Consider the following 57,671-nt stretch of genomic DNA (forward strand, 5'->3'; position numbering starts at 1 on the left):
GAAGCTGAAGTCCCGCTTCGGCATCCGGCCCCGCCTCTTCCGCCCGCCCTACGGCACCTACGACACCACCACCCTGCGCGCCGCGGACGACTGCGGAGTCGCCGCGGTGGTCCTGTGGCGGGCGGCGACGACCCCCGACGGCATCACCTACCGGACCGGCGACAAACAGCTCCGCCCCGGCGACATCATCCTGGTGGGCCCCGACGAGGCCCTCGGCCCGACCCTCAGGGAGCGCACCGCCCGGCTGCTGCGCCGGGTACAGGCGGGCGGGCTGACGGTGGGCCGCCTTGAGGACTACCTCTAGCGACTCGGACCGCTCGATCCTCCCGCTTCAATCGTCAAGTCATGTCAAGTCGCTCACGGTGCTTCATGCCGGGAAATACAGGCGCGACCATCAATGTTGACTTGAATATTCACGTCAATGGGTCCTTGTGTGGAGCTGGAGGCACGGCATGGGCGCACTACTGGTACCCGGCGTCGAGGTGCGGCGCGGTGACGCGCGGCTCGCGAGCCGGCTGTCCTGGCTCGACTCGAAGCACTCGTTCTCCCTCGGCACCCGCCGGCCCGACCCGGCCAACACGCACCACGGGGTGCTGCTGGTCCACAACGAGGACCTGGTGCAGCCGGGCACGGGCTTCGAGACCCACCCGCACCGGGACATGGAGATCGTCACCTGGGTGCTCCGGGGCTCGCTGGTCCACCAGGACTCCGGCGGTCACTCCGGCGTGATCTACCCGGGCCTGGCCCAGCGGATGAGCGCCGGCACCGGCATCCTGCACTCGGAGAAGAACGACTCCTACCGGGCCGCGGGCCGGCCGCCCGCCGACCCCGTGCACTTCGTCCAGATGTGGGTCGTCCCCGACGAGGCCGGCGTCACCCCGGGCTACGAACAGCTGGAGATCGACGCCGAGCTGCTCTCCGGCGGGCTGGTCACGGTGGCGTCCGGCATGGACCGGCACAAGGACGCGAGCGCCATCCGGATCCGGAACCGGCACGCCGCGCTGTACGCGGCCCGGCTGCGCCCCGGCGGGCGGGTGATCCTTCCCGAGGCCCCGTACCTGCACCTGTTCGTCGCCCGCGGCGCGGTGGACCTGGAGGGCGTCGGAGCGCTCGGCGAGGGGGACGCCGTGCGCTTCACGGCCACCGGCGGGCACCGGGTGGCAGCCTCGGAACCGGCCGAGATCCTGGTCTGGGAGATGCACGCCGCCGTCGCCCTGTGACGCCCGAAGGGGCCGATTCCGGCGCCGCGCCGCTCGCAATTGGCACTCCGCTTGACCGAGTGCTAATCGCGGTCATAGTCTCGGCTCTGGCACTCGGCAGATGAGAGTGCCAACAACGCGACGGGCAGGTCCGGCACCCGCGACGACGGATCGACCTGGTCGCCACCTCAGACAGTTAACCCCGTGAGATCTCCGAAGGGGGAGGTCGGATCGTGACGACCGCCAGCTCCAAGGTTGCCATCAAGCCGCTTGAGGACCGCATCGTGGTCCAGCCGCTCGACGCCGAGCAGACCACGGCCTCCGGCCTGGTCATCCCGGACACCGCGAAGGAGAAGCCCCAGGAGGGCGCCGTCCTCGCCGTGGGCCCGGGCCGTTTCGAGAACGGCGAGCGCCTGCCGCTCGACGTCAAGGTCGGCGACGTCGTGCTCTACAGCAAGTACGGCGGCACCGAGGTGAAGTACAACGGCGACGAGTACCTCGTCCTCTCGGCTCGCGACGTGCTCGCGATCATCGAGAAGTAAGCCTGCGACTTACACCTCAAGCACTCTGCTTGAAGCTGCGCCCCTGGCCCCCGCGATCCTCCAAGAAGCCGGGCGCCAGGGGCGCAGTCTTGTTCACCCGAGAATTCCGAGAGGGCATCCGCTGCCATGGCGAAGATCCTGAAGTTCGACGAGGACGCCCGTCGCGCCCTTGAGCGCGGCGTCAACAAGCTTGCCGACACGGTGAAGGTGACGATCGGCCCCAAGGGCCGCAACGTCGTCATCGACAAGAAGTTCGGCGCCCCCACCATCACCAACGACGGCGTCACGATCGCCCGCGAGGTCGAGATCGAGGACCCGTACGAGAACCTCGGCGCGCAGCTGGTGAAGGAGGTGGCGACCAAGACCAACGACATCGCGGGTGACGGTACGACCACCGCCACCGTGCTGGCCCAGGCGCTCGTCCGCGAGGGCCTCAAGAACGTCGCCGCCGGTGCCTCCCCGGCCGCCCTGAAGAAGGGCATCGACGCGGCCGTCGCCGCCGTCTCCGAGGACCTTCTCGCCACCGCCCGCCCGATCGACGACAAGGCCGACATCGCCGCCGTCGCCGCGCTGTCCGCCCAGGACACGCAGGTCGGCGAGCTCATCGCCGAGGCCATGGACAAGGTCGGCAAGGACGGTGTCATCACCGTCGAGGAGTCCAACACCTTCGGTCTGGAGCTGGACTTCACCGAGGGCATGGCCTTCGACAAGGGCTACCTGTCGCCGTACTTCGTGACGGACCAGGAGCGCATGGAAGCCGTCCTGGAGGACCCCTACATCCTCATCAACCAGGGCAAGGTCTCCTCCATCGCGGACCTGCTGCCGCTGCTCGAGAAGATCATCCAGTCCAACGCCTCGAAGCCGCTGCTGATCATCGCCGAGGACGTCGACGGCGAGGCCCTGTCGACCCTGGTCGTCAACAAGATCCGCGGCACCTTCAACGCGGTCGCGGTCAAGGCCCCCGGCTTCGGCGACCGCCGCAAGGCGATGCTGGAGGACCTGGCGATCCTCACCGGCGCCACGGTCGTCTCCGAGGAGGTCGGCCTCAAGCTCGACCAGGTCGGCCTGGACGTGCTCGGCTCCGCCCGCCGCGTCACCGTCACCAAGGACGACACCACGGTCGTCGACGGCGCCGGTGACTCCGGTGCGGTCACCGGCCGCGTCGCCCAGATCAAGGCCGAGATCGAGAACACCGACTCCGACTGGGACCGCGAGAAGCTCCAGGAGCGCCTCGCGAAGCTGGCCGGCGGCGTGTGCGTGATCAAGGTCGGCGCCGCCACCGAGGTGGAGCTGAAGGAGAAGAAGCACCGTCTGGAGGACGCCATCTCCGCGACCCGCGCCGCGGTCGAGGAGGGCATCGTCTCCGGTGGCGGCTCCGCGCTCGTCCACGCCGCGAAGGTGCTGGAGGACGGTCTCGGCAAGACGGGCGACGAGGCGACCGGTGTGGCCGTCGTCCGCCGCGCCGTCGTCGAGCCGCTGCGCTGGATCGCCGAGAACGCCGGCCTGGAGGGCTACGTCATCACCTCCAAGGTCGCCGAGCTGGAGAAGGGCCAGGGCTTCAACGCCGCCACCGGCGAGTACGGCGACCTGGTCAAGGCCGGCGTCATCGACCCGGTCAAGGTCACCCGCTCCGCCCTGGAGAACGCCGCCTCCATCGCCTCCCTGCTCCTGACGACCGAGACCCTGGTCGTCGAGAAGAAGGAAGAGGAAGAGGCCGCCGCCGCGGGCCACTCGCACGGCCACTCGCACTGAGGCAACAGTCTCTGAGGAAGCCCCCGTTCCCGGTCGTCCGCCGGGAACGGGGGCTTCGCCCCTCGCGGGTACTTCGATGGTCGGCCTAGTTCTCCAGCGCGTCCAGCGCACCCAGCTGCGCCAGCAGTCCCATCCGGTCGTACTGCAGCCAGCCCTCGGCCAGCTTCCCGTCCGCGTCGAAGCGGTGGACCGTCGTCCCGGCCATGGTGGCCTGCCGACCGGTGTTCGGGACCCCCATGAACGGCCCCTGCTACACCCCCGTCCACAGCCACCTGGTGCACACCCGGTCGCCCTGGGCGATCTGGTCCTCGACGCGGAACGTGAAGTCGAAGGCCCCCCGCCACATCTCCAGCTTGCGCCGCATCGCGTCCATGCCGATGGTGTCCTGGCCCTCGACCGGATCGTGGTCGTGGTAGTCCTCGGTGATGAGGCCGTCCAGCGGAGCCAGCGGGCCGGCCGCGGCGATCGTCTCGAAGAACCGCCGCGCGGTGCCGGCGTACAGCCCCTCGTCCCGCACCACGTCGAGATCGGTGAACGTCGGCGTCCCCTCGCAGAGCGCGAGCAGCTCGTGGAAGATCCTGTCGGTCTCCGGAAGGTGCGAGTTCCGCATCGCCTCCTCGTACGACGGGAACTCCACGATCTCCACGACGTGCTCGGCGTCGGTACGGTCCTTGCCGACCAGCGTGTGCGTCGCCGTCCGCTTCCCCTTGGTCTGCTCGACCCACCTGTCCATCAGCCGGTCCATCTCGTCGAACCGCCTGGTCCTGCACTCGATGAGCTGCACGAACGTCATGACACCGCCTCCGGCCCCCCTGCGGGCGCGACCGAACGACACCAACGTCTCACCGGCCCCGTCCCGGTGTGTTCCGGTCTGTCCGGTGCGTCCCGGCCGGCTCCCTACTGCGGCCCGTACTTGCGGCCCGTCTTCGCGCTGATGCCGCCCACCAGCCCGCGGGGCGCCATCTTCGCCAGGCCCGTGAGCACCTTGTAGCGGGGATCCGGGACCGACAGCGTCTTCCCGCGCGCGAGGTCGGCCAGCGCCGCCGCGACCAGTTTGTCGGCGTCCAGCCACATCCAGCCCGGGATGTTGTCCGTGCCCATCCCGGCCCGCTGGTGGAACTCCGTACGGACGAACCCCGGCGCCAGCGCCATCAGCCGCACCCCGCTGCCCGCGAGGTCGCGCGCCGCGCCCTGGGTGAACTGCACGACCCACGCCTTGGAGGCGCCGTACGTCCCGCGCGGCACGAACGCCGCCACCGACGCCACGTTCACGACACCGCCGCGGCCGCGCTCGCGCATCGCCTCGGCCGCCGCCGAGGTCAGCCGCAGCACCGCCTCGCAGTGCACCTTGAGCATGCGCAGCTCGTCGGCCATCGAGACGTCCAGATAACGGCCCTTGTTGCCGAAGCCGGCGTTGTTGACCAGCAGGTCGACGGGGTTGCGGCGGTCGCCGAGCCGGGCGGCGACCGACTCGATGCCGGCGTCCTCGGCGAGGTCGGCGGTGAGCACCTCCGCCTCGATGCCGTGCCGGTCGTGCAGCTCGGTCGCCTGCTCGTGCAGCCGCTTGGTGTCCCGGGCCACCAGGACGAGGTTGTGCCCGTCGGCCGCCAGCCGCCGCGCGAACGCGGCACCGATCCCCGCGGTCGATCCCGTAATCAGAGCCGTTGTCATGGGCCAAGGGTAGTTACCCGGACGGACGCCGTCCGCTGTGCGCACCGGCTCTCCCTAAGGGTGAAGCGCCGGTGAACGGCCTGCGCGTGACAGCCGTTCAGTCCCTTGTTGCCGCCGACTGTGCCGCCACGTACTTCCGGGCCTGCGCCAGCGCCTCCGGGTGCAGGGCCGCGCCCGCCGCGAGCAGCCGGGGCAGCAGCTCCCGCTCGGTGGTGGTCGCGCGGAACTCCATCGCCGCCGTCACCCCGTGCTCCGGCAGGTGGATGATCTCGATGGGGTCGCCGGCCCGGATCTCACCCGGTTCGATCACCCGGAGGTAGGCACCGCTGGCACCCTTCCGCGTGAATCTCTTCACCCATCCCCGCTCGCCCAGATGGCCCTGGAAAGTACGGCACGGGATGCGCCCGGAGGTGACCTCCAGTACGACCTCGGAACCGATCCGCCAGCGCTCGCCGATCAGCGCCTCCGACACGTTCAGCCCGTTTGTCGTGAGGTTCTCACCGAAACAGCCGTTCGGCAGCGGGCGGCCCAGCTCCTTCTCCCAGTCGTCGAGGTCCTCGCGCGCGAACGCGTACACCGCCTGGTCGTCGCCGCCGTGGTGGCGCAGCTCGCAGACCGCGTCGCCGGCAAGACCGCTGCCCGCGATCCCCTTCGGCCCGGGCGCCGCCACCCGCACCGGCCCGTCCACCGGCCGCTTGTCGATGCCGGTGACGCCGTCCGCCTGGTCCGTGTGCGGGGACGGCGTCGGACGGCCGAGGTTCACCGAGAGAAGCTCCATGCTCCGACGGTACGGGACCACTCTCAAAGCGTCGACGCGTTTTCGGGCGCTGTATCCAAGTCCGTCTTATGCTCAGGGGGTGATCGAAGCACGTCATCTCCGTGTCCTGCGCGCCGTCGCCACCACCGGGTCCTTCTCGGCGGCGGGGCGCGAACTGGGCTGCACCCAGCCCGCCGTCAGCCAGCAGATGAAGGCCCTGGAGACCTCCGTCGGCACCCCGCTGCTGGTCCGCAACGGCCGCGAGATGCGCCTGACCCAGGCCGGCGAGGCCCTGGTCCGGCACGCCTCCGGGATCCTCGCCGGGCTCACCGCCGCCGAGGAGGAGGTCGCCGCGATCGCCGGGCTGCGCGCGGGCCGGGTCCGCCTGGTCTCCTTCCCGAGCGGCAGCTCCACCCTGGTCCCGACCGCCCTCGCCGCGCTGCGCGCCGCCCACCCCGGCACCCGGGTCTCCCTGGAGGAGGCCGAGCCGCCGAAGTCCGTGGAGCTGCTGCGCACGGGGGACTGCGACATCGCGCTCGCCTTCCGCTACGAGGGCGCGGCGGACGCCGAGGAGTGGGACGACCTGGTGGTGCGGCCGCTGCTCACGGACCGGCTCGTCGGCCTGGTGCCGGAGCGGCACCGGCTGGCCCGGGCGGAGTCGGTCGCCCTCGGGGAACTCGCCGACGAGCCCTGGATCGCGGGCTGCCCGCGCTGCCGGGGACAGCTCGTCCAGGCCTGCGAGAGCGCGGGCTTCACGCCCCGCATCGATTTCGCCACCGACGACTACCCGGCCGTGGTCGGCCTGGTCGGCGCGGGTCTGGGTGTCGCGGTGCTGCCCGGTCTCGCGGTCGAGTCGGTACGGCCGAGAGGCGTGCGCACGGTGGTGCTCGAACCCGCGGTACGGCGGGAGATCGTCGCCCTCACCCTGCCCGACCTGGCACAGGTACCGGCAGTGGCGGCGACGCTGGAACAGCTCGGCCGGGCGGCCCGGCAGGCGTAGCGGCCCACGGGCCGGTCCGCCGGCCCCCCTTGCGGACCGATGGGGCACAGGCGCGGGCACGGCGCCGGCACCGGCGCAGCCCGGCGAGGGCACACGCGTGCGTGCCCGGTCGTCGGCAGATTCTCAGCGAATTGTCAACGGATTGCAGAAACGTTCTTTCATGTGTCGGAGGCGGAACTGCCGCTGGTCGTCGACGCCGACACCAGCCTGTTGCGCGCCCGCCCCATGAGCTCTTCGCGCTCGTCCTCGGTCAGGCCGCCCCACACGCCGTACGGCTCGCGGACCGCCAGCGCGTGCGCCGCGCACTCCGCGCGGACCGGGCACCTCATGCAGACCTCCTTGGCCGAGTTCTCACGGGCACTCCGAGCCGCCCCGCGCTCGCCCTCGGGATGGAAGAAGAGCGAGCTGTCGACCCCACGGCAGGCAGCCAGGAGCTGCCAGTCCCACAGGTCCGCGTTCGGTCCGGGAAGGCGGGAGAAATCTGCCATTACGTGACCCCTTGTAGCCGTTCTGGGCGGATACGGTGCCAACGACCGTACATCTCCGGTCTAGAGAGATGAAAATATGACTCATTGGCAATCTAGCCCCAGACACCGTGAAACGGGAAGAAAAAGGTCTAAATGGGGCATTGGTTGTGATGAAAAGTTGAGGGTCTGACGTCCATGTCTGCACCGTGTCCGCACCCTCACGTAGAGTGCCGAAGACGGCATGCAGCCCCGTAACTCTTTCGAGTGACCGTCGTTGAGAGTGCGGTGGCGGTTGAAGCAACAAGCGCTCGGGCAGGCGTCCGAGACGTTCGACCGCACAGGTGACGATTCCGTACCAGCCTGGAGGCTCAAGGTGACGCGCATCAGCTGCGGAGGGCGGTCATGACATCCGTCCTCGTCTGCGACGACTCCCCGCTTGCCCGAGAGGCGCTGCGCCGCGCGGTGGCGACCGTGCCCGGCGTCGAGCGCGTGACGACGGCGGCCAACGGCGAGGAAGTCCTCCGCCGCTGGGGCGCCGACCGATCCGACCTGATCCTGATGGACGTGCGCATGCCCGGACTGGGCGGCGTCGAGACCGTGCGCCGGCTGCTGTCCGCCGACCCCGGCGCGCGCATCATCATGCTCACGGTCGCCGAGGACCTGGACGGCGTGGCCCTGGCCGTCGCCGCCGGCGCTCGCGGCTACCTGCACAAGGACGCCTCGCGCGCCGAACTGCGGGCCACCGTGACCCAGGCCCTCGCCGACCCGACCTGGCGGCTGGCGCCCCGCCGCCTCCGCTCGGCCGAGATGGGCGCCGCGCCCACCCTCACCGCGCGCGAGATCCAGGTCCTGGAGGGCATGAGCCACGGCCGCTCCAACGCCGAGATCGGCCGCGAGCTGTTCCTCTCCGAGGACACCGTGAAGACCCACGCCCGGCGGCTGTTCAAGAAGCTCGGAGCCTCCGACCGCGCCCACGCGGTGGCCCTCGGCTTCCGCTGGGGACTGGTCCGATAGCACGACGGTGAGCTGCGCCGCAGCGGGACAGCGGACCGACCGGACGCCCCCGCCTACCCCACGGTGGGCGGGGTCTGCAAGACGGAGCGCCTCGGGCCCGCTGCTCGTTTCGGCGCGGATGCCGCATCCTTGAGGTGTGGAGTCTCTCGGGGACGAGTCGTTCGAGCGGAAGGGGAGGGCGCAGGAGATGAGTTCCGGCGCACCTGCTCATAACGCTTCGGTGCACAACGAAGGACGCGATGCCACGCCGCCGACGGCAGCAGGGCACCATGGACCGATGCGCGACGACGAGGCGGTCACTGCCGTAGGGACGATCGGCGCTCTCGTCCATCGCGCCGTGGACGGGGACGAGCAGGCCACGCACGACCTGCTCGCCCATGTTCACCCCCTCGCACTGCGCTACTGCCGTACCCGCCTGTCCCGCCTCCCGGGCGACGCCCGCCACTTCGTCGAGGACCTCGCCCAGGAAGTCTGCGTGGCGGTCCTGCTGGCCCTGCCCCGCTACCGCGACACCGGCCGCCCCTTCGAGGCCTTCGTCTTCGCGATCGCCTCCCACAAGGTCGCCGACCTGCAGCGCGCCGCGATGCGCCACCCGGGCTCCACGGCCGTCCCCTCGGACGAGATGCCGGAACGCCCCGACGACTCCCTCGGCCCCGAGGAGCGCGCACTGCTCAGCAGCGACGCCGAGTGGGCCAAGAAACTCCTGGCCAACCTCCCGGAGAACCAGCGCGAGCTGCTCCTGCTCCGCATCGCCGTGGGTCTCACGGCCGAGGAGACCGGCCAGATGTTGGGAATGTCACCGGGTGCGGTGCGAGTCGCCCAGCACCGGGCCCTGAGCCGGCTGCGGGCGCTCGCGGAGCAGTAGGCGGAGCCCTTGTCCGCCTTGCGGCGGCCTTCCCCCCGGCCCGATCCCGGGTCCCCGATGAACAGGCGTGTGCCCGTTCCCGTACGAACATACGAAGCCTGGAGCTGAGTCGTACCGTGGAATTTGGGAGCCGTGCTTCCCGTTAGCATGGACATCCGCACCGATCAAGGCCATTTGGGGAAGGTGTCATGACCACCAACGTCGACGGAGTGCCCGACAAATTCGCCACCCTCGGGCTGACCTACGACGACGTGCTGCTGCTGCCGGGAGCCTCCGAGGTCCTCCCGAACGCGGTCGACACCTCGTCCCGCATCTCTCGCAACGTCCGGGTCAACATCCCGCTGCTCTCCGCGGCGATGGACAAGGTGACCGAGTCCCGCATGGCGATCGCGATGGCCCGGCTGGGCGGCGTCGGCGTGCTCCACCGCAACCTCTCCGTGGAGGACCAGGTCAACCAGGTCGACCTGGTGAAGCGGTCCGAGTCCGGCATGGTCACCGACCCGATCACGGTGCACCCGGACGCGACCCTCGCCGAGGCCGACGCGCTGTGCGCGAAGTTCCGGATCAGCGGCGTCCCGGTCACCGACCCCGACCGCAAGCTGCTCGGCATCGTCACCAACCGCGACATGGCCTTCGAGAGCGACCGCACCCGCCGGGTCCACGAGGTCATGACGCCGATGCCGCTGGTCACCGGCAAGGTCGGCATCTCCGGCCCCGAGGCCATGCAGCTGCTGCGCAAGCACAAGATCGAGAAGCTGCCCCTGGTCGACGACCAGGGCGTCCTCAAGGGCCTGATCACGGTCAAGGACTTCGTCAAGGCCGAGAAGTACCCGAACGCGGCCAAGGACTCCGAGGGCCGCCTGCTCGTCGGTGCCGCCGTGGGCGCGAGCCCCGAGGCCCTGGAGCGGGCCCAGGCGCTCGCCGAGGCCGGCGTGGACTTCCTGGTCGTCGACACCTCGCACGGCCACAACAGCAACGCCCTGAGCTGGATGGCGAAGATCAAGTCGAGCGTCGGCGTCGACGTGATCGGCGGCAACGTCGCCACCCGCGACGGCGCGCAGGCCCTGATCGACGCCGGCGTCGACGGCATCAAGGTCGGCGTGGGCCCCGGCTCGATCTGCACCACCCGCGTGGTCGCCGGCATCGGCGTCCCGCAGGTCACCGCCATCTACGAGGCGTCCCTCGCCGCCCGCCCGGCCGGCATCCCGCTCATCGGCGACGGCGGCCTGCAGTACTCCGGCGACATCGGCAAGGCGCTGGCGGCCGGTGCCGACACGGTGATGCTGGGCTCCCTCCTCGCGGGCTGCGAGGAGTCCCCGGGCGAGCTGCTCTTCATCAACGGCAAGCAGTTCAAGTCGTACCGCGGCATGGGCTCGCTCGGCGCCATGCAGTCGCGCGGCCAGGGCAAGTCGTACTCGAAGGACCGCTACTTCCAGGCCGAGGTCTCCTCCGACGACAAGCTCGTCCCCGAGGGCGTCGAGGGCCAGGTGCCCTACCGCGGCCCGCTGGCCAACGTGCTGCACCAGCTCGTCGGCGGCCTGCGCCAGACCATGGGCTACGTGGGCGCGGCCACGGTCGACGAGATGGAGTCCAAGGGCCGCTTCGTGCGGATCACCGCCGCGGGTCTCAAGGAGAGCCACCCGCACGACATCCAGATGACGGTCGAGGCGCCGAACTACAGCCGCAGCAAGTAGTCGCAAGCAGTCACCACGGCCTTTCCAGGGCGGTCCCGGACACACCGGGGCCGCCCTTGCCGTGCCCGTCGGCGATACTGGTAGACGCTGAAACGCAGAGGGAAAGGCCACAGACGTGACTGAGATCGAGATCGGGCGCGGCAAGCGCGGCCGCCGGGCGTACGCCTTCGACGACATCGCCGTCGTCCCCAGCCGCCGTACGCGGGACCCGAAGGAGGTCTCGATCGCCTGGCAGATCGACGCCTACCGCTTCGAGCTGCCGTTCCTGGCCGCCCCCATGGACTCGGTCGTCTCCCCGGCCACCGCGATCCGCATCGGCGAGCTCGGCGGCCTCGGCGTCCTCAACCTCGAAGGCCTCTGGACCCGGTACGAGGACCCGCAGCCCCTCCTCGACGAGATCGTCGGGCTGGACGCCGACACCGCCACCCGCCGCCTCCAGGAGATCTACTCCGCCCCCATCAAGGAGGAGCTGATCGGCGCGCGCATCAAGGAGGTGCGCGACTCCGGCGTGGTCACGGCGGCCGCGCTCTCCCCGCAGCGCACCGCGCAGTTCTCCAAGGCGGTGGTGGACGCGGGCGTCGACATCTTCGTCATCCGCGGTACGACGGTCTCCGCGGAGCACGTCTCGTCCTCGCACGAGCCGCTGAACCTGAAGCAGTTCATCTACGAGCTGGACGTCCCGGTGATCGTCGGCGGCTGCGCCACGTACACGGCGGCCCTGCACCTGATGCGCACGGGCGCGGCCGGTGTCCTGGTCGGCTTCGGCGGCGGCGCCGCCCACACCACGCGCAACGTGCTCGGCATCCAGGTCCCGATGGCCACCGCCGTCGCCGACGTGGCCGCCGCCCGCCGCGACTACATGGACGAGTCCGGCGGCCGCTACGTCCACGTCATCGCCGACGGCGGTGTCGGCTGGTCCGGCGACCTCCCCAAGGCGATCGCCTGCGGCGCCGACTCGGTGATGATGGGCTCCCCGCTGGCCCGCGCGACCGACGGACCCGGCAAGGGCCACCACTGGGGCATGGAGGCCGTCAACGAGGAGCTCCCGCGCGGCAAGAAGGTCGACCTCGGCACGGTCGGCACCCTTGAGGAGATCCTCACCGGCCCGTCCCACACCCCCGACGGCTCGATGAACCTCTTCGGCGCCCTGCGCCGCGCCATGGCCACCACCGGCTACAGCGAGCTGAAGGAGTTCCAGCGCGTCGAGGTGACGGTGGCGGACTCGCAGCACAAGCGGTAGGCGGCAGCCGCCGTACGGCGGCCGGAGGGCCGGTCACCCCGGGCGGGCGACCGGCCCTTTCGCATGCCCAAGTGCGCTGGTGGGGGCGCGTGTTGAGGGGAAGGGGCGTGCGGTTGCGCTCGGGACGAACGTGGGCTGGATGGGCGTAGGGGGGGCGGTAGTGTCCCTGATCGGCGACCCGTTCTCCGGGGCGCCCCCTTCCAAGGAGATGGTTCCGGACCCCGGCCCTCGGGGCCCGGCCCGAGTGCCAGACGGACCGCCTACCGGGTCTATGGGCGGCATCGCGCGCCCCTTCATCCCCGCGCGCCCGTCGGCGAGCCGCCTGTCGCGGGCGCCGGGCCCGTTCAGAGCCGGTGTGCCGCCCCCGTCGGGGTCGCCCCGCGCGTGTCCAGCAGCAACTGGGCCTTCACCGACAGGCCCTGCAGGTCGTACGTGCGGTGCTGCTGGACCAGGATCGTCAGGTCGGCGTCGGCGGCGGCCTCGTAGAGGGAGTCGGCGCGCGGCACCGGGCGGTCCAGGACGCTCCAGGACGCGATGTGCGGGTCGTGGTAGCTGACCGAGGCGCCCAGCTCCATGAAGCGCATCGCGATCTCCTGGGCGGGGCTGTTCTGCTGGTCGGCGAGGTCGGCCTTGTAGGTGACCCCGAGCAGCAGCACGCGCGCGCCGCGCGCCGACTTCCCGTGCTCGTTGAGGAGGGCGGCGGCGCGCTGCACGACGTACCCCGGCATCCGGCTGTTGACCTGCTGGGCCAGTTCCACCATGCGCAGACCGCGGCTCGCGCGGCCGGACAGGTCCTGGGCGACGCCGTGGCCGCCGACCCCGGGGCCCGGGCGGAAGGCCTGGAAGCCGAACGGCTTGGTCTCCGCGCAGCGGATGACGTCCCAGAGGTCGACGCCCAGGTCGTGGCAGAGGACGGCCATCTCGTTGACGAGGGCGATGTTGACGTGCCGGAAGTTGGTCTCCAGCAGCTGCACGGTCTCGGCCTCGCGCGGACCACGCGCGCGTACCACCTTGTCGGTGAGCCGTCCGTAGAACGTGGCGGCCGACTCCGTGCACGCGGGCGTGAGGCCGCCGATGACCTTCGGCGTGTTGGCCGGCGTGAAGTCCCGGTTGCCGGGATTCACCCGACTGGGCGAGTAGGCGAGATGGAAGTCGCGGCCCGCGCGCAGGCCCGAGCCCTTCTCCAGCAGCGGCCGCAGGAAGTCCTCCGTCGTCCCCGGATGGACCGGGGACTCCAGGATCACCGTCGTGTGCGGACGCAGCCGCTCGGCCAGCGTGCCCGCGGCGGCCTCCACCTGGCCCAGGTCGAGCCCGCCGTCGGCGCCGCGCGGGGTCGGCGCGCAGATCACGGCGGTACGCACCCGCCCCAGTTGCGCCGGGTCCTCGACCACCCGGAAGCCCTTCGCGAGCATCCGGCGCAGCTCGGCGGGGCTCAGCGAACCCGCCTCGGGGCCGGTGGCGTAGCCGATCGTGGAGACGCCGGCGGTCACGGCGGCCTGGGCGAGGGGCAGGCCGTAGGGACCGAGTCCGATGACGGCGAGGTCTGCGGGCATGGAGTGGGCCGTCCTTCCCAGTAACCGAAGCGGGACAGGTGCGCAAGCCCTGTGGACAGGATGAGCGAGGCGCACGGTCAGACTAGGAGTAAATATGACCGTTATGCGGGATTGTGTTGATGTGTCTTCCGTGGGTTCGGTGACCGTTGTCCACAGGCTGGGGGTGAGTGGTGGCTGAAGCCGGGCAACCCGGTCAGACTTTGGGCAGGGGCCACGCCCGCCGGGGGCGCGGCCCACGTGCCCGATGACCGACAGGTGACGACCGGCGAGCGACGTGCTCGGCGGTCGGCGCGCCCGACGCTCGACGGCGACCGGTGACCGGTGACCGGTGATCCGCGGCCGGCTACGGCCGATGGCGAGCGATGGACCGACGGCGAGCGATGGCCGCGTGGCGGCAGAGCGGGAGGCAGCGGTGAGGACAGCGACACTGGGGCCGGAGCAGCGTGCGGAGTCCCTGGCGGCCATGGCCGAGCGCGAGCTGGACGTGCTGGTGGTGGGCGGTGGAGTGGTCGGCGCGGGTACCGCGCTGGACGCGGTCACCCGGGGCCTGAACACCGGCATCGTCGAGGCCCGCGACTGGGCCTCCGGCACCTCCAGCAGGTCCAGCAAGCTGATCCACGGCGGCCTGCGTTACCTGGAGATGCTCGACTTCGCCCTGGTCCGCGAGGCCCTCAAGGAGCGCGGTCTCCTCCTGGAGCGCCTCGCCCCGCACCTGGTCAAGCCGGTGCCCTTCCTCTACCCGCTCCAGCACGAGGGCTGGGAGCGCCTGTACGCCGGCTCGGGCGTCGCGCTCTACGACGCGATGTCGATGGCCGGCGGGCACGGCCGGGGCCTGCCCGTGCACCGGCACCTGACCCGCCGTCACGCACTGCGGATCGCACCCGCGCTGCGCAAGGACGCCCTGGTCGGCGCCATCCAGTACTACGACGCCCAGATGGACGACGCCCGCTATGTGGCGACCCTGGTGCGCACGGCGGTGTCCTACGGTGCGAAGGCGGCCAACCGCGCGCGGGTGACCGGATTCCTGCGCGAGGGCGAGCGGGTCGTCGGGGCCCGGGTGCAGGACGTGGAGAGCGGCGGTGAGTACGAGATCCGCGCCCAGCAGGTCGTCAACGCGACCGGGGTGTGGACCGACGACACGCAGGCGATGGTCGGCGAGCGCGGTCAGTTCCACGTCCGCGCGTCCAAGGGCATCCACCTGGTCGTCCCCAGGGACCGCATCCACTCCACCACCGGCCTGATCCTGCGCACCGAGAAGTCGGTCCTGTTCGTCATCCCCTGGGGCCGGCACTGGATCATCGGTACGACCGACACCGACTGGGATCTGGACAAGGCCCACCCGGCCGCCTCCAGCGCCGACATCGACTACCTCCTCAACCACGTCAACTCGGTGCTCGCGGTGCCGCTGTCGCGCGACGACGTGCAGGGCGTCTACGCCGGTCTGCGTCCGCTGCTGGCGGGCGAGTCCGACGCCACCAGCAAGCTGTCGCGCGAGCACACGGTCGCGCATCCGGTGCCGGGGCTCGTGGTCGTCGCGGGCGGCAAGTACACGACGTACCGGGTGATGGCCAAGGACGCCGTCGACGAGGCGGTGCACGGGCTCGACATGCGGGTCGCGGAGTGTGTCACCGAGGACATCCCGCTGCTCGGCGCGGAGGGCTACCGGGCGATGTGGAACGCCCGGGCCAGGATCGCCGCCCGCACCGGCCTGCACGTGGTCCGTGTCGAGCACCTGCTCAACCGGTACGGCTCGATGGCGGAGGAGGTCCTCGACCTCATCGCCGCCGACCCCGGCCTGGGGGAGCCGCTGTCGGCCGCCGACGACTACCTGCGCGCCGAGGTCGTCTACGCGGCCTCCCACGAGGGCGCCCGCCACCTCGACGACGTCCTGACCCGCCGCACCCGCATCTCCATCGAGACCTTCGACCGCGGCACCCGCAGCGCCCGCGAGGCCGCCGAACTCATGGCGCCCGTCCTCGGCTGGGACAAGGACCAGATCGAGCGCGAGGTCGAGCACTACGAGAAGCGGGTCGAGGCGGAACGCGAATCCCAACTCCAGCCGGACGACCAGACAGCGGACGCGGCAAGGCTGGGGGCGCCGGACATCGTGCCGCGGTAGTTCCTTGGGGGGCTCCGGGCTCCGGGCTCCGGGCTCCGGGCTCGGGGCTCGGGGTTCCGGTGCGGTGCGGTGCGCCGGGGCGACCTGTGGGCCGGGTGCCGGGTGCCGGGTGCCGCCTGAGTCACCCGTGCCACCCGCCCCGCCTGCCCCGCCCGCGCCACTCGACCGTCCGGCATCACCCGATCGAGCGACCCGGCATCGGGATCTCCCGCCGAACCCGGGCCGTTCTACCCATTGCGAGGGCAGAACTCGGCCGCGAGCAGTGCGGGTTCGAGGTCCGGGTCTGCGATCGACGTCGTGTTCACACGGAACGTGAGGACATGCCGGCCGCCGATCGAGGCAGCGCTCCGCACGTAGCTGCCCGCGATCCGGCCGTTGTGCCCCCACACCGTGGTCCCGCACGGCAGCTTCACAGGAAAGATCCCCAGGCCGTACGCGCCGTGTGCGGCACGGGTGTCGAGCATCTCGCGCAGCCGGCGCGGGGGCAGCAGCTCGCCGTCCAGCAGCGCCGCGTAGAAGCGGTCCAGGTCGTCGAGCGTGGTCACCAGCTCGCCCGCCGCGCCGGCCACGCGCGGGTCGAGTTCGGTGACGTCGGAGCCGTCGGTCGCATAGGCGCGGCCGTGCGGAGAGGGCAGCGTGGTGCGGGCGCCGGGGAAGGACGTGCCCGTCAGGCGGAGGGGGGTGATGATGCGGCGCCGGACCTCGGTGGCGTACGAGTGACCGGTGACCTGGCGGATGACCATGCCGAGCACGACGTAGTCGGTGCTGGAGTACGCGTAGTGACCCAGCCGGGTCGACGGGAGGGCGAGCGAGACGCGGACGGCCTGAAGCGGGGTCAGGGGCACGGCCCCCCGGGTGACCGTGGTGAAGTCGGCTAGCCCGCTGGTGTGGCTGAGCAGGGCCCGCAGGGTGATTCTCCGCCCGTCGACGCCGTGTCCGCGCAGCAGTCCCGGCAGGTACCGCTCCACGCGGTCGGACAGGGAGAGCCGGTGTTCCGCGGCCAGTTGCAGGACGACGGTGGCGATGAAGGTCTTCGTGATGCTGCCGGCGCGGAAGTGGTCGGCACGGGCGATGTCCTGGCCGGCGGCCGCATAGCGGACGTCGTCGCCGTCGTGGTCCAGGAGCGCGGCGGCGGGTGCTCCGCCTTTGGTGACGAACTGTGACAGGAGGGGGTCCGTGGACTCCGCCGAGGAGGCGGAACCGGCCATCAGCGGGGCGAACAGCAGGGCGAGAGAGACCGGTATGGCCAGCAGTGTCCGAAGCGACGGCATCAGGGTTCCTCCCTTCCCGGGGCTCATCATCCCGCCCGTGTGACGCCCTCGTCACGGGGGGTTCCGGTCGGTGGGCCCCGATGCGCGATCAGGGGGCCCCTGGGCGTTGGGCACTTGTCGGGTGAGGGACAATGGAGGCTCTGTCAGGGCGGGTTGCATGAGGGGACGCATGTCGGAGGCGGAGCGGGCGGGGACTTCTCGTCAGGAGACTCGTCAGGACAAGAGTGAGCGTCTTCTCGCCGGGCGGTACCGGCTGGGAGGAGTGCTCGGCCGCGGCGGCATGGGCACGGTGTGGCGGGCCGAGGACGAGACCCTCGGCCGCACGGTGGCCGTCAAGGAGCTGCGGTTCCCGTCGAACATCGACGAGGAGGAGAAGCGGCGCCTGATCACGCGCACCCTGCGCGAGGCCAAGGCGATCGCCCGGATCCGCAACAACAGCGCGGTGACGGTCTTCGACGTGGTCGAGGAGGACGACCGGCCCTGGATCGTGATGGAGCTGGTCGAGGGCAAGTCGCTGGCCGAGGTCATCCGGGAGGACGGCCTGCTGGAGCCGAAGCGGGCGGCCGAGGTCGGGCTGGCGATCCTGGACGTGCTGCGGTCGGCGCACCGCGAGGGCATCCTGCACCGGGACGTGAAGCCGTCCAACGTGCTGATCTCGGAGAGCGACGGCCGGGTCGTGCTCACCGACTTCGGCATCGCGCAGGTCGAGGGCGACCCGTCCATCACCTCCACCGGCATGCTCGTCGGCGCCCCCTCCTACATCTCCCCGGAGCGGGCCCGTGGTCACAAGCCCGGCCCGGCGGCCGACCTGTGGTCGCTCGGCGGCCTGCTGTACGCGGCGGTCGAGGGCGCACCGCCGTACGACAAGGGGTCGGCGATCGCGACCCTGACGGCGGTGATGACCGAGCAGCTGGAGGAGCCCAAGAACGCGGGACCGCTGAAGGACGTCATCTACGGGCTGCTCACCAAGGATCCGGCCAAGCGGCTGGACGACGCGGGCGCGCGGGCGATGCTCGACGCGGTCATCAACGCGCCGGAGGAGGTCCCCGCGGACGCCACCCGGGTCGTACCGCTGCCTCCGCAGCCCGAGGCGCCGCAGGAGGAGAAGGGCGCCGGGGCCAAGCGGGGCGAGGAGGCCGGGGAGAAGCTGCGCGGGGCGCTGCGGTCGGTGCGGAAGGCCGCGGGAGCGGCGAGTGCCGCGGCCGCGACCCGGACGAAGAGCGCCGGCGCCGCCACCGGGGCCGGCGCGGGCACGGCGGCGGGTGCCTCCTCGGCGCCGGCCTCGGCACCGGTCGTTTCCGGTTCGGCCTCGGGGCCGGTCGGGGGTGCGCGTCCGGCCGCCGGTGGCGGGTCCGGTGCCGTTCCCGCCTCGGGTGCGGCCAAGCCCGCAGCCGGCAAGGCGAGTTCGGGGTGGCCCGTGATGCCGCCGCCGGATCTGGACCTGGCGCCCCGGCCCGTGCCCAAGGCACCGCTCACCGACGTGGTGCCGAGGCGCACCCTGGTGATCATCGCCGTGGTGGTGGTGCTCGCGGTGCTCGGTACCGTGCTCGCCATCGTGCTGAACGGCGGCGACGGGGACAGCAAGGGGAGCGGCAAGAGCGGCGGTTCCAAGGCGGTGGCGTCCGCGGGGGCGAGCGCGAGCAGCGGGTCCGGGTCCGGTTCCGGTTCGACGTCCGGTTCCGGGGACTCCACCAAGCAGGACACGAGCGGCGGCACGCGGACGGACGGGGACGCCTCGGCGGCCGACACCTCCGGGAGCGACGACTCGGACGGGTCCGGCGACGACGCGTCCTCGGCGTCGAACTCCAGTGGCAGCGGCAGCGACAGTGGCAGCGCGCCGGTGGTGCAGACGTACAAGGGCGGCCAGGGGTACTCGATCGGGCTGCCCAAGGGCTGGAAGTTCCAGACCAGCAGTTCCGCCGGGGACCGGTTCACCGGGCCCGACGGGCAGAAGCTGCTGATCGCCTGGACGAGCACGCCCAAGGACGACCCGGTGGCGGACTGGGAGAACCAGGAGCGCTACATGGTGCGCTCCCAGTACCAGAAGATACGCATAGCCCAGGTGAGCTACCGCAGTTGGAACACGGCCGACTGGGAGTTCACCTACGTGGACGGCGGCACCGAGTACCGGACCATCGACCGGGGTTTCGTCGTCAGCTCCAAGCAGGGGTACGCGCTGATGTACACCGCGAAGGCCGACGACTGGAGCAGTGAGCTGCGCAAGGACACCTGGAAGACGCTGACGGCGTCGTTCCAGCCCAAGTGACAAATTCGCATCCCCACAATGCAACTTGCCTCCGGCACGTATCGTGAGTGGTTGCGGACCGTACGCATCCAGGTATGCATACAGAACGGGCCGCGAAACGAACGGATTTGACCAGCCGGGCGGCCGGGGGAGGCAACGTGGACGACTACGCGGGTCGGGTGCTCGCCGACCGTTACCGCCTGCCGCTGCCCCCCTCCGACGAGTACGAACACACCGAGACCCGGGCCTTCGACACCTACAGCGGGCAGGAGGTGTTCGTCCGTCAGGTGCCGTTGCCGGAGGTCGTCGAGGCCGAGGTGCTGGACGCCGAGGGGTTGCCGGCGGGTTTCACTGCGCGTGACCGTGGCGCGCGGCGGCCGGCGTCGGCGCGCACCGCGACACGCCGGCCCAGCGACCCGGTGGTACGGCGCGCCGTCGAGGCCGCGCAGGCCGCCGCCCGGATCCCCGACCATCCCCGGCTCGACCAGGTCTTCGACGTGTTCGCCGAGGGCGGTTCGCTCTGGATCGTCAGCGAGTCGGTCGCCGCGCGGTCGCTGGCCGCGGTGCTCGCGGAGCAGCCGCTGAGCCCGTACCGGGCGGCGGAGGTCGCCTCCGACGTGCTGATGGCGCTGCGGGTGCTGCACGCCCACGGCTGGGTGCACCGCAACATCACCGCCCGCACGGTCCTCGTCTGCGACGACGGCCGGGTGATGCTGACCGGCCTCGCGGTCGGGGCGGCGGAGGAGGCGCTGTGCGGGTACGACCCGGTGCCGGCGCAGGAAGGCGAGGGCGGCGAGGGCGGCGCGGAGACCGACGGGAGGCGGTGGGTCGGGGAGGCGGAAGGTTCCGCCACGCCCGGCGGTCCGCCGGGTCTGTCAGGTCCGCCCCGTCAGTCGGGCCCGTCCGGTCCGAACGTTTCGCCCGGCTCGGGTGTTTCGGGCGGTTCCGGCGGCTCAGGTGCCGTCGCCGTCGGAGGCATCGGGAGCGTTGGTGGTGCGTCCGGTGGTACGGGCGGCGCGCAGCAGGCGCCCGGCGCGCCGGAGACCGATCCCGAGGCCGCTCGGCGTGCCGCGATCCAGGCGCGGGCCGCCGGCGGGCTGCCGGGGGCCGGTCCGGACGAGGGCCCTGGCGGCACCGGTACGGGCGGCACCGGTACGGGTGCCGTGGAGCGGCGGGCGCTGGAGACCGGCTCGGACATCCGGGCCGCCCGGGCCGGCGCGATCGCCGCGTACCGGGCGGGAGCCAGGGCCGCCGCCCGGGTCCAGGAGGCCCAGCAGAACGGGCGTGCCGCGCTGCCCGGTGCCCGGCCGCCGGCCGAGGGCGGCACCGCGGCGCCGGTGCCGCAGCCGCCGTACGGCCCGGGACACGCCAACGGGGCGGCCCAGCAGCCGTATGCCAACGGGGCGGCCCAGCAGCCGTATGCCAACGGCGGGGCGCAGCCGCCGTATGCGAACGGGCAGGCGCAGGAGCCGGGCGGGGAGCAGCGGGCCGCCGACGGCATGCCGCCCGGCCGGATAGCGGACCCGTACGGGGTGCGCGGCGCGCCGTCGCCCTGGCACGGCGCCGCACCCCGCTCCCGCCCCGGCACGCCCCCGGCGGTGGCCCCCGGCCACGAACGCACCGCGCTCCCGTCCGCCGGACCCGGCGCGGTCCCTCCCGGGACCGGGACTGGCACCGGCACCGGCACCGGCGCGATCCCTCCCGGGGCCGGTGTCGAGTTCCGAGGCGCCCAGGGGCAGCCGCACGCCGTCGTGCCCGCGCAGGGTGCCGGAGCCGGTGCCGCCCGCTGGGGTGAGTCCGGCGCCACGGTCCCCGGACGGCGGGGGCCCGGCACCGCGCTGGCCGCCGAGCGGGCGCGGCAGGTGCGGATGACCGTCGTGGGGCCGGTGACCGAGCGCTGGGCGCCGGAGCAGGCCGTTCCGGTGCACGAGAACTGGCAGCTGGCGGCGCCCATCGGCCCGGCCACCGACCTGTGGGCGCTCGGCGCGCTGCTGTTCCGGTCGGTGCAGGGACACGCGCCGTATCCGGAGGAGTCGACGGCCGAGCTGGTGCAGCTGGTGTGCGCGGAGCCGCCCGCGTTCGCGGAGGAGTGCGGGTCGCTCAGGCCGGTCGTGGAGTCGTTGCTGCGTCAGGACCCCACCGAGCGGCTGGACTTCGAGGAGCTGCGCGGCTGGCTGCGCTCGCTGGTGCGGTCCGCGCCGGAGCCGGACGCCGGTACGCATGTCGTCGCCGCCCCGCCCGCCGACCCCAGGCGGCTGCCGATCGTCCGGCGCCGCGGGGAGCTGGTGCGCAGGCGCAGGGCCGGGCTCCCGGCGACGCACGGCCGGCACAAGCGGGCCCGGGAGGAGGCCGGGTCCCCGCGCAAGCTCGGCCGCACCCTGCTTCTGCTGGTCCTGCTCCTGCTGGCCGCGGCGGTCGCCTACGCCATGCTGTTCCTGCCGAAGAAGGACACCGGGGACCAGGGCGCGGGGACCGGCGACCGGACCGGCGCGGCCGGCCAGGCGAGTTCCGCACCGAGCCGGAGCCAGACGTCCGCTCCGGCACCGACGCCGACCCCCACGTCGCCCCCGTCCACCGAGACGCAGACCACCGCCGGTTCGACGGGCGGCTCGACCGTCGCCGACGGGTTCACCCTGCGCGACGACCCGAACGGCTTCCGGATCGCCGTCGCCAAGGGCTGGAGCCGGTCCCCGAAGAACAGCAGCGGCCAGGTGATCTACTCGCACGGGAAGTTCGAGCTGATCGTGGTGGCGGGACGGGACAGCGCGGCGGCCTACGGCAGCGACCCGATGACGTACCAGCGGGACAGGGAACCGGAGCTGCAGCCGTACCGGGACTCCAGCTGGGCCACCGCCGGGGGGCTGCGGACCATCACGGTGGGTCAGCAGGTGTCGGCCGAGGGGCAGTTCACCTGGACGGACAGCCAGGAGGGCGACCTGTTCGTGCGCAACATGGTCTTCCTGATCAACGGGAGGTACCACATCGTGCAGGTGCGCGGCCCCGAGTCCGACCGGGACGAGGTGACCACGCTGTACGAGCAGGCGTCGGCGACGTACAAGTACACGGGCTAGGACGCGGGCCGGGACACGGGCCAGGAAGCGGGCTGAGGCGCGCGCTGAGACGCGGACGCGGCCGTACACGTACCAGTGGGCGGGCCGGGTGGAAGTCAACGCGTCCCCGGGGCGGTCGGTTCCCGTGCCGGTGCGGGGATTTCGTTCACATCCGGTGACGAAAGCGAGAACCGTCACAGTGCTGTCTCCGTGGGACCCCACTTGTTCCCTGACCGAGGGGCGGTCCTTAGTCTGACCCTGACAAGAGCATTGCGGGGCAACGTGAATCAGATGCAGGGCCTGCTCATCGCGGGCCGCTACCGGCTGGCCGACATCATCGGCAGCGGCGGCATGGGCCGGGTGTGGCGCGCCCATGACGAAGTGCTGCACCGGGCGGTCGCCATCAAGGAGTTGACGGCCGCGCTCTACGTCTCCGAGGGCGACCAGGCCATCCTGCTGGCCCGTACCCGGGCGGAGGCCCGGGCCGCGGCGCGCATCAACCACTCCGCCGTCGTCACCGTCCACGACGTACTCGAACACGACGGCCGCCCGTGGATCGTCATGGAGCTGGTCGAGGGCCACTCGCTGGCCGACGCGGTCAAGGAGCAGGGGCGCATCGAGCCGCGGGAGGCCGCGCGGATCGGGCTGTGGGTGCTGCGCGCGCTGCGCGCCGCGCACAGCGCCGGGGTGCTGCACCGGGACGTCAAGCCCGGCAACGTGCTGATCGGCCGGGACGGCCGGGTGCTCCTCACCGACTTCGGCATCGCGCAGATCGAGGGCGACACGACGATCACCCGTACCGGGGAAGTGGTCGGATCAGTCGACTACCTCGCGCCGGAGCGCGTGCGCGGGCACGACCCGGGGCCGTCCTCCGACCTGTGGGCGCTGGGCGCGACGCTGTACACGGCGGTGGAGGGGCGTTCGCCGTTCCGCCGCACCTCGCCGCTGACCACCATGCAGGCGGTCGTCGAGGACGAGGCCGCGGAGCCGCGTGCCGCGGGCCCGCTGGAGCCGGTCATCACGGCCCTGCTCCGCAAGGAACCGGCCGAGCGGCCGAGCCCCGAGGAGACCGAGCAGATGCTCGCCGAGGCGGCGGAGGGCCGGCGGCCGAGCGCGGCCCAGGCGTACGTGCCGACGCAGTCGCAGCTCAGCGGCGGCGGCATCGGCAGCGACGGGGGGACGCGGCTGGACTCCGGTGGCGCGTACGAGAGTTTCCAGGAGGGCGCGGGCCACGCGGGCTCGCACGGCAGCAACGCGTACGGCAGTAACTCCTACGGCGGCAACGCGTACAGCAGCAACTCCTACGGGAGTTCTCACGGGGGCTCCTACGAGGGGCAGCGGCCCCCCGGTGGTTCCCTGAGCGCGCCGACGACCGTCGGTCCGCCGTCCGCGCCCGTCTCCGGCCGGTCCGGCCGGCGCCGGCTGCGGACGCTCGCGTTCGTCGTCGCCGTGGCCGCGCTGCTCGGCGGTGGCGCGGCCGTGGCCCTGCAGAAGTGGGACTCCGGGCAGCGGGACGGCAGCGGCAGCGTGGCCTCGCCGGCCACCTCGGGCCCGTCCTCCTCGCAGAGCGCGACCACGGCCCCGGACGGCGCCGTTCCCGCCGACTGGCAGGCCGTGCACGACCCGCTCGGCTTCGGCCTCTCCCTGCCCAAGGGGTGGCAGCGCAAGGTCTTCGGCATCGACGGCGACCTCAAGCAGGTCGACTACACGCCCGACGGCGGCAAGCACTTCGTGCGCATCGCGATCGACAGCTCGCCGGACTTCTCCAACGCGCTCGCGCACCAGCAGGACCTGGAGCAGCAGTTGCAGAAGCTGGTCGACTACAAGCGCGTGACCATGAAGCAGAACCTGTACCGGGACCGGGACGGGGCGCTGTGGGAGTACACCTGGACGGCGCTGGCGAAGGACGGGGCGAACGTGGCCGGGCCCCGGCGGGCGGTCGAGGAGACGTACTACTCACGGGCGGGCGTCGAGTACGCGATCTACATGTCGTCGCCGGCGGCGGACTGGTCGACGGCCGCCCAGCAGTTCAAGTGGGTGCTGCAGAGCTGGCAGGAGCCGGGGTCGTCCGGCTGACGCGGCCGTGCGCCCCGGCGCGCCCCGGAAAGCGGCGCCGCGGCCGGGCGTCTTGGCTTGTCACCGTCCGGAAGGTTCGGGTCCGGTGCGGCATCATGGGGCCATGGGGACCGACGGGGACGCCGTCCGTCTGATCGCGGGGCGTTATCGCCTGCAAGCGCGGCTCGGGCGGGGCGGAATGGGTGTCGTATGGCGTGCGACCGACCAGTTACTGGGGCGGCAGGTCGCCGTCAAGGAGCTCACCGTCGACGACTCCCTCTCGGACGACGACGCCCGGCTGCGCCGCGAACGCACCCTGCGTGAGGCCCAGGCCGTCGCCCAGTTGCACCACCCGCACATCATCGTCGTGCACGACGTGGTCGAGGACGGCGGACGGCCGTACATCGTCATGGAGTTGATCGAGGGCGGTTCGCTGGCCGACCGGATCTCGCGGAGCGGGCCGGTGGACGTCGGCGAGGCCGCGCGGATCGGGATCGCGCTGCTGAGCGCGGTGCGGGCGGCGCACGGGGCCGGGGTGCTGCACCGGGACATCAAGCCGGCGAACGTGCTCGTGGAGGCCGCCACCGGGCGTGTCGTGCTCACCGACTTCGGGATCGCCCAGGTCGCGGGTGCCACCACGCTCACCGAGACCGGATCCTTCGTCGGCTCGCCCGAGTACACCGCGCCCGAGCGGATGTCCGGCGGCCGGTCCGGCCCGGCGTCCGACCTGTGGTCGCTGGGGGCGCTGCTGTGCGCGGCGCTCAGCGGCGAGTCGCCGTTCCGGCGCGACTCGCTCGGCGGGATCCTGCACGCCGTGGTCTCCGACGAGATCCGGCCACCGGCCCAGGCCGAGCCGCTGCTGCCGGTCGTACGGGGGCTGCTGGAGCGGGATCCCGAGCGCCGGCTGGGCGCGGCGGAGGCCGAGCTGATGCTGCGCGGGTTCCTGGAGACGGGGGCCGTGACCGGCGCCGGCGGTGCGGTGCGGAGTGCGGGCGTCGCGTCGTACACGCCGACCCAGCGGGACGTTCCGTGGCCGCCGTCCCCGGAACCGGCGGTGCCGCCCCGGCCGTCCACCCGCGGGGTGCTGGTCGCCGCGCTGCTGGTCGCCGCGATGGCCGGGGCGGGCGTGTCGGCGGCCACGCTGCTGTTCCACGGGGACGGGGGCGGCACCACCCCGGGCCCCGGAGGCACGACGGCCGTCTCCGCGTCGCATCCGGCGACCCCTTCGGCCACCCCGTCCCCCTCGGCCACGGCCACCACCCCGACCCCCTCCTCGACCGGCTCGCCGCCCCCCACCGCCCACTCCCGCACCGCACCCTCCGGCTACCGCCTCGCGCAGGACCCGGCCGGCTTCTCCCTCGCCGTACCGGAGGGTTTCACCCGCGACCCGCAGGGCGAGCGCGTCTTCTACCTGTCGCGGGGGCAGACCTTCCGGCTCGGCATCAAGGTGTCCGAGACGCAGACCGGCGGACCGGGAGGGGCGATGCGGCGCGCGGCGGCCGAGGGGCCGAGCACGAACCCCGGCTACCACGACGGCCGGGTCACCGACACCACGCACTCCGGACACCCCGCCGCGTTCTGGGAGTTCACCTGGAAGGGCTTCAGCGCGACGGAGGGACCGCGGCACACCTACGACCTCTGCTGGGAGGAGGGCGGGCTGCTGTACGACGTGTGGGTGTCGGCGCCGGTCGGGAAGGTGCGGGAGGCGCGGGAGTACTTCGACGTCGCCGTCGACACGTTCACGGCGGGCTGACGCGCCGGCCGGCCCGGATTCCCGGTGTGCCCCGAGCCCTGCCCACCCCGCCGGTATTCGGCAACCGGGAAAGGAAAACCGGGAAACGGAATCCGGGAAAAGGAATCCTGGACGGGGAATCCGGGACGGGGGGTCCGGGAAAGAAAAACGTAGGGCGGGGAAAGCGGCGGCTATTCCCGCTCGCCTGCCGGGGCGGTGCGATCAATTGGCCCGGCGTCCCTCGGCGGGGGATTTCGGTGGAAGAGGTCCCGATTGACTCGCCGGCCCGAAACAGCTTCTGGTCATGAACGTATCACGACCATCTCCGAGTAGTCATGTGAATATTCGGTGAAGTACCGGTCAGTCACCCTGGTCAGGGGCCCGTGACGCGCCCTTTTTGTTCTCGTTCGACACTCCGGGCCCCCTTCTTCTTCGTTGCGGCGCATAAGGCAAAGATGGTCACACTCTGTGTGGTTGCTGTGTGCATCTTGTTTCTCGACCGGCCTTGACGATTTTTATTTGGCTCGTATTTAGTCTGCTCTTACGTCATTCATAGGGTGGTCTTACCTGGGCCCGCCCGGCGGGAAAACAAGGGGTGGAGTGTGCGTACGCGTACACATCTGGCAGGGAAACTGGCCGCCGTGGCCGGTCTTCTCCTGGCCGCGACGGGGGGCGTGACGCTGACCTCGCCGCAGGCGGCCGCTGCCACATGCACGGCGGGGACGGCGAGCGACTTCAACGGCGACGGTGTCCAGGACACGGTGATCGCCGACCCGGGCGCCACGGTGAACGGGGCCAAGCGGGCCGGTCTCGTACGGGTGGTGCTGGGCGGCGGCAAGGGCGTCTCGGAGATCTCGCAGGCGACCAGCGGCATGGACGCGACGCCCGAGGCCGGCGACGGCTTCGGCACGTCCTACGCCGCCTACGACGCCGACGGCGACGGCTGCAGCGACCTGGTGGTCGGCGCGCCCTACGAGGACGTCGTCAGGGACGGCACGAACCTCGTCGACGCCGGGGCGATCTACGTCATCCACGGCACGCCCACCGGCATCGGGACGGGCTCGGCGATCCAGGGCTACAGCCAGAACGGGTTCGACACCGCCACCACCACCGAGGCGTACGACTGGTTCGGCTACGCCCTCAAGGCGGGCACGACCGCGAGCGGAACGCCGTACCTGGTCATCGGCGTCCCCGGTGAGGGCGTCACCTTCGGCGGCACGACCTATGCCGACGCCGGCTGCATCGAGTACGTGCAGGGCAGCACCAAGGTCTCCGTGAACCAGAACTCCACCGGCGTGCCCGGCGATCCCGAGGTGAACGACCGCTTCGGCTACTCGCTCACCGGGACCAACCGCTACTTCGCGGTCGGCACCCCGGGCGAGGCCATCGGGGACGAGGAGTTCGCCGGCGGGGTCGCGGTGTTCAGCCACACGCTCGCGAGCGGCCTGCCCACCCCGCTCCTGGGGCTGTCGCAGGACAGCGACGGGATCGGCGGCGCGTCGGAGGCGGGCGACCGCTTCGGCTTCTCGGTCTCGATGACCGGCTACCGGCCCAGCGACCAGACGTACAACTCCGACGTGCTGCTGGCCGTCGGCGTTCCCGGTGAGGACATCGGCACCACGCCGGACGCGGGCGGGGTCACGGTGGTCCGCATCCAGCCGTCCGGCGCGTACACGCAGGTCGCGGCGTTCGACAACAGCGTCGCGGACGTCGAGGGCGACGCGGTCGCCGGTGACGCCATGGGCCAGCGCGTGGTGATCGCCAACACCGACACCAGTGTCGTGACCACCTCGGCCGTCGTCCGGCTGGCCGTCGGCGAGCCCGGCAAGGACACCTCGACGGTCAGGGACGCGGGCGCCGTGCACGTCTTCCGGCCGCTCGACACCGCCCTCGGCGCCAACGACAAGGAACTCTTCCGCGGTTCGGGACTGCCCGGCACCGCGACCGCCCGGGACTACACCGGCCTCGCGCTCGTGGGCGGCAGCGTCAACCTCTACGTGGGCGTGCCCTACAGCAAGGAGCCGGCCACCTCGAAGGGCGTCGCGTACGTCATGCCGTGGTCCGACATCGACGGCACCACCAGCACCGGGACCACCGTCCACGTGCCCGGATCGGGCGGTCTGCCCGACGCCGGCTCGACGTTCGGGGTGATCGGGTGAACGGCCGGCACAGGAGCGGAGAGCACCGCACCATGAAGTTCCGCAGCATGAAGTTCCGCACCATGAAGTTCCGCAGCATCAAGATCCGCACCATCAAGATCCGCAGGAGACCCGGACGCCGGCCCCTCGTCGCGGCCGCCGCCGTGGCGGCCCTGCTGACGACCGCGCTGAGCGCCGTCCCCGCACCGGCCGCCGAGCAGACGCAGGCCGGCCGGAGCCGGAGCGCGAGCACAGCCGACGGCAGCGACTCGTCGCTCTCCCCGAACGCCGCCCGGACCAGGGCGAAGAAGTCCGGCCGGCCCGTCGAGATCCAGAGCCTGCGCGACGAACGCAGCACCACCGTCGCCAACCCGGACGGCACGTTCACCGTCAGCGAGTACGTCCAGCCCGTCCGCACCCGCGTCGACGGCGAGTGGACGGACATCGACACCACGCTGGTCCGCCGGAAGAACGGGACCCTCGCCCCGAAGGCGGCGCTGACCGCCATGTCCTTCTCCGGCGGCGGCGACACGACCTTCGCCGAGATCGAGAAGGACGGGCGCTCCGTCTCCCTCGACTGGCCCGACAAGCTGCCCGAGCCGAAGGTCGACGGCTCGACCGCCACGTACCCGGACGTGCTGGACGGTGTCGACCTCAAGGTCACCGCGAGCGCCGAGGGCTTCTCCCACGTGCTGGTCGTCAAGAACGCGAAGGCCGCGGCCGACCCGGAGCTGGCGAAGCTGCGCCTTCCGCTCGACACCTCCTCGGTGCGGCTGACGGAGACCGGCGACGGCGGGCTGACCGCCACCGACACCGGCTCGGGCGGCGCGGTCTTCGAGGCGCCGCAGCCGGTGATGTGGGACTCCAGCCACGCGGCGCAGGGCGACACCCCCGCCGCCGACGAGAACACCCAGACGCCCCCCGAGGGCGCCCGGGTGGCCGGCGTCGGCGTGGACGTCTCCGCGGGCGCGATGACGCTCACCCCCGACACGGACCTGCTCACCGACGCCGGCACCGTCTACCCGGTCTACATCGACCCGGTCATCAAGACCGCCACCAACACGGGCTGGACCATGGTGTCCTCGCACTACTCGGGCACCTCCTTCTGGAAGTTCGACGACGACGAAGGGGTCGGCCTGTGCCCGTCCGACGTGTCGGTCCGGTGCAGCAGCTCGACGGACGTGAAGCGGCAGTTCTTCGCGATCCCGACGGGCACCTTCGCCGGCAAGGACATCGTCAGCGCCGAGTTCGCGGTGACGCAGGTGTTCACCTACAGCTCCAGCGCCCGTGAGGTGCAGCTCGCCCGGGTCAACAGCACCGGCGCGAGCGCGATCAGCTCGCAGACCGACTGGGACAACCAGCCGGCCTCCAAGGCCACGCTCGGCACCGACTCCTCCACGGCCAACGCCGGTACGTGCACCTCGAAGAACCAGAACGTCCGCTTCGACGTGAAGAGCACCATCCAGACCGCGTCCGACAAGAGCTGGGACACCACCACGTTCCGCCTCAAGGCGGCCAGTGAGTCGGACACCTCCTACTGGAAGCGCTTCTGCGGCAACGCGCACCTCGAAGTGACCTACAACCGGCCGCCGGCCGAGCCCGACCAGGACGACCTGCAGATGAAGCCGGGCGGCACCTGCGAGTACGGCAGCGCCACCGAGCACTACGTGACCGAGGCACCGCGGGTCTCCGCCGTGATCCGCGACTACGACCACGGCGACAACGGCTCCAACTCCGAGACGCTCCAGGCCCAGTTCAAGGTCTGGTGGACCGACGCCGGCGGCGGCACCGTCACGCACTACGCGACGACCGCCCAGAAGACCACGGTGGACTCCAGCTGGAGCGACCAGACCGGTGTGGCCACGTTCTTCTACACCATCGGCAGCGATCTCTCGGGTGACGGGGAAGCCGGGTTCAGCATCCCGGCGAACACCACCGTCGCCTGGGCGGTCCGCGGCTACGACCAGGTGTCGTACGGCGCCTGGTCCACCGACGGCGACCAGACCCGCTGCGAGTTCATCTACGACACCAGCAAGCCCAAGTCGGCCACGATCACCTCGGCCCAGTACCCCGACGACGAGGCCTGGCACACGGGCGTCGGCGACTACGGCGACTTCACCATGGACTCGCCGTCGACGGACGTGACGAAGTACACGTACTACTTCACGGGCCCGCAGGCCGACAGCGCGAAGAAGACCGTGAACGCCGAGTCCACCGGCGGTCCTGCGACCGTCCGCTGGATGCCGCCCGGCGAGGGCCCGTACGTCCTGCACGTGACCGCGGTCGACGGCGCCGGCAATCCGCAGAAGACGCCGACCGTGCACGTCTTCCTCGTCAGCGACGGCCGTGCGCCCGTCGCCGCCTGGACCCTCGGTGACGCCAAGGGCGCCACGAAGGCGGCCGGGAGCAGCAGCACCCCCGCCGCGACCCCCGGTTCCGGAGTGGCCTTCGGCGCCGCGGGCCCGCTCGGCTCCACCGACACCGCCGCCTCCTTCGACGGCACCGAGAACGCCTACCTCGACTCGGGCACCGCCTCCGTCGACACCGGCAGGTCCTTCTCGGTGAGCGCCTGGGTGATGCTGCCGACGCTGCCCACCCAGAACATGACCGTCGTCAGCCAGGACGGCACCGCCCAGCCCGGCTTCGAGCTCGGCTACGACAAGGACAGCGCCTCCTGGACCTTCCGCATCCCGGTCAGCGACATGGAGTCGCTGGGCACCTGGAAGGTCTCCGGCGCGACGGCCGTCGTGGGCAGCTGGACGCACCTGATCGGCGTGTACGACGCCGAGCTCGGCAAGATGATGCTCTACGTCAACGGCGTCCTCGTCGCCGACGACGTGCAGGCCCGGCACACCGTGTGGAACGCCACCGGCGCCGTGCAGATCGGCCGCCGGCTCGACCTGGACGGCTACATCAACAACCTCAAGGGCAGCGTCGCGGACGTCAAGCTGCACGACCGGGTCATCCCGCCCACCGAGGGCCAGGAGCTCGGCGGCATCCAGCCGCACCAGCTGGCCTACTGGCAGCTGGACGAGGCCGCGAACGGCGTCTCCCCGGAGATCGCCGGCGGCACCGGTCTGACCCTCGGCGGCGGCGCGTCCGTCTACACGCCGGACGAGTCCTGCGACCCCGAGGCCGACCCGGACTGCGTCCCGCCGGCCGCCCCGCTGTGGGGCGACGGGCACCTGGCGCTGGACGGCGTCAGCGGCTACGCCACCCGCGCGGCGGCCGGCCCGCTCACCGCCCAGGACAGCTTCACCCTGACGGCCCGGGCCCGGCTGGCCGCGGCGAACCCGGCGACCGACGAGACGGTGCTGTCGCTCTCCGGCGCCAACGGCACCGCGATCAGGGTCAGGTACTCGGCGGCCGACGCCCGCTGGCAGCTGGTCGTGACCGACGCGGACACCTCCGCACCGGTCACCGTCACCGAACTGGACAAGGGCGACGCCCCGAGCTCCGCGGGCGACGGCGACCACCTCGCCCTCGTCTACAACGCGGTCTTCGGAGACGTGCTCCTGTACGTCAACGGGGTCGCCGTGGTCGACGCCTCCTGGGACAACACCTGGGACTTCAGCACGACCAGCCTCCAGATCGGCCGGGCGCTGACCGGGGCGTCGGCGGGCGAGTACTTCTCCGGCGCCGTGGACGAGGTGCGGATGTACCAGGGTCCGCTGGACGCCTCGCTGGTGGCGCTGGTCGCCGGCCTGCCGGGCGGCTCCAGCATCGACGAGACCCCGGCATAACCGTCCCCCTGCGTGGGCGGGCGGCTCGACTGCGAGCCGCCCGCCCTTCTCGGCATGCGTGCCGTTCCCTCACATCCCTCACCCACATCCCTCAACCACATCCCTCAACCACATCCCTTAACCGACAGGAGAGTTGATGTCCTCGCCTCCCTGGTTCCGGTCGGTACGACCGGCCTGGCGAAGCGGTCGCAGAAGGGCCGCGGTGGTCCTCGGACTGGCGCTGTCCATAGGGCTGCTCCCGCAGTACGCGCCCGCGGCCACCGCCTCCGACAGCGGTGTCACCCGGCCCAGCACACAGACCGACCTCGACCAGCCGGTGCGCGGCAAGAACGCCACGGCGAAGGTCCTCAAGAAGACCGACCAGGCCAGGAAGGCCGCGGTCAGGAAGACCTCCAGAGCGCACTGGCCCGAGGCGGGCAGCGCGCAGGTCGACCTGTCCGGCAGGGCGGTCCGGGCCAAGGGCCTGCCGCTGACCGCCGAGGCGGCCGGCGGCACCAGGGGCGCCGACTCCGTCCGGCTCACCGTCCTCGGCCGCAAGGCCACCGAGGCGGCCGGCGTGGACGGCGTGCTGTTCACCGTCGCCCGCGCCGACGGCGCCACCACCGCGGGCCCGGCCCGGGTCAGCCTGGACTACGCGGACTTCGCCGACGCCTTCGGCGGCTCCTACAGCTCCCGGCTCCGGCTGGCCACCTATCCGGCGTGCGTGCTGACGACCCCGCAGAAGAGGGCCTGCTCGACGCCGACCTACCTGAAGACGGCGAACGACCCGGCGAAGCAGACCCTGACCGCGACCGTGCAGGCGGCCGCCGACACCTCGGGACCCTCCGCCCAGCTCCTCGAAGCGGACGCGGCCACGTCCTCGGCGACGGTCGTCGCGGCCACCGCGAGCAGCGGCGGCGACGGCGGCGACTACAAGGCGACCAGCCTCGCGCAGTCCTCGCAGTGGGGCGTCGACACCAGCTCGGGCGCGTTCACCTGGTCGTACCCGATGAACGTCCCGCCGGTCCCCGGCGGCATGCAGCCGACCGTCGGCCTCAGCTACAACTCCCAGTCCATCGACGGGCAGACGGCCGCCACCAACAACCAGGGTTCCTGGATCGGCCAGGGCTTCTCCTACGACCCCGGTTACATCGAGCGCAGCTACAAGGCGTGCGCCGACGACGGCCACGACGACACCAACGGCGACGAGTGCTGGGCGTTCGACAACGCCACGCTGTCGCTGACGGGCGGCAGCTCGGGCCGGCTGGTCAAGGACGACAAGACCGGCGCGTGGCGGATCAGCTCCGACGACAACTCCAAGGTCGAGCACCTGACCGGCGCCGTCAACGGCGACGACGACGGCGAGTACTGGAAGATCACGACCGGCGACGGCACCCAGTACTACTTCGGCCTCAACCACCTCACCGGCTACGCGAGCGGCAACGAGGAGACCAACTCCACCTGGACCGTCCCGGTCTACGGCGACGACTCCGGCGAGCCCTGCTACAAGTCCACGTTCGCCGACGCCTACTGCACCCAGGCCTGGCGCTGGAACCTCGACTACGTCGTCGACCCGCACGGCAACGCCATGTCGTACTTCTACGGCACGGAGACGAACTACTACACGCAGGGCCTGAAGACCACCGAGAACGGCAAGGCCTACATCCGCGGCGGCTACCTCAAGCGCATCGACTACGGCCAGCGCGACGGTTCGGCGTACTCCGCCAAGCCCGCCGCCCAGGTCGTCTTCACCACCGCGGAGCGCTGCGTCGGCTCGCTGACCGACTGCTCCGCCGACGCCCTCAAGGACTCCACGGCCGCCGACTGGCCGGACGTCCCCTGGGACCAGAACTGCGCGTCGGGCACCAAGTGCCCCGGCCAGAACTCGCCGACCTTCTGGACCCGCAAGAAGCTCACGAAGATCACCACCCAGATCCGTACCGGTGACTCGACGTACACCCCGGTGGACGTCTGGAGCCTCACCCACGACTTCACCGACAACGGCGACGGCTCGAAGTCGCTGTGGCTGAGCAAGATCGACCACCTCGGCAAGGTCGGCTCCGACGCCTCGGTCCCGTCCGTCCAGCTGTACGGCACCCAGCTGCCCAACCGCGTCGACGAGACCGGCGACAACATCCAGCCCTTCTACCGCTTCCGCCTCTCCGGGGTGCAGAACGAGTCGGGCGGCGTGCTCAGCGTCAACTACGCCGACAACCAGTGCACGACGGGCAACGTCCCGGCGGAGGACTCCTCCGTCAAGCGCTGCTTCCCGGTGAAGTGGAGCCCGCCGGGCGCCACCGACCCGATCACGGACTGGTTCCACAAGTACGTGGTCGCCTCCGTCGTCCAGACCGACCTCACCGGCGGCAACGCCGACCAGGTCACCTCGTACACCTACCTGGGCGACGCGGGCTGGCGGAAGACCCCGGCCGACGGCATCTCCAAGTCCGAGGACCTCACCTGGAGCGACTGGCGCGGTTACGGCAGGGTCCGGGTCGTCACCTCGGACGGCACCAACTCCGCCGCCAACACCCGCACCGAGCACGTCTTCTTCCGCGGTCTCGACGGCGACGTCGACAAGAACGGCACCACCCGCTCCGCGACCGTCACCGACTCCAACGGCGTCTCCTACGACGACTCCGACTGGAAGGCCGGCCAGGAGCTGGAGACGCTCACCTACAACGGCGACGACATCACCGAGAAGTCGGTGACGGTGCCGTGGACCGCGGTGACGGCGACGGAGACCCGGGACTGGGCGACCTACAAGGCCCGTTACGTGGCGACCGGTTCGGCCGACACCTACACCGCGCTCGCGGTGGGCGGCTGGCGGCACACCAGGTCGACCACGACCTACGACGACGCGACCGGCCGCGAGAAGACGGTCGACGACGACGGCGAGGTCGGCGTCGCCGACAACCAGTGCACCCGCACCGAGTACGCGGACAGCGCGAGCGCGCACATCTACACGATGGTCTCGCGGGTCGAGAAGGTCGGCGTCGACTGCGCGTCCACTCCCGACCGTTCCAAGGACGTCATCTCCGACGACCTGACCTACTACGACGGTTCGACGACGCTGGGCGCCGCCCCCACCAAGGGCGACCCCACGACGACCAAGCGCCTGACCGCCCACGACGGCACGACGGCCACGTACCAGACGACCGCCGTGACGACGTACGACGCCTACGGCCGCCCGCTGGTGGTGAAGGACGCGGAGACGGCGTCGTCGTCGACCCAGTACACGTCCTCCACCGCCTACACGGACACCTACGGCCTGGCGACCAAGGCGACGGTCACCAACATCGACGGCTGGACGACGACCACGGAGTACGCCCCCGCGTGGGGGCAGCCGACCGCCAAGACCGACCAGAACGGCCTGCGCACCGACCTCGCCTACGACGGCCTCGGCCGCCTGGTCTCGGTCTGGCTGCAGGACCGCCCGAAGGCGAACAGCTTCACCCCGTCCATCAAGTACGAGTACCTGATCCGCGGCGCCGACGGCCCGGCCGCCGTGCACACCCAGAAGATCGAGAACGACGGTACGTCGTACGGCAGCGAGTGGTCGCTGTACGACGGCTGGCTGCGGCCCCGCCAGGACCAGACCGAGGGCGAGGGCGGCCGCATGGTCGCCGACACCCTGTACGACGGCTCCGGCCGCGTGGTGAAGGTCAACGACACCTACTTCGCCTCGGGTTCACCGTCCTCGACGCTCTTCGACCCGGTCGACGCCGACCTGGACGCGACGACCGTCACCCAGTACGACGGCGCCGGCCGCACCACGGCGTCGGTCTTCAAGGTCGGCGGCACGGAGAAGTACCGCACCTCGTACGCCTACGGCGGCGACCGCGTCACGACCACCCCGCCGCAGGGCGGCGTGAAGACGACGGTGGTGCAGGACGGCCGGGACAACACCACGACCCGGATCCAGTACCCGGCGGACGGCGACGCGGTCACCACGTCGTACGGCTACGACGACGCGGGCCGGCTGACCGGCGTCACCGACGACAAGGGCAACGACTGGACGTACACCTACGACCAGCTGGGCCGCAAGAAGACGGCGGTCGACCCCGACACCGGCTCGTCCTCGTACACGTACGACACACTGGACCGCCAGACCTCGGTCACGGTGAACGGCGACAAGACGTCGACGCTCTACGACGAACTGGGCCGGGCCGTCTCCACCTGGCAGGGCGAGGCGACGACCGGCACGAAGCTGTCCGTCACCAAGTACGACACGGTCTACAAGGGCGAGCTGTACGGCGTCTACACCTACAAGGACGGCGCGGTCTACTCGTCGGTGACCTATCCGACCCTCGACCCCGACAACGACTACGCACCCGTCTCGACCAAGTACTTCCTCTCCAAGACGGCCGAGCCGCAGCTGGGCGGGACGTACGAGTTCACGGCCCAGTACAACGACGACGGCACCCTGCAGAGCCAGGGCCTGCCGGCGGCGGGCGACCTGTCCGCCGAGGCGGTCGGGTACGTCTACGACGGCCTCCAGCGCCCGACCGGCCTCAACACCTCCCTGGGCGGCCTGAGTTACGTCACGGACGCGTCGTACTCGCCGACGTCGAACCTGGAACAGCTGGAGCTGTACGCGGGTGAGTCGACGGCGAAGAAGACGTGGATCACCAACAGCTACGAGGCGGGCACCGACCGCCTGACCAACTCGCGGGTGGACGTCCAGGGCGCGTCGAGCGTCGCCTACGACGCCGACTACACCTACGACAAGGCCGGCGACATCCTCTCCATCGCCGACACCCCGACCGGCGGCACGAGCGACGTCCAGTGCTTCTCGTACGACGGCCTGGGCCGCGTCTCGTCCGCGTGGACGTCGTCGGTGGCGTCGAACGGCGCGAAGGGCACGGGCTCGACGGACGCGTCCTGCGCGTCGGGAGCGTCCACGTCGACGGTGGGCGGAGTCTCGCCCTACTGGACGGACTACGGCTACGACACGATCGGCAACCGCACGACCGAGGTGCGCCACGGCCTGAACGGTACGGCGACGTCGAGCCGCACGTACAAGTACGGCGAGACGGGCTCCGGCCCCAACGGTGCCGCCTCCGGCGCGCACACGGTCTCGTCGGTGACGGAGAAGACGGACGCGACCAGCACCACGCCCGCGGTCACCTCCCAGAACTCCTACACCTACGACGCGTCGGGCAACACGAAGACCCGTGTCCTGGACGGCGACACCCAGTCGCTGGTCTGGGACAAGCAGGGCGAGCTGACGACGGTCACGAACGCCGACAACTCGGTGACGACGTACAAGTACGACGCGTCGGGCTCCCGCATCCTCCGGGACACGCCGACGGAGAAGACGTTCTACCTCCCCGGCACCGAACTCCACTACGACAAGTCGACCGCCAAGGTCACGGCGACCCGCTACTACACCTTCGCCGGCACCACGGTCGCGATGCGGGAGGCGGGCGGCGTCCACTTCCTCGCCTCCGACGACCAGGGCACGGCCGAGGTGGCGGTCGACGCCAAGACGGGTTCGACCACCCGCCGCCGCATGGACGCGTTCGGCAACGTCCGAGACGACTCCACGTCCTCGTCCACGGGCTGGGTGAACGACAAGGGATTCGTCGGCGGCACCGTCCAGAAGTCCACGGGCCTGACGACACTCGGCGCCCGCGAGTACGACTCCGACACCGGCCGCTTCATCTCGGCGGACCCGGTGGTCGACTACACCGACCCGCAGCAGATCAACGGCTACGCGTACGCCAACAACAGCCCGGTCTCCAACAGCGACGCGTCGGGCCTGCGCCTCGCCGACTGCGTCGGCGGCTGGAACGAGTGCGGCCCCGGCCCCTCCACCCACCGCGGCGCGGTCGACACCCGCGACAACGGCGGCTCGGGCAGCACGGGCAGCGGTACGACCTACACCCCGGCCCAGGCGAAGGCGGACGACGCCAGAGCGAAGGAGGACTCCGCCAAGCAGCGCGCGATCGCGGTCGCCAAGGAACTCGGCAAGATCGCGATGGACGAACTGGGCATCACCGACGCCCTCGACTGCTTCACCACCGGCAACCTGGGCGCCTGCGGCAACACGGCCCTCAACGTGGTCGGCTCCTTCCTCGGCGGCGGCCCCCTGGCCAAGCTGGCCAAGAAGTACCTCTTCCGCTGGGACAAGGCCGCAGCCCTCGGCAAACGCATCTACGGCCTGGGCAAGGACCTGCTGAAGTCCTTCAAGGACTGGCGCAAGAGCAGGAAGGAGGCGGACCGGCTGGCGGAGGCCGCCGAAGCGTGTGTGGTCAGCAAGCCCAACAGCTTCACCCCCGATACCAGGGTGCTGATGGCGGACGGCACGTCCAAGGCCATCAGGGACGTGAAGATCGGCGACGAGGTCCTGGCCACCGATCCGGAGACGGGGAAGACCAAGCCGGAAGAGGTCACGGCCGAGATCAAGGGCGTCGGCCTCAAGCACCTTGTCAAGGTCACCGTCGACGTCGACGGGAAGAAGGGCACCAAGACCGCCTCGGTCACCGCGACCGACGCCCACCCCTTCTGGGTGCCGGAGCTGGGCGAGTGGATCGATGCCACCGACCTGCACTCGGGCGAGTGGCTGACCACCGGTTCGGGAACCCGCGTCCAGATCACCGAGGTGAGGCGCTGGACGGCCCTGACGGCGACCGTTCACAACCTCACCGTCGGTGAACTGCACACGTACTATGTGCTGGCAGGCAGGACGCCGGTACTCGTTCACAATTGCACTACACCTCGGGGTTTTCCCGACCGGGAGCTTCCGCGGAATCCCCGGACCGGTGAGCCGGCTCCCGACCCGGCGGCCGCCGGGTATCCACACACGCAACTCGGCGTGAAGGGCAGTAGGCGCAATCCCCCGTACGCTCAGGCCCGAGAGTTCGACGCGGACGGCAGACCCGTCAGGGACGTCGACTTCACTGATCACGGGCGGCCGCAGAACCATGACAATCCGCACCAGCATCGCTGGAACGAGAACCCGACGGGCGGCACCCGAAGCCGCGGCGGCGCCGAGCCATTGGACTGGGGTGACGAATGAGTGAAGTCGTTGAATTCCGGATGCATGACGCCGAAGGCGGAGTGATCGGTCTCGACAGCCTGCTTGCCCTGGTCCCGGACAACGAGTGGGTATGGTCGGTGCTCGACTTCGACGGGATCGGGCAGGGGCCGGCCGGTCTCGGATACGCGGAATTCCGACAGCGGACAGCCGCCTCGTCGCAGGGGTATGTCATGTCGTGGGCTCAGGTCCGGGAATTCGCGACCGGTGTCCGCCAGTTCTTCGATCTGCAACTCGTAGCAGCAAGAGAGCGTCGTCTGCTTGACCGGGAACGGTTCGCTGCGGGCGATTTCGCAGGATGTCCCCTGGTCCTGACTGCGAGCGACAGCACCTGGTGGACGGTGGAGATCGACGCCGATACCGAAGGGGCATCTGTTCTCGCGGCAGGTCTCCGAGCGCGCTACGGAGCCGAGAACAGATAGAAGGCGGCGAACACAAGTAGTCGCCGAGGCAGACCTGAAGCCCCGCCAGGTGCGTCCTGGCGGGGCTTCTGCATGGGGTGGGAGCGGTGTCGTCGGCAACGTCAACGGACGAGCGCGGTGCCGGAGTCGGAGCCGGCATCCGGTGCGGCCGTGTCTCTGACCGCGCCGCTTCGACAACCGCATGGTGCGCAAGGTACTCATGTGCCATGAGTGAAGACGGCGAACTGCCGGTCGAGGGACGGCTGATCGGTGGGCGTTACCGGCTCGCCGGGCGTATCGGTTCCGGGCCGGCCGGGACCGTGTGGCGGGCCCGGGACGAGCAGGGCGGGCGGGACGTCGCGGTCAAGGAGCCACGCCTGAACGGAGAGCCGGACGGCGAGGAACGGCAGCGCGCCGCGCATCGTCTGCTGCACGAGGCTCGCGCCGCCGCCCGCGTCGACCATCCCGCCGCCGTCGCCATCCACGACGTACTCCTCGAAGACGAACTTCCCTGGGTCGTCATGGAGTTGGTGGAAGGGGAGACGCTGCACTCCGCCCTCGCCGCCCGGGGACCGCTGCCGCCCGCCGAGGCCGCCCGGATCGGGCTCGCCGTGCTCGGCGCCCTGCACGCCGCGCACTGCGTCGGCATCGTCCACCGCGACCTCAAGCCGTCCAACGTCCTCCTCGCGGCGGACGGCGACCGTGTCGTCGTCACCGACTTCGGGATCGGCGGGGGACAGGGGTGCGGTCCTTTTGACGCCCCGGAGTGCGGGGCCGGGCGCGGGGCGGGTCCCGCCTCCGACCTGTGGTCCCTCGGCGCGCTGCTCCGCGCGGCCACCGACGGCGTGCAAGGCCCCCTCGGGCCGCTGCTCGACCGGCTCCTCGCCCCGGAACCGGAGTCCCGGCCGACGGCGCAGGAGGCCGCCGAGGCGCTCGCCGAAGCCGCCGGAGCGCCCCTTCCGCCGTGGGTGACCGAACCCGCCGCCGCCCCGCCCCCGGCCCTGGTTCCCACGCCGCCCCCGGCCCCCGAACCCCGCCGCCTCACCCCCCTCACCGCCCTCGGCCTCCTCCTCGCCAAAAAACCGGAACGCGGCTGATCGTCCGCACCCGAGCGCGCCCGGGGGCGCTGATCAGCGCGTTCTCTGCCAGTGATCACTGGCGGTGTGTGTGCGGTCGGTGAAACCGGGTTACCCACGGGTACCCAAAGGCCCCGCGCCGGAATACCCTGCGGCTCATGACGGACTCGCAGGCCCCGGCCCACGCACCGGCCCCCACCGGCACGAACCCGCTCGCCCCCGCCCCCGCAGGGGCCCGAACCGCCGCCGACGTGGTCACGCCCGAGCTGGTCGCCCAGCTCACCAAGGGCGTCTCCGGCTCCGGACGCACGGCCAACCACACGCCGTTCACCGGCGAGAAGCTGGCCGACCTGCCCGAGTCCACCCCCGAGGACGTGGCCAAGGCCTTCGACGCGGCCCGCGCCGCGCAGGCCGTGTGGGCGAAGGTGCCGGTCCGGCAGCGCGCCGCGGTCCTGCTCCGCTTCCACGACCTGATCCTGGCCCGTCAGGCCGAGGTCCTCGACCTCATCCAGCTGGAGACCGGCAAGGCCCGCCTGCACGCCCACGAGGAGGTGCAGGCCGTCGCGGTCGCCGCCCGGCACTACGGCCGCAAGGCCCCCGCCTACCTCCGCCCCAAGCGGCACGCGGGCGCCATGCCCACCCTCACCAAGGTGACCGAGCTGCGGCACCCGCGCGGCGTGGTGGGCCAGATCGCCCCCTGGAACTACCCGCTCGAACTCTCCGTCGGCGACGCCCTCCCCGCCTTCGCCGCGGGCAACGCGGTCGTCATGAAGCCGGACACCGAGACCTGCCTGACCGCCCTGTGGGCCCGCGACCTCCTCATCGAGGCGGGGCTGCCCGCCGACGTCTTCCAGGTCGTGCTCGGCGAGGGCCCGGTCGTCGGCCCCGAGGTCGTCCGGCACGCCGACTACGTCTCCTTCACCGGCTCCACCCGCACCGGACGCGAGGTCGCCCAGGGCGCGGCCGCCCGCCTGGTCGGCGTCTCCCTCGAACTCGGCGGCAAGAACGCCATGCTGGTCCTCGACGACGCCGACATCGAGAAGGCGGCCGCCGGCGCGGTCCGCGCCTGCTTCTCCTCGGCCGGCCAGCTCTGCATCTCCATCGAGCGGCTCTACGTCCACGAGTCGATCGCCGACGCCTTCGTCGACCGCTTCGCCGCCCGCACCAAGGCCATGCGCCTCGGCAGGTCCCTCGCCTACGGCGCCGACATGGGCTCCCTGGTCGGGGAACGGCAGCTGGAGACCGTCACCCGGCACGTCGACGAGGCCGTCGAGAAGGGCGCGACCGTCGTCGCCGGAGGCACCGCCCGCCCGGACATCGGCCCCTACTTCTACGAGCCCACCATCCTCGACGGCGTCGAGGACGCGATGGCCGTCTGCACGGAGGAGACCTTCGGACCGGTCGTCTCCATCTACCGCTTCAAGACCGAGGACGAGGCCGTCGAGCACGCCAACGGCACGCCCTACGGCCTCAACTCGTCCGTCTGGACGAAGAACGGCAGCCGGGGCCGGGCGGTCGCCGCCCGCCTGCGCACCGGCACCGTGAACGTCAACGAGGGCTACGCCCCCGCCTACGGCAGCGTCCAGTCCCCGATGGGCGGCATGAAGGACTCGGGCCTGGGCCGCCGGCACGGCTCGGAGGGCATCCTCAAGTACACGGAGGCCCAGACGGTCGCCCAGCAGCGCCTGCTGCCGATGGCCCCCTCGCTGGGGATGGACGACGAGAAGTACGCCCAGTTCATGAGCACCAGCCTGAAGGTGATGAAGGCACTGGGGCTGCGTTGACGCGCCCTTGAGGGGCGCGAGGAACTGCGCGAGCAACCACGAACTACCCGCACGTACGCTCAAAGAGGAGAAATCGTGCCCCAGGATGCCTACGACTACGACGTCATCGTCGTCGGCTCAGGATTCGGCGGTTCCGTCACCGCCCTGCGCCTGACAGAGAAGGGCTACACCGTAGGCGTCCTGGAAGCCGGCCGCCGCTTCACCCGCGAAACCCTCCCCAAGAACTCCTGGGACATCAGGAACTACCTCTGGGCCCCGCAGCTCGGCTGCTACGGCATCCAGCGCATCCACCTCCTCGGCAACGTCATGGTCCTGGCCGGCGCGGGCGTCGGCGGCGGCTCGCTCAACTACGCCAACACCCTCTACGTCCCGCCGAAGCCCTTCTTCGACGACCCCCAGTGGCGTGACATCACCGACTGGCAGGACGAGCTGAAGCCGTACTACAACCAGGCGCAGCGCATGCTCGGCGTACGGCTCAACCCGACGATGACCCCGTCCGACGTCCACCTGAAGGCGGCGGCGCAGAGGATGGGCGTCGGCGACACCTTCCACCTCGCCCCGGTCGGCGTCTTCTTCGGCGACGGCAAGGACGCCGACGGCGCGGCGAAGGCGGCGCCCGGCGACCGGGCCGACGACCCCTACTTCGGCGGCGCGGGCCCGGCCCGCAACGCCTGCACCGAGTGCGGCGAGTGCATGACCGGCTGCCGGCACGGCGCGAAGAACACCCTCAACGAGAACTACCTCCACCTCGCCGAGCGGGCCGGCGCGGCCGTGCACCCCATGACCACGGTCGTCTCCGTCACCGACGACTCCCGGGGCGGCTACGCGATCGCGACCCTCCCCACCGACGACCGGAAGGCGAAGGGCCGCGTCTTCACGGCCCGCCGGGTCGTCATCGCCGCCGGCACCTACGGCACCCAGACCCTCCTGCACCGCATGAAGGCCGGCGGGCAGCTGCCGTACCTCTCCGACCGCCTCGGCGACCTCACCCGCACCAACTCCGAGGCCCTGGTCGGCGCCCAGACCGACGACCGGCGCTACCGCAGGGCGCACGGCACCCCGAAGGCCGACTTCACCAGGGGCGTCGCGATCACCTCGTCCATCCATCCGGACGAGAACACGCACATCGAGCCGGTCCGCTACGGCAAGGGCTCCAACGCGATGGGCGGCCTGTCCATCCTCCAGGTGCCGTACGCGGAGGGCTCCTCCCGCGTACTCGGCTGGCTGGCGAACGCGGCCCGCCACCCCCTCCTCGTGCTGCGCTCGCTCTCCAACCGGCGCTGGTCGGAGCGGACCATCATCGGCCTGGTGATGCAGTCGCTGGACAACTCCCTGACGACGTACCTGAAGCCGGACGGCGTCGGCAAGGGCCTGCTCACCGCCCGCCAGGGCCACGGCGCCCCCAACCCCAAGCAGATCAGGGCCGCTTCGGAGGCGGCCACCGTGCTCGCCGAGGAGATCAACGGCTTCGCGGGCAGCAACGTCGGCGAGCTGATGGGCACCCCGCTCACCGCCCACTTCCTCGGCGGCTGCCCGATCGGCGACTCGCGCGAGACCGGGGTCATCGACCCGTACCACCGGCTCTACGGCCACCCGGGCATCTCGGTCGTGGACGGCGCCGCCGTCTCCGCGAACCTCGGCGTGAACCCGTCCCTCACCATCACCGCGCAGGCCGAGCGCGCGATGTCGTACTGGCCCAACAAGGGCGAGGCCGACCCGCGGCCGCGGCAGGGCGAGCCGTACCGGCGCCTGCGGGCGGTCGAGCCGCACCGCCCGGCGGTCCCGGCCGACGCCTTCGGCGCGCTGCGGCTGCCGTTCCTCGGGATGCCGGCCGTACCGCCGAAGAAGTAGGCCGCGGGAAGCAGCCGGACACCGAAGAGGGACCTGTGCCCCCCTCCGAGCCCAGGTCCCTCTTCGATCGGTGCGCGGCCGCCGGCGTACGGCGGTCCGCGCGACCTCGCCTATGTGTCCGCGCCGGTCCTCCGCCGCCGTACCAGGACCAGCGCACCGGCGCCGACCACCACGGCGACTCCGCCGACCAGGCCGATGACCGGGAGCGCCGAGCCGGCGCCCGTGTCGGCGAGCCTGCCGGTCGGCAGGCCGGAGACGCCGCCCTGCGGCTTGTGCACGGAGTCCTTGCCGCCGCCGTCGCCCGGCGTGGCCGTACCCGGCTCGGGGTTGGACGAGCCGGCCTCGAGGACCGTGAAGTCGTACTGGGTCCAGCCCTCGGCGAGGCAGTCCTGGTCCCCGACCTTGTCGAGGTAGGCGCCGGAGCCGAAGGAGTAGGCGTCACCGGCGGGCGCCCCGGCGTCGACGGAGACCCGCAGGCCGACCGACCTGCTCGCGCCCGACTTCAGTTCCGGCACGTGGAAGAAGTAGTCGCCGGCCCAGTCGGCGCTGCCGATCCGGTCCCAGGAGCCGGTGTCGGGGTTCTTGAACTCCAGGTCGACGTACGGGCTGAGGTACTTCGACGCGTCGCTCGCGTAGTTCTCGGTCTCGGCGTAGAAGGAGACGCCCTCGACGTCCGCCGCGGAGTCGTTCGTCACGACCAGCTCGAAGCCGTGGAAGCCGTCGCCCGCGACGATCCTGCCGGGCAGGCCCTTGATGCCGGCGGACAGCTTGGCGTCGGCGAAGTTCTCGTCGAGGTCCTCGCAGTACGGCACGTCCGGGTTGGTCGGGTCCCCGCTGGGCTCGGCCGACCCGGAGGGCCCGGCGGAGGAGGACGCGGGCGCCGACGGCGCGTCCTGCGCGAACGCGACGACCGGTGCGGACAGCAGGGCGAACGGAGCGACGACGGCCGCGACCGCTGCCGCGGCCATGATCCGGCGAAGCTCCATGAGGACCCCTGTACATCTGCTGCGGTGGACGGATGTCACCGCTGATTCCCGGTTACGCAGATGTGACCGGTGAGTCCTGTGAATGGTTGCCTCCGCATTCACGGAACCTACATGTGATGTGGGTCACTTGTTCTGTGGGGCGTCGAGTGGCATGGACACAGCCGATTCCAAGGCTATTCTCGCCCCCGTCGAACGGCCGAGCGAGAGAGTGTCATGTCTGACAGACGGTCCGAAGAATCGTCGGGGGGCGAGCCGTCGTCCTCCATATCCGACGAGGTGTGGGAGCAGTTTCTCCAGGACACCGAAAGGGACATCCGCAAGTCCGCCCCCAAGGAGCCCTCCGCCCGGGCCCGTGAGGTGACCGAGCGGCTCAAGAGGCAGAAGGCGGAGCCCGAGGGATGGCGGACCGGGCCTGCCTGGCAGGAGAGGAACGGGCGGGCGGCCCGGCGCCGCAGGGTCTGGGCGGTCGTCGGCGTTCCGCTGGCGATCGCCGTGGCCGTCGTGGCGATGCGGCCGTCCCTCCTCCCCGGCGACCCCTTCGGCTCGTCCTCGGGCACGGACACCGCCACCGCGCCCCTGCCCGACGAGACCACCACCCCGACCGCCCCGCCCTCCGCGGTCGCACCCGACACCCCCACCCTCGCCCACCCGTTCGCCGGCTCCCCGGCGCTGCGCTGGGCCGACGGCGCGGCCGGCATCGTGCTGCCGAAGGCCACCGCGCTCGGCGCGATCCCGAAGGACCGCGTCGAACTGGCGCTCCAGCAGACCCGGAAGCTGCTCGTGGACGCCAACCTGAACCCGGCCGTCGTGGCCGGCGGCACCCCCGAGGCGGCCCTCTCGGTGCTCGACCCCAAGCAGCCCGGCGTGCTCGACAACCTCAGGACCTCGCTGCGCAGCCCCAGCAAGACCCACAACCCGCTCTTCCTCGTCAGCCGCTTCGACCCGAAGGACGTGAAGCAGGCCGGGAAGATCGTCAAGGTGCGCGGCCGGATCACCTTCGCGAAGGGCAAGTACCAGGGCGTGGCCGTGCACGCCGACTACACCTTCGTCTACCCGGTCGTCCGTGCCGACGGCTCCACCGAGGTCACCCGCACGATCGTGCGCCGCGTCATCGACGCCGAACTCCCCGACCCCACGCGGTACCAGGTCACCTCCGGCCGCCTGACCCTCCTCCGCTACGACGAGGACGCCGGCAACTCGACCTGCGGCATCGACGACGGCTATCTGCACCCGCAGTTCCCGTCCCAGGCCCTGGCGCAGGACCCGACCGGGAGCGCCACTGCGAGCGGACCGCCCGTCGACCCGTACGACCGCAGCCGCGACATCGGCAAGGAGGAGGCCTGCAGCAAGGTGAGCCGTACGTAGCTTCGTGCGGCCGTACGTCAGCTTGACGTGCAGGCATAGCTTGACGTGCAGGCATGCGCAGGCCTGCGCCGGGCAGGCGAAGGGCCCCGCGGGACGGAGCCGCGGGGCCCTTCTTTCGTCAGCACCGACGTCAGGGCAGCGTCGGTGCCTGGGAGCGGCGCCGGGGGGGTTGCGCCGCTGGTATCTGCGCCCTGTGCCACCGTCCGTGCCCCGGGTCGGCGCCCCGGCGCACTCGGGGCGCACGGCAGGTCTCGACCATTGGCGGACGGTCGGCACACGGCAATTCCGTTGCCTGAAACGGGACTTGGGAGCTCCGAAGGCCTTGGGGGCCTTCTACGCATCGTGCTGGATGTACGCGGCCTCCGCAACCGTTTGACCCAGCCCTTGTGCATTTTTGCAATTTTCCGCCGGTCGGCCCCGGGCGTCCCCGGAGCCGGCCGTCTCTTGGGTGACCGGGCTGCTGTCCCCTGCCGTCCGGTCACTTGACTGGAGCGAGGTCCCACGGCGCACGGCACGTTCCGTACGCCTCATCGCCCCAGCGAAGCCACGCGTGGTTCTTTCGGGCCCGCCCCTGGCTGACGCGGACACCCCACCAACGAAGCGGTCCGCGGGCCGGTCACGCGCCGTACGGGTGAGAAGGGCCCGAACTCAGATCCGCCCGACTCAGATGCGACCACGGCACAGCTCCAGGAGCGTCATGGCCAGGGCGGTGCCGGGCCTGCCGAGCGCCGTGCTGTAGTGGCCGAGGATCTCCATCTCCCGGGAGAGGTTCACCCGGCGGCCGCCGGAGGCGATCCGGGCCTCCTGGACGACGGCGGAGACGGCCATCCGTTCCTGGATCAGACCGATGATCCGGTCGTCGAGCGCGTCGATGCGCTCCCGCGCACCGGTGATCACCTCGGCGGCCTCGTGGGTACGGGCACCGGTCACGTCGATCGCGTTCACGGGGTTCACGGGGGGCTCCTCGTCTGTCCTTGCCGGAAGGGGTGCGATGCGGTGCCCCGGAGCGACCGGGTCCGGAGAAACAGCAGGCGCCCCGGACCTTGTCGGCCCGGGGCGCCTGGGGAAGTCGCTCGTCAGTTGCTCAAGCGGCACGACCATGGCAGCCGGTGGGCCGGTTGCCATAGGTAAAGAGGAAGGTCGTCTGCGTGAGCATGGGGGCGAGTATGCCACAGCACTGCGGCGAGGTGTCCCGCGCCCACCCCGTTAGAATCGGTAACCACAGACCCCCGCCCGACCGCCGGAAGGCACCCCGTGTCATCAGCGACTCCCGCTGCCGCCGCTCCCGACACCGTCCTGGTCGTCGACTTCGGCGCGCAGTACGCCCAGCTCATCGCCCGCCGCGTCCGCGAGGCCCGGGTCTACAGCGAGATCGTGCCCAGCACCATGCCGGTCGCCGAGATGCTCGCCAAGAACCCGGCGGCGATCATCCTCTCCGGCGGCCCCTCGTCCGTGTACGAGGAGGGCGCCCCCCGCCTGGACCGCGAGCTCTTCGAGGCCGGCGTCCCGGTCTTCGGCATGTGCTACGGCTTCCAGCTGATGGCGCAGGTCCTCGGCGGCACCGTCGACAACACCGGCGCCCGCGAGTACGGCCGTACCGACCTGCACGTCTCCAAGGCGGCCTCCACCCTGTTCGAGGGCACCCCCGCCGAGCAGCACGTGTGGATGTCGCACGGCGACGCCTGCTCCGCCGCCCCCGAGGGCTTCACCGTCAGCGCGTCCACGGACGTCGTCCCGGTCGCCGCCTTCGAGAACGACGAGCGGAAGCTCTACGGCGTCCAGTACCACCCCGAGGTCATGCACTCCACGCACGGCCAGCAGGTCCTGGAGCACTTCCTGTACCGCGGTGCGGGCCTCAAGCCCACCTGGACCACCGGCAACGTCATCGACGAGCAGGTCGCCGCGATCCGCGAGCAGGTCGGCGACAGGCGTGCCATCTGCGGCCTGTCCGGCGGCGTCGACTCCGCCGTGGCCGCGGCCCTCGTCGCCCGGGCCATCGGTGACCAGCTGACCTGCGTCTACGTCGACCACGGTCTGATGCGCAAGGGCGAGACCGAGCAGGTCGAGAAGGACTTCGTGGCCGCGACCGGCGTCAAGCTGGTCGTCGTCGACGCGGAGGCCCGCTTCCTCGACGCGCTGGCCGGTGTCTCGGACCCCGAGCAGAAGCGGAAGATCATCGGCCGCGAGTTCATCCGGGTCTTCGAGCAGGCCCAGGCCGAGATCATCGCCGACGCAGGACCGGCCGTGGAGTTCCTGGTCCAGGGCACCCTCTACCCGGACGTCGTCGAGTCCGGCGGCGGCACCGGCACCGCGAACATCAAGTCCCACCACAACGTCGGCGGCCTCCCCGAGGACCTGGAGTTCCAGCTCATCGAGCCGCTCCGCAAGCTCTTCAAGGACGAGGTCCGGATGGTCGGCCAGGAGCTCGGCCTGCCGGAGGAGATCGTCCAGCGCCAGCCGTTCCCGGGTCCCGGCCTCGGCATCCGGATCGTCGGCGAGGTGACGAAGGAGCGTCTCGACCTGCTCCGCGACGCCGACGCGATCGCCCGCGAGGAGCTGACCGCGGCCGGCCTGGACCGCGACATCTGGCAGTGCCCGGTGGTCCTGCTCGCGGACGTCCGCAGCGTCGGCGTCCAGGGCGACGGCCGCACCTACGGCCACCCGATCGTGCTGCGCCCGGTCTCCTCCGAGGACGCCATGACGGCCGACTGGTCCCGCCTGCCGTACGAGGTCCTCGCGAAGATCTCCACCCGGATCACCAACGAGGTCCGTGACGTCAACCGGGTCGTCCTCGACGTCACCTCGAAGCCGCCGGGCACCATCGAGTGGGAGTAGGACCCTGAGGAAGAGGTGGTGCGGCTCCGGCGGCGCCACCTCTTCGGCATGTCCCGTACGAGCCGCGGTGCCGTCGATTCCCGACAACTTCTGTCGCGATCTGCTCGCGCGCGTCATCTTTACAGAACAGCTCTGTTTTCCTGCGCTGACCGGCGGTAACTTCCGGCCGTAACACAAACCCAGTGCTGGAGGACCTATGCACGGGCCGACCCCGCCCCTTCCACTGCCCACCGACCAGCTCCAGTTCGCGATGCCGCCGATGTACGACTCGCTCGACGACGAGCGCCGGCATCGCAAGGAGCGGCTCGCCGGAGCGCTGCGGATCTTCGGCCGGGCCGGACTGGAGGACGGTGTCTCCGGGCACATCACCGCCCGCGACCCCGAGTACTCGAACTGCTTCTGGGTCAACCCGTTCGGCATGCCGTTCAAGCACGTCACCGTCGGCGACCTGGTCCTCGCCAACCAGGACGGCCAGGTGATCGAGGGCCGCTACCACGTCAACCAGGCAGCCTTCACCGTCCACGTCCAGGTGCACGCGGCCCGCCCCGACGTCGTCGCCGTCGCCCACTGCCACTCCGTGCACGGCCGCGCCCTGTCCGCCCTCGGCGACCTGCTCGACCCGATCAGCCAGGAGAGCTGCGCCTTCTACGAGGACCACGCCCTCTACGACTCCTACACCGGCGTCGCCGTAGACGCCGAGGAGGGCCGCCGTATCGCCGCCGCCCTCGGCTCCCGCAAGGCGCTGGTGCTGCGCAACCACGGGCTGCTGACCGTCGGCGACTCGGTGGACGCGGCCGCCTGGTGGTTCCTCTCCATGGAGAAGTCCGCGCAGGTCCAGCTGACCGCGAAGGCGGCCGGCCGGCCGCTGCTCATCGACCACAAGCTCGCCGTCGCCACCCGGGAACAGCTCGGCGGCGACCTGGTGGCCTGGATCAACTACCAGCCCCTGTGGCAGGACATCAGCCGCAGCGAACCGGATCTGCTGAGCTAGGCGCTTCGCAAGGCGCTCCGCTGGAAGGGCCGTGGTCTGTCGTCTCTCGTCTGCGGCGCCGTCGTGGCTGGTCGCGCAGTTCTCCGCGCCCCTTACGGGGCGCTGTCGGACCGTTGGCTCAGAAGCTCCGCAGTACGGCTGCCTTCGTCAGGGCGAATTCCTCGTCCGTGAGGACCCCGTCGCGGTGCAGCTCGCCCAGCTCCCGGAGTCTGCGCAGCAGGACGTCGTGGTGGTCGGCGGACTGGCGTGGCACGGTCGCCGGAGGGCGGTCCCGGTCGGTGTACTCCGCGCCCGGGCGGGTCGACGGATGCGGCAGCCGGGCCGTTACCGCCGCCGCGACCAGCGCCGTCAGCAGGTCGCGGCGGACGCTGCCCCACAGGTCGAGGGCGTACGGGTCGCGCTCGGCCGGCAGCTTCGAGAACACCGTCTCCCGGGTCACGAACCGCAGGAAGCCGTCCTCGTAGCCGGAGTTGGGCAGCCACTCCACCTGCACGAGATCGCCGACGCCGATGATCCGGGGCCCGGTGGCCCGCTTGACCCGGTCGGAGGTGTCGGCCCAGTCGATGCGCACCTGGGTACCGTCGAACGACACCGTGCCGTCCGAGGACCGCACCGACACCGGCACCGGTGGCCCGGGCAGTAGATACGTCCGGGCCGGCTCCTTCGGGACCTGGTCCAGCAGCAGCGACTGCCGGATCTCCGCCACCACGTACTCGGCCACCCCCGACCGGTCCCCGTCCACCGCCAGCCGGTACGGATCCGCCGCCTCCGGCAACCGCCCGCCCGTCGCCTGCAGCAACGGGTCCGCACCCTCGCGCAGCCGCATCCTCAGCCGCCCCCGCCTGCGCTCCGGCTCGTACACCACCCCCGCCACGGCCTCCAGAGGTACCGAGATCTCCCCGTAGGTCTGCCGGAACAGCGGCACGGACCGGTGACGTCCCGGCGTGATCCGGACCGTGCTGCCGTCGAAGGCCCAGGTCCCGTCCCGCTGGATGATCTCGGCCATGGGGAAATTCTCGCAGCCGGGTCAACACGTCTGCCGTATCTTCACTCGTCGTGACCGGCCCGCTGACCGCGAACGGCGTGGCGTAGGGCACAATTCGCTCTCGACACAAGGGAGTTGCGCGACGCTGTTCGGCCCCGGGGAGGGCCCTGCGCGTCGTGCCCCGGGCGTGGGGAAGGCGGGCGTCGGGCGTGGCGGTGCAGGAGGCGAGGCAGGGCGCCCGATCGGGTGCCCACGGGGGCGGCTGCGCGTGCGGGGACTGTCCGCACGGGGCACGGGAGGGACACCGGCGGGCGGTCGCCGAATTCCTCCTCAAGCGGGAGGAGTTCGCGGCCGGGCAGGGGCTGCCCGCGGCGGTGGCCCACTCGGCCTCCGCCTCCCGGCAGTGGGTCTCCGAGGAACTCGCCCAGTCCGCCGGGGTGGTCGCCGAACGCGGCCGCGCCGAGGGCGAGGCCTGGCTCGCCCGCCTGTGGCTGCGCACCGCGTGCACCGTCTGGGCAGCCGTCGTGATCATGCTTCTCGCCCAGGCCCTCACCGCCGTCGGCGCGGGCTGGACCAGCGCCCGCACCGCCGGACTGCTCGCCGCCCTGGTCGTGGCCCTCGCCCTCACCGCCGCCTCCTGGTTCCACCGCTCGCGCGGCGGGGTGCTCGCCCCCCTCATCGGCGAGGACAACCGCATTTCCACCTCCCGCACCGTCGCCGCCTCCTGGGTCCTGTTCGTCGCCTACGCCGTCCTCGTGCTGGCCGGCCGACTGGCCGCCGCCTCCTCGCCCGCCGAGCGTGACGCCCTCATCGCCGGCCTCGACCTCGCCCGCGGTGCCGGCGCGGTGACCGTCCTCGCCGTGGTCTGCGGCATCGCCGTCCTGGTGCGCCGAGTGGTCGGCCTGCGCATCGCCGGCCAGCGCCTGCAGAAGGTACGCGCCCACCGTCCTCGCGCCGCCGACCTGCTCACCGACGACTCCGGCCGCGGCACCTTCGCCGACATCCAGTACGTCGTCATCAGCGCCGTCGCCCTGCTCTTCGCCGCCGTACGGCTCGCCCGCCGCCCCGACCAGCTCCCCGACCTGCCCTGGGGCCTCGCGACGGTGGTCCTGATCTCCGCCGCGACCTACCTGGCCGGCAAGTACGCCGAGGGCGGCCGCCCGGTGATCCTCTCCGTCGTCCGGGCCCGCGAGGCCGGTGACCTGGACGCCCCGATCCGCACGGGCGACGACATCGAGATCCGCGGTACCGGCTTCGTCCCGCCCGGCGCCCAGACCGCCGACCGCCTCTCCCGCATGGTGGTCCGCATCGGTGCCGTCAACGTCCACGTCCCCCTGGTCCCCGTCACCGGCGGCTTCAGCAACCCCACGGACCACGTCCTCACCGTCCCCGTCCCGGCCGACGTGGAACCCGGCTCCGTCGAGGTCCAGGTGGTGACGGCGGCCGGAGTGGCGACCAACCGGTGCGTGGTCGAGGTGACGGAGTGAGCGGCCCGGCCGAGGCCCCGGGTGCCCCTTCTTGCCCACCTTTCTCCACCCTCCCGGGTGTCTGAGTCCGGCCGAAATTCGGAAAAACGTCCGGGAGAGGGTTGAGCGCTCCGCGGTTGTCGTACGTATGGTCTGTTGAGGGGCCTGGGCACTGGCGGCGAGAGGCGGCTACTGGCGATGACTCACGGCATTCGTTCGGACACGCACACCCCCTATCTCGACGGCGACCGCGGACTGCGGGACACCGCCACCCGATACGCCCTCCTTCCCTTGCGGATCTTCCTGGGCGTCACCTTCATCTATGCCGGCCTGGACAAACTGACCGACAGCGCCTTCCTGAAGTCCGGCGGCTCCGGGTCCATCGGCGACACCATGCGCGCCGTCCGCGACTCCGCCGCGATCCCGGCCCTGATCGACCTGGCCCTGAAGAACCCCGTCGGCTTCGGCACCGCGATCGCCATCGGCGAACTCGCCGTCGGCCTCGGCACCCTCTTCGGCCTGCTGGCCCGGCTGGCCGCACTCGGCGGCGCACTGATCTCACTCAGCCTCTGGCTGACCATCAGCTGGGCCAACTCCCCGTACTACTACGGCAACGACCTCGCCTACCTGATGGCCTGGCTGCCCCTGGTCCTGGCCGGTGCCCCCTACCTCTCCCTGGACGCGATGCTCCGCGCCCGACGCCGACACCGCTCGGCACGGGCTTCGCTGGGCCTCTAGCCGGCCCCTGTTCCTAGCTCTCCGGTGTACCGCGGCGCCTGCGTATCGCCCGGGTCAGGCCCGCGGTCACCCCTGCCAGGAAGAGGCCGGCCACCATCAGGGGGATGACCGCGAACCACTCGGTGTCCCACCAGCCGCCCGCGTCACCGGCGTAGGCGATCCCCGCCGCCGTCAGGAAGACACCGACGATCAGCCGTCCGGGCTGGAACTCATGCCGCAGCACGGGTCACCTCCACCTGTCCCGCGCCGACCTGGAGGTCCAGGTCGAGCGTCCCCGCGTTCTTCGCGCCGCTCGCCGGCGGCAGGGTCACGTCCTTGTGCCTGCCCGGCTCCACGTCCACGTCCTTCTTGTCGTCACCGGGCAACTGGATGTCGCCCACCCCCACGTCGATGCTCATCCGCACGGTCACGTCCGCCGGCACGACGATCTTCAGCCGGCCCGCGCCCACCTCGGCCGACGTCGACACCGTCCGCCCCTGGGCGACGCGTATGTGCGACAGGTCCAGCGTGGCCACCCCCGTCCCGAGGTCGTACGCCGGCGACACCTCCGCGGCCGTGGCCGGGGTCCAGCTCGCCCGCGTCCAGTGGGTGCTGATGTCGGACGGCAGGGCCGTCGCGGCCGCCAGCAGGGCCGCCGTGAGCAGGGCCAGGAACAGCGAGCCGGCCCCCGTGCGTCCCAGGAACGAGCTGAGCGCCGTCCCCAGCCCGAACACGATCAGCGCGCAGGCCAGGCCGGTCTGGAGACTGGTGCCCAGCGGGTGCGTGTCCCAGGTCAGCCCCGTCCCCAGGATGCCCGCCACGAGAGCGCACAGGAAGATCCAGCCGCCGATCCAGCGCGGTCCACGCGGCTTCGGGGGCGGGCTCTGCCGGGCGCGGACGTCCTGGCCGTGGACCCACGGGGTGCTCAGCCGGAAGTCGAGCCCCGGGGCCTCCCGGCCGCGGACGTCGGCCGGACCCCACAGGTAGCCGGTGCCTCCGACATGCATGCCGTCCTTGACGATCGGGTCCCGCCACCACGAGGGGTAGGAGACCGGGACCGGCGGTGCCTGAGCCTCCGGCGGGGCGTCGGCGACGGCCTGCGCGGAGAGCGGGTCGGGGTCGGGGGCGCCGCGCCGCCGCGACCAGTACCCGGCGCCGGCCAGCAGCAGGGAGAGGACGACGGCGAACCCCAGCACCTGGGCGTTCTTGATCATCGTCAGCAGCACTCCGCAGCCGACCAGCGCGAACAGCACGGCCGTCAGGGCCTGCCCGTCGACCCGGCCGGTCAGCAGCTTGCGGACCTCGTTCTCCTCATCGTCCTCGTACGGCACGAAGAGCCACGCGAAGCCGTAGAAGAGCAGACCGATGCCGCCGGTCGCGGCCAGCACGGCCAGGGTGATGCGGAAGATCACCGGGTCCAGGTCGGTGTGGCGCCCGAGCCCCGCGCACACGCCCGCGATCATCTTGTGCCGGCGGTCGCGCCGGAACCGGGGGGAGGCCGCGTCGACGGCCGCTGCGCCCGTACCGGTGGCGTCGCCCCCCGTCCCGGCCGCCCCCGCCGCGGCGGGCGCGGCACCCGACGGCCCGGTGCCCGCTGCGGGCCGCGGGCCGGGGCCGGGTCCCGGACCCGTCGCGGCGTGCTCGTGATCAGTCATGAGTCAATGGTGACGGCCGTGCCGCCGCAACGGCAGTCGGGATGACCCTGGCCGAACCCTGAAATCTGCCCCGAGACCGGGCCGGGAAGCGTTCGAACGGCACCGCGGCGACGGAGGCCCGGGTCCCGGCCCGTCCCGGCCCCGGAGATCGGCGGCGGGGATTCCGGCCTGATCCCGCGAGATCGGCGGGAAAGGGGGTCCTGTGCCTGACTCCGGGAAGACGGCGGTGGAGATCCTGCGCCTGATGCCGGGAGATCGGCGGTGGAGATCCTGGCACTGTCCCGGGGAAGAACGGCGGCGGAGGGCCCGGTGTGTGCCGCCGGAAGCGGGCGGTGGGCGCGGGAAAACCGAAGATCAGGGGAGTCTCGGGGGTCGACCCTGATGCTCCGCAACTCCGGGCGTGTGAACATCGATGGCATGCCGGAAGCCGCAGCAGTGCCCCTCGAAGCCCCGCGGCCGCCGCGCAAGCTCTACCGCAGCAGCGACGGCCGCTGGCTCGGCGGAGTGGCGCGGGGCCTCGCCGGGCACCTCGGGCTGCCCGTCGTCTGGGTGCGGCTCGTCTTCGTCGGCCTGTTCATGGCCAACGGCCTCGGCGCGCTGCTGTACGCCGCGTTCTGGTTCTTCGTACCCCTCGGCGTCGGCGGGGTCGGCGGGCAGAAGCCGCCGTCCCTGGTCGCCACCGAGACCTCGGCGGACGGCCGCCGCAGACTCGTCGCCCGCAAACCGGACCGGGGCCAGATCGTCGCCCTGCTCCTCATGGTCATCGTGTCCATGGTCTTCGTGGGCAGCGTCAACCTGACCAGCGGCGCCAAGGCCTATCTGGTTCCCGCGGTCCTGGTCGCCGCCGGTGTCGCCCTGGTCTGGCGCCAGGCGGACAACGCCCGCCGGGCCCGCTGGGTCGAGGTCGGCAGCCGGCGCCGCACGCTCAGCCTGCTGCGCGCGGGCGTCGGTGTCCTGCTCGTCACCGCGGGCGTCTCGGGCGTCTTCGTCATGCAGGGCTCCGCCGCGCACATCGGAGCGGTGCTCCAGGCGGCCCTCGCCGTGCTCGTCGGCATCACGCTGCTCGCCGGCCCGTATCTCGTCCGGATGACCCAGGACCTCTCCGAGGAGCGGCTGATGCGCATCCGCGCCCAGGAGCGCGCCGAGGTCGCCGCCCACGTCCACGACTCCGTGCTGCACACCCTCACCCTGATCCAGCGCAACGCGGAGAACGCGGGCGAGGTGCGCCGCCTCGCCCGCGCCCAGGAGCGCGACCTGCGCACCTGGCTCTACAAGCCCGAGGGCACCGGCAAGGACGAGGCCGACGAACCCGCCACCCTCGCCGAGGCGGTGCGGCGCAACGCGGCGGAGGTGGAGGACAAGCACGGCGTCCCCATCGAGGTCGTCGTGGTCGGGGACTGCCCGCTCGACGAACGGACGGGCGCGCAGATGCAGGCCGCGCGCGAGGCGATGGTCAACGCGGCCAAGTACGGTGGCGAGGGCGGTGCCGTCCAGGTCTACGCCGAGGTCGAAGGGAAGACGGTCTTCGTGTCCGTCCGCGACCGGGGTCCCGGCTTCGACCTCGACTCGATACCCGCCGACCGCATGGGTGTCAGAGAATCGGTCATCGGCCGCATGGAGCGTCATGGCGGCACCGCACGGCTGCGGTCCGTGCCGGGCGGCGGCACGGAGGTCGAGCTGGAGATGGAGAGGGCGGAGAAGACGTCATGAGCGACGCGACCGAGGCGAACGGCCCGGCGGAGGGTGCGGAGAAGGCCGGGCGCCGGGTGCGTGTGGTCCTCGTCGACGACCACCGGATGTTCCGGACGGGCGTCCAGGCGGAGATCGGCCAGACCGAGCAGACCGGCGTCGAGGTGGTCGGCGAGGCCGCCGACGTCGACCAGGCGGTCTCGGTGATCACCGCGACCCGGCCCGAGGTGGTCCTCCTGGACGTGCACCTGCCGGGCGGCGGCGGGGTCGAAGTGCTGCGCCGGTGCGCCCCGTTGGCGGCGGACGCCGAGCGGCCGGTGCGCTTCCTCGCGCTGTCCGTGTCGGACGCGGCCGAGGACGTGATCGGCGTGATCCGGGGCGGCGCCCGCGGCTACGTCACCAAGACGATCACCGGCACCGACCTGGTCGACTCGATCTTCCGGGTCCAGGAGGGCGACGCGGTCTTCTCGCCCCGGCTCGCCGGGTTCGTCCTGGACGCCTTCGCCTCCACCGACGCCCCGCCGGTCGACGAGGACCTCGACCGCCTCACCCAGCGCGAGCGCGAGGTCCTGCGCCTCATCGCCCGCGGCTACGCCTACAAGGAGATCGCCAAGCAGCTGTTCATCTCCGTGAAGACGGTCGAGTCCCATGTGTCGGCGGTGCTGCGCAAGCTGCAGCTGTCGAACCGGCACGAGCTGACCCGCTGGGCGACGGCACGCCGCCTGGTCTGAGGCGACCCGGA

The 57,671-nt window shown here is 71.6% G+C and carries 38 protein-coding genes and 1 pseudogene (1 of these 39 only partly in view); 28 read left to right on the plus strand and 11 right to left on the minus strand.

All coding sequences use genetic code 11. The annotated features are described in order from the left end of the window. From ACFZB3_RS11070 to groL, 4 genes are all read left to right on the plus strand, one after another. Positions 1-304: the 3' portion of a polysaccharide deacetylase family protein gene (locus ACFZB3_RS11070; RefSeq protein WP_391373001.1), read on the plus strand. It extends 515 nt beyond the left edge of the window; the window shows 304 of its 819 coding nt (coding positions 516-819); the start codon falls outside the window, past its left edge; its stop codon occupies positions 302-304. A gap of 148 nt (positions 305-452) precedes the next feature. Beyond that, positions 453-1,220 (plus strand): pirin family protein, encoded by a 768-nt coding sequence (locus tag ACFZB3_RS11075; protein WP_391373003.1) that lies wholly within the window; start codon positions 453-455, stop codon positions 1,218-1,220. Positions 1,221-1,432: 212 nt separating this feature from the next. Further along, positions 1,433-1,741, plus strand: coding sequence for a co-chaperone GroES (groES, locus tag ACFZB3_RS11080; protein WP_004955293.1), 309 nt, complete (start codon positions 1,433-1,435; stop codon positions 1,739-1,741). A gap of 126 nt (positions 1,742-1,867) precedes the next feature. Then, on the plus strand, positions 1,868-3,493 hold the full coding sequence (groL, locus tag ACFZB3_RS11085) for a chaperonin GroEL (protein ID WP_391373006.1): 1,626 nt from the start codon (positions 1,868-1,870) through the stop codon (positions 3,491-3,493). Between the two features lie 85 nt (positions 3,494-3,578). Here the strand turns inward: groL and ACFZB3_RS11090 are convergent. From ACFZB3_RS11090 to ACFZB3_RS11100, 3 genes and pseudogenes are all read right to left on the minus strand, one after another. Beyond that, positions 3,579-4,286, minus strand: a pseudogene (locus tag ACFZB3_RS11090) (ester cyclase). 104 nt (positions 4,287-4,390) lie between these two features. Continuing rightward, the gene (locus ACFZB3_RS11095) at positions 4,391-5,164 is read right to left on the minus strand and encodes an SDR family NAD(P)-dependent oxidoreductase (RefSeq protein ID WP_391373009.1); all 774 of its coding nucleotides are present in this window, start codon (positions 5,162-5,164) and stop codon (positions 4,391-4,393) included. A 97-nt stretch (positions 5,165-5,261) separates the two neighbouring features. Continuing rightward, positions 5,262-5,942: an MOSC domain-containing protein gene (locus ACFZB3_RS11100; RefSeq protein WP_391373012.1), complete on the minus strand. Its 681-nt coding sequence runs from the start codon at positions 5,940-5,942 to the stop codon at positions 5,262-5,264. Positions 5,943-6,021: 79 nt separating this feature from the next. Between ACFZB3_RS11100 and ACFZB3_RS11105 the strand changes: the two genes are divergently transcribed. Continuing rightward, positions 6,022-6,921 (plus strand): LysR substrate-binding domain-containing protein, encoded by a 900-nt coding sequence (locus tag ACFZB3_RS11105; RefSeq protein WP_391373015.1) that lies wholly within the window; start codon positions 6,022-6,024, stop codon positions 6,919-6,921. A 158-nt stretch (positions 6,922-7,079) separates the two neighbouring features. On the opposite strand, the gene ACFZB3_RS11110 is transcribed toward ACFZB3_RS11105, so the two are convergent. Beyond that, positions 7,080-7,409, minus strand: coding sequence for a WhiB family transcriptional regulator (locus tag ACFZB3_RS11110; RefSeq protein ID WP_391373018.1), 330 nt, complete (start codon positions 7,407-7,409; stop codon positions 7,080-7,082). 381 nt (positions 7,410-7,790) lie between these two features. On the opposite strand from ACFZB3_RS11110, the gene ACFZB3_RS11115 reads away from it, so the two are divergent. The 4 genes from ACFZB3_RS11115 (at position 7,791) to ACFZB3_RS11130 (ending at position 12,201) form a co-directional block, all read left to right on the plus strand. Next, complete coding sequence (locus tag ACFZB3_RS11115; RefSeq protein ID WP_003948568.1) at positions 7,791-8,402, plus strand: response regulator transcription factor; 612 nt, start codon at positions 7,791-7,793, stop codon at positions 8,400-8,402. A 277-nt stretch (positions 8,403-8,679) separates the two neighbouring features. Next, a complete protein-coding gene (locus tag ACFZB3_RS11120) occupies positions 8,680-9,267 on the plus strand; it encodes a sigma-70 family RNA polymerase sigma factor (protein WP_089099378.1) in 588 nt (195 codons plus the stop codon). Positions 9,268-9,455: 188 nt separating this feature from the next. Next, complete coding sequence (guaB, locus tag ACFZB3_RS11125; RefSeq protein ID WP_391373021.1) at positions 9,456-10,961, plus strand: IMP dehydrogenase; 1,506 nt, start codon at positions 9,456-9,458, stop codon at positions 10,959-10,961. Positions 10,962-11,076: 115 nt separating this feature from the next. Beyond that, entirely contained in the window at positions 11,077-12,201 is a 1,125-nt protein-coding gene (locus ACFZB3_RS11130; RefSeq protein ID WP_391373024.1) for a GuaB3 family IMP dehydrogenase-related protein, read from the plus strand. Positions 12,202-12,545: 344 nt separating this feature from the next. Here the strand turns inward: ACFZB3_RS11130 and ACFZB3_RS11135 are convergent, their stop codons facing one another. Continuing rightward, a complete protein-coding gene (locus ACFZB3_RS11135; protein WP_391373027.1) occupies positions 12,546-13,754 on the minus strand; it encodes a nucleotide sugar dehydrogenase in 1,209 nt (402 codons plus the stop codon). Positions 13,755-14,166: 412 nt separating this feature from the next. Here ACFZB3_RS11135 and ACFZB3_RS11140 point away from each other — a divergent pair, with 412 nt between their 5' ends. Further along, on the plus strand, positions 14,167-15,873 hold the full coding sequence (locus ACFZB3_RS11140) for an FAD-dependent oxidoreductase (RefSeq protein ID WP_391373030.1): 1,707 nt from the start codon (positions 14,167-14,169) through the stop codon (positions 15,871-15,873). 227 nt (positions 15,874-16,100) lie between these two features. Here the strand turns inward: ACFZB3_RS11140 and ACFZB3_RS11145 are convergent, their stop codons facing one another. Beyond that, positions 16,101-17,144: a serine hydrolase gene (locus tag ACFZB3_RS11145; RefSeq protein ID WP_391373033.1), complete on the minus strand. Its 1,044-nt coding sequence runs from the start codon at positions 17,142-17,144 to the stop codon at positions 16,101-16,103. 169 nt (positions 17,145-17,313) lie between these two features. Between ACFZB3_RS11145 and ACFZB3_RS11150 the strand changes: the two genes are divergently transcribed. From ACFZB3_RS11150 to ACFZB3_RS11200, 11 genes are all read left to right on the plus strand, one after another. Next, positions 17,314-19,410 (plus strand): protein kinase, encoded by a 2,097-nt coding sequence (locus ACFZB3_RS11150; RefSeq protein WP_391374028.1) that lies wholly within the window; start codon positions 17,314-17,316, stop codon positions 19,408-19,410. Between the two features lie 137 nt (positions 19,411-19,547). Then, entirely contained in the window at positions 19,548-22,460 is a 2,913-nt protein-coding gene (locus tag ACFZB3_RS11155; protein ID WP_391373035.1) for a protein kinase, read from the plus strand. 270 nt (positions 22,461-22,730) lie between these two features. Next, complete coding sequence (locus ACFZB3_RS11160) at positions 22,731-24,515, plus strand: protein kinase (RefSeq protein ID WP_391373038.1); 1,785 nt, start codon at positions 22,731-22,733, stop codon at positions 24,513-24,515. 103 nt (positions 24,516-24,618) lie between these two features. Next, complete coding sequence (locus ACFZB3_RS11165; protein ID WP_391373041.1) at positions 24,619-26,247, plus strand: protein kinase; 1,629 nt, start codon at positions 24,619-24,621, stop codon at positions 26,245-26,247. A gap of 581 nt (positions 26,248-26,828) precedes the next feature. Then, positions 26,829-28,385, plus strand: coding sequence for a VCBS repeat-containing protein (locus tag ACFZB3_RS11170; RefSeq protein WP_391373044.1), 1,557 nt, complete (start codon positions 26,829-26,831; stop codon positions 28,383-28,385). A gap of 32 nt (positions 28,386-28,417) precedes the next feature. Next, complete coding sequence (locus ACFZB3_RS11175; RefSeq protein ID WP_391373046.1) at positions 28,418-32,107, plus strand: LamG-like jellyroll fold domain-containing protein; 3,690 nt, start codon at positions 28,418-28,420, stop codon at positions 32,105-32,107. A 136-nt stretch (positions 32,108-32,243) separates the two neighbouring features. Next, on the plus strand, positions 32,244-39,110 hold the full coding sequence (locus tag ACFZB3_RS11180; protein ID WP_391373049.1) for a polymorphic toxin-type HINT domain-containing protein: 6,867 nt from the start codon (positions 32,244-32,246) through the stop codon (positions 39,108-39,110). Continuing rightward, complete coding sequence (locus tag ACFZB3_RS11185) at positions 39,107-39,550, plus strand: hypothetical protein (protein WP_391373051.1); 444 nt, start codon at positions 39,107-39,109, stop codon at positions 39,548-39,550. The genes ACFZB3_RS11180 and ACFZB3_RS11185 overlap by 4 nt, the downstream gene beginning before the upstream one ends. 206 nt (positions 39,551-39,756) lie before the next feature. After that, positions 39,757-40,626, plus strand: coding sequence for a protein kinase (locus ACFZB3_RS11190; protein ID WP_391373054.1), 870 nt, complete (start codon positions 39,757-39,759; stop codon positions 40,624-40,626). A 137-nt stretch (positions 40,627-40,763) separates the two neighbouring features. After that, a complete protein-coding gene (locus ACFZB3_RS11195) occupies positions 40,764-42,389 on the plus strand; it encodes a succinic semialdehyde dehydrogenase (protein ID WP_391373057.1) in 1,626 nt (541 codons plus the stop codon). A 75-nt stretch (positions 42,390-42,464) separates the two neighbouring features. Continuing rightward, positions 42,465-44,240 (plus strand): GMC family oxidoreductase N-terminal domain-containing protein, encoded by a 1,776-nt coding sequence (locus ACFZB3_RS11200; protein WP_391373060.1) that lies wholly within the window; start codon positions 42,465-42,467, stop codon positions 44,238-44,240. A gap of 110 nt (positions 44,241-44,350) precedes the next feature. Here ACFZB3_RS11200 and ACFZB3_RS11205 read toward each other — a convergent pair whose 3' ends face one another. Continuing rightward, on the minus strand, positions 44,351-45,226 hold the full coding sequence (locus tag ACFZB3_RS11205; RefSeq protein ID WP_391373062.1) for an LPXTG cell wall anchor domain-containing protein: 876 nt from the start codon (positions 45,224-45,226) through the stop codon (positions 44,351-44,353). Between the two features lie 213 nt (positions 45,227-45,439). Between ACFZB3_RS11205 and ACFZB3_RS11210 the strand changes: the two genes are divergently transcribed. Further along, positions 45,440-46,591 (plus strand): hypothetical protein, encoded by a 1,152-nt coding sequence (locus ACFZB3_RS11210; RefSeq protein ID WP_391373065.1) that lies wholly within the window; start codon positions 45,440-45,442, stop codon positions 46,589-46,591. Between the two features lie 663 nt (positions 46,592-47,254). Here ACFZB3_RS11210 and ACFZB3_RS11215 read toward each other — a convergent pair. Continuing rightward, complete coding sequence (locus ACFZB3_RS11215; protein WP_391374031.1) at positions 47,255-47,536, minus strand: chorismate mutase; 282 nt, start codon at positions 47,534-47,536, stop codon at positions 47,255-47,257. A 309-nt stretch (positions 47,537-47,845) separates the two neighbouring features. Between ACFZB3_RS11215 and guaA the strand changes: the two genes are divergently transcribed. Continuing rightward, on the plus strand, positions 47,846-49,426 hold the full coding sequence (gene guaA, locus ACFZB3_RS11220) for a glutamine-hydrolyzing GMP synthase (RefSeq protein ID WP_391373068.1): 1,581 nt from the start codon (positions 47,846-47,848) through the stop codon (positions 49,424-49,426). A gap of 196 nt (positions 49,427-49,622) precedes the next feature. Continuing rightward, complete coding sequence (locus ACFZB3_RS11225; protein ID WP_217555050.1) at positions 49,623-50,417, plus strand: class II aldolase/adducin family protein; 795 nt, start codon at positions 49,623-49,625, stop codon at positions 50,415-50,417. Positions 50,418-50,535: 118 nt separating this feature from the next. Here the strand turns inward: ACFZB3_RS11225 and ACFZB3_RS11230 are convergent, their stop codons facing one another. Next, positions 50,536-51,423 carry a DUF4429 domain-containing protein gene (locus ACFZB3_RS11230; RefSeq protein ID WP_391373072.1) on the minus strand — a complete coding sequence of 296 codons (888 nt, stop codon included), beginning with the start codon at positions 51,421-51,423 and terminating at the stop codon, positions 50,536-50,538. Positions 51,424-51,611: 188 nt separating this feature from the next. On the opposite strand from ACFZB3_RS11230, the gene ACFZB3_RS11235 reads away from it, so the two are divergent. Together ACFZB3_RS11235 and ACFZB3_RS11240 are read left to right on the plus strand one after the other, a co-directional pair. Then, positions 51,612-52,889 (plus strand): hypothetical protein, encoded by a 1,278-nt coding sequence (locus ACFZB3_RS11235; protein ID WP_391373075.1) that lies wholly within the window; start codon positions 51,612-51,614, stop codon positions 52,887-52,889. A 177-nt stretch (positions 52,890-53,066) separates the two neighbouring features. After that, positions 53,067-53,606, plus strand: a complete 540-nt coding sequence (locus tag ACFZB3_RS11240) for a DoxX family protein (protein ID WP_361283107.1) — start codon at positions 53,067-53,069, stop codon at positions 53,604-53,606. A gap of 13 nt (positions 53,607-53,619) precedes the next feature. Here ACFZB3_RS11240 and ACFZB3_RS11245 read toward each other — a convergent pair whose 3' ends face one another. Further along, positions 53,620-53,829 (minus strand): hypothetical protein, encoded by a 210-nt coding sequence (locus tag ACFZB3_RS11245; RefSeq protein ID WP_391373078.1) that lies wholly within the window; start codon positions 53,827-53,829, stop codon positions 53,620-53,622. Further along, positions 53,816-55,240 (minus strand): PspC domain-containing protein, encoded by a 1,425-nt coding sequence (locus tag ACFZB3_RS11250; protein ID WP_391373081.1) that lies wholly within the window; start codon positions 55,238-55,240, stop codon positions 53,816-53,818. Before ACFZB3_RS11250 ends, ACFZB3_RS11245 begins: the two co-directional genes overlap by 14 nt. 417 nt (positions 55,241-55,657) lie before the next feature. On the opposite strand from ACFZB3_RS11250, the gene ACFZB3_RS11255 reads away from it, so the two are divergent. Both ACFZB3_RS11255 and ACFZB3_RS11260 read left to right on the plus strand, forming a co-directional pair. Next, a complete protein-coding gene (locus ACFZB3_RS11255) occupies positions 55,658-56,950 on the plus strand; it encodes a PspC domain-containing protein (protein ID WP_391373084.1) in 1,293 nt (430 codons plus the stop codon). Further along, positions 56,947-57,660, plus strand: a complete 714-nt coding sequence (locus ACFZB3_RS11260) for a LuxR C-terminal-related transcriptional regulator (protein ID WP_391373087.1) — start codon at positions 56,947-56,949, stop codon at positions 57,658-57,660. The genes ACFZB3_RS11255 and ACFZB3_RS11260 overlap by 4 nt, the downstream gene beginning before the upstream one ends. Positions 57,661-57,671: the final 11 nt, after the last annotated feature.

This window comes from Streptomyces sp. NPDC008092, from assembly GCF_042957285.1.
In the GTDB taxonomy this organism is placed as follows: domain Bacteria; phylum Actinomycetota; class Actinomycetes; order Streptomycetales; family Streptomycetaceae; genus Streptomyces.

Excerpts from the sequence above, each read along its gene's own strand:
- ACFZB3_RS11255 (WP_391373084.1), top strand. The coding sequence starts at position 55,658 with ATGCCGGAAGCCGCAGCAGTGCCCCTCGAAGCCCCGCGGCCGCCGCGC.
- ACFZB3_RS11120 (WP_089099378.1), top strand. The coding sequence starts at position 8,680 with ATGCGCGACGACGAGGCGGTCACTGCCGTAGGGACGATCGGCGCTCTC.
- ACFZB3_RS11205 (WP_391373062.1), bottom strand. The coding sequence starts at position 45,226 with ATGGAGCTTCGCCGGATCATGGCCGCGGCAGCGGTCGCGGCCGTCGTC.
- guaB (WP_391373021.1), top strand. The coding sequence starts at position 9,456 with ATGACCACCAACGTCGACGGAGTGCCCGACAAATTCGCCACCCTCGGG.
- ACFZB3_RS11210 (WP_391373065.1), top strand. The coding sequence starts at position 45,440 with ATGTCTGACAGACGGTCCGAAGAATCGTCGGGGGGCGAGCCGTCGTCC.
- ACFZB3_RS11195 (WP_391373057.1), top strand. The coding sequence starts at position 40,764 with ATGACGGACTCGCAGGCCCCGGCCCACGCACCGGCCCCCACCGGCACG.
- ACFZB3_RS11115 (WP_003948568.1), top strand. The coding sequence starts at position 7,791 with ATGACATCCGTCCTCGTCTGCGACGACTCCCCGCTTGCCCGAGAGGCG.
- ACFZB3_RS11095 (WP_391373009.1), bottom strand. The coding sequence starts at position 5,164 with ATGACAACGGCTCTGATTACGGGATCGACCGCGGGGATCGGTGCCGCG.
- ACFZB3_RS11165 (WP_391373041.1), top strand. The coding sequence starts at position 24,619 with ATGGGGACCGACGGGGACGCCGTCCGTCTGATCGCGGGGCGTTATCGC.
- ACFZB3_RS11075 (WP_391373003.1), top strand. The coding sequence starts at position 453 with ATGGGCGCACTACTGGTACCCGGCGTCGAGGTGCGGCGCGGTGACGCG.
- ACFZB3_RS11160 (WP_391373038.1), top strand. The coding sequence starts at position 22,731 with ATGCAGGGCCTGCTCATCGCGGGCCGCTACCGGCTGGCCGACATCATC.
- ACFZB3_RS11135 (WP_391373027.1), bottom strand. The coding sequence starts at position 13,754 with ATGCCCGCAGACCTCGCCGTCATCGGACTCGGTCCCTACGGCCTGCCC.
- ACFZB3_RS11110 (WP_391373018.1), bottom strand. The coding sequence starts at position 7,409 with ATGGCAGATTTCTCCCGCCTTCCCGGACCGAACGCGGACCTGTGGGAC.
- groL (WP_391373006.1), top strand. The coding sequence starts at position 1,868 with ATGGCGAAGATCCTGAAGTTCGACGAGGACGCCCGTCGCGCCCTTGAG.
- ACFZB3_RS11190 (WP_391373054.1), top strand. The coding sequence starts at position 39,757 with ATGAGTGAAGACGGCGAACTGCCGGTCGAGGGACGGCTGATCGGTGGG.
- ACFZB3_RS11100 (WP_391373012.1), bottom strand. The coding sequence starts at position 5,942 with ATGGAGCTTCTCTCGGTGAACCTCGGCCGTCCGACGCCGTCCCCGCAC.
- ACFZB3_RS11150 (WP_391374028.1), top strand. The coding sequence starts at position 17,314 with ATGTCGGAGGCGGAGCGGGCGGGGACTTCTCGTCAGGAGACTCGTCAG.
- ACFZB3_RS11260 (WP_391373087.1), top strand. The coding sequence starts at position 56,947 with ATGAGCGACGCGACCGAGGCGAACGGCCCGGCGGAGGGTGCGGAGAAG.
- ACFZB3_RS11185 (WP_391373051.1), top strand. The coding sequence starts at position 39,107 with ATGAGTGAAGTCGTTGAATTCCGGATGCATGACGCCGAAGGCGGAGTG.
- ACFZB3_RS11230 (WP_391373072.1), bottom strand. The coding sequence starts at position 51,423 with ATGGCCGAGATCATCCAGCGGGACGGGACCTGGGCCTTCGACGGCAGC.
- ACFZB3_RS11180 (WP_391373049.1), top strand. The coding sequence starts at position 32,244 with ATGTCCTCGCCTCCCTGGTTCCGGTCGGTACGACCGGCCTGGCGAAGC.
- ACFZB3_RS11240 (WP_361283107.1), top strand. The coding sequence starts at position 53,067 with ATGACTCACGGCATTCGTTCGGACACGCACACCCCCTATCTCGACGGC.
- ACFZB3_RS11250 (WP_391373081.1), bottom strand. The coding sequence starts at position 55,240 with ATGACTGATCACGAGCACGCCGCGACGGGTCCGGGACCCGGCCCCGGC.
- ACFZB3_RS11175 (WP_391373046.1), top strand. The coding sequence starts at position 28,418 with ATGAAGTTCCGCAGCATGAAGTTCCGCACCATGAAGTTCCGCAGCATC.
- ACFZB3_RS11145 (WP_391373033.1), bottom strand. The coding sequence starts at position 17,144 with ATGCCGTCGCTTCGGACACTGCTGGCCATACCGGTCTCTCTCGCCCTG.
- ACFZB3_RS11225 (WP_217555050.1), top strand. The coding sequence starts at position 49,623 with ATGCACGGGCCGACCCCGCCCCTTCCACTGCCCACCGACCAGCTCCAG.